The sequence below is a fragment of the Pseudomonas sp. Yb2C2 genome, from assembly GCF_052112325.1.
Taxonomy (GTDB): domain Bacteria; phylum Pseudomonadota; class Gammaproteobacteria; order Pseudomonadales; family Pseudomonadaceae; genus Aquipseudomonas; species Aquipseudomonas marginalis.
The window spans coordinates 115344-172355 of sequence record NZ_JAVAJK010000011.1; the positions used below are offsets into that span (position 1 = coordinate 115344).

Here is a 57012-nt window from a genome sequence, read left to right on the forward strand (position 1 = left end):
CAGGACGCACGAGCACGCAGGCTCAGGTCTTTGGCCGGGCCGCTCTGCACGACGTATTTGAACTGGTTGAAGATCTCGCGCTCGGTGCCATTGCCACGGTTGGAACCGTCGTCAATGTTGGTACCGCGCACGTAGGCCACGTTGTAGGTCAGGCCAGGCACGCCGAAGGTGCTGAAGTCCAGGCCGTAGCCGGCCTGCCAGGAGCGCTCGTCCTTGCCGTTGAAGTCGGACCAGTAGGAGTTGGCCAGCAGGATGGTGTTGCCGCCGTCGCCGATGCCGCCAGCGTTGCGGTAGCCGCCGTACAGGTAGCCGGTGTCGCCCGTGCTGCGCTGGTGAGCGACGGTGAAGCTGTGCGGGCCGACAGCCCATGTGGCGCCCAGGCTCCAGATCTTGTTGTCGCGAGCGTCTTCGCTGCCTTGGTTTTCCAGGGCGAAGCTCTTGTCCAGCTTGGTCTTGTAGCCATTGAAGTCAAAGGTCAGCGACTGTTTCTCTGGCAGGGCCAGCACGTAGTTGACGTTGACGTATTGCTTCTTCAGCACGTCTTGCATGTCGGAGGCGTACAGCGCGGCCGACAGGTTTTCGGTGAATTTGTAGCTGCCACCGACGTAGTCGATGCTTTTCAGACGGCCGCTGTCGGTACCTTCGGCGCTCTTGCGAGCTTCCTTGGTGAAGTGACCGGCGTCGAGTTGCAGGCCGGCGATCTCTTTGGAGACGATCGACGTACCCGTGAACGTTTCGGACAGCAGACGGGAGTTGTCGTAGGCCAGGACCGGAACGTTAGGGAACTGATCACCGTACTTGAGCACCGTGTTGGAGACGCGGAACTTGACCGCTGCGCCGCCTTTGGCCAGGTCGTGTGGTGCCGAGCCAGGGTTTGCCGAGCCATCTGGGTTAGTGGTGCCATTACCCTGCTTGAAGAAGTCGATCCCCCCCGCGCCGGCGCGACCTTGGCCACCGTCCAGACGGATAGCATATTGGCCGATCACGTCCACACCCACACCGACAGTGCCTTGGGTGAAGCCGGACTCGAACTTGCCGATGAAGCCTTGGCCCCATTCGGCTTTGTCTTGCTTGCCGTTTTTGTAGTCGCGGCTGATGTAGGCGTTACGGGCCGCGATGTTCAGGTGGCTGTCTTCAACAAAACCCTTGGATTGCTCCTGGTCGTTTGCCATTGCTGTCGATGCGCTCAAAATCCCCAGAGCGATCAGACTCATCCGTTGCTTCAACATTTTTTGTATTCCTTATTACGGGTTGAGTACGCGCGATGACACCAGGCTCCATGTCGCTTTTCTGGTGTCGACTTTTCCGAAAAAAGAAGGCCCGCGGACGACTGAACATGCCGCGGGCCTTTTCTTATTGGATGAGTCATGGCTGTTAGCCACAGGCGTTGGGCGCAATCCTAGTCGCGCGTTGAACTATGTGTCAATTTCGTGAATCGTCTGTATTTAGGCGAAATAATTCTAAGCAAAGGCCTACTGCCTTTCTGAAAACGACCAGATTCTGTCTTTAACGACCCATGAAACACATCTCGTAACATATTTCAAAGCCGATACGTTTGGTAATGGATAACGCGCGCAAATGCAAAGCATTACCATTAGCGTGCTTTTTCCTGCCAAACCCTTTGGATGCATTCCACCATGCCTGCCCTTCGCCTGACGCCCATGACCCTTGGGCTTTCTGTTCTGCTGTCTGCCGGTTTTGCCTGTGCGGCCACCACCTTGCCCGAAACCTCGATCAGCGCCGAAGCTGACGAAGACGACCCGCGCGTCAAGGAAACCAGCACCGCGACCCGCACCGCCACACCGGTACGGTATGTGCCCCAGGCCATCGACTCGGTGAAGACCGAAAGCCTGCGCGCCTACGGCACCAACGACCTGGGCCAGGCCTTGAGCGGCATCCCCAACGTCAGCAGCGGCGCCGACACGCGCTTCGACAGTCTGCGCATCCGTGGTTTCGACGCGAGCAACGACTTCTACCTCGATGGCATTCGCGACGACAGCCAGTACGTGCGCGACCTGCACAACATCGAGCGCATCGAAGTGCTCAAAGGCCCGGCAGCCGTGCTTTACGGGCGAGGCGGCCAGGGCGGGATCGTCAACCGCGTGAGCAAACTGCCAACGGCCGGGCGCAAGTCGAGCATCGAGGCCCAGGGCGGCAGCAACGATTTGCGCAGTGTGTATGCCGACCTGAGCACCGACCCCACCGACAACATCAGCCTGCGTCTGAACATGGGCAACCAGGACAACAACAGCTTCCGCGACGGCGTCAGCGGCAATCGCCAACTGTTCGCGCCGTCCATGAGCTGGCAGCTCACCCCGGATCTCAATTGGCTGGTGCAATACGAATACAGCCGCTACAACCGCACGCCGGATCGCGGCATCCCCGGCGTCAACGGCCGCCCCGCCGACGTCAGTCGCAGCACCACCTACGGCGACAGCCGCGATTACATCGACGACAAGACCCAGTCCCTGCGCTCCAAGCTGGCCTACGAACTCAACGACAACTGGCAACTGCGCCAGACCCTCGGCGTGTTCAAGCTCGACAGCGATTTCGACAACACCTACCAGACCGCCTATGTTGCCTCGACCAATCGGGTGACGCGCCAACGCTGGCAGCAAGACCTGACCACCCTCAACGTCTTCAACAACGTCGAGCTGGAAGGAGGCTTCAGCACCTTCGGCCTGGAACACCGCCTGCTCACCGGCGTGGAGCTGGGCAGCCAGCGCCGCGATCCAAAGCTGTACACCGCCACTGCTGTGAACCGCGGTGGCCAGGCCGTGCCAGCCCTGGACCTCAACCAGCCCAACCGTCGCCTGAGCCACACCGGGCGCATGAGCGTATCGAGTAACAACCACACCGAAGTCGAAAGCCGCGCCCTGTATGTGCAAGACCAACTGCGCCTGAACGACCAGTGGCAAGTGCTGGCCGGCCTGCGTTACGACCGTTTCGAAGTGGACACCAAAAACAAACTGCTCAATACCCAACAAGACGTCAAAAGCCACAGCACCAGCCCGCGCTTTGGCCTGGTGTGGACGCCCCTGGAACACCACTCGTTCTATGCCTCGTGGAGCAAGACCTTCTCACCGGCCGGTGGCGGCCTGATCGGCATCACCCCGAACGCCGCCGGCAGCGTCAACGACCTGAGCCCCGAGCTGACCAAGCAAAAAGAGATCGGCGTAAAAAGCGACTGGCTCGACGATCGCCTGAGCACCACCCTGGCGGTGTACGAACTGGAACTCTACAACCGCCGCACCAGCGACCCGCTGGACCGCACCATTACCCTGCTCAGCGGCCTGCAGCGCTCGCGCGGCGTGGAGCTGACAGCCACCGGCAAGATCGTCGGCAACTGGTCTGTACGCGGTGGTGTCGGCCTGCAGGATGCCAAGGTCGAGAAGGACAACAACGGCTTTGAAGGCAAGCGCGTCAGCGACGTGGCCAAGCGCAATGCAAGCCTGTTTGTCACCTGGAAACCGGAGATGGGCTGGTACGCGGAAACCGGTTTGACCCTGGTCGGCGACCGCTACGCCGACAGCCTCAACACCGTGGTGCTGCCGGGTTATGGCAGTTGGGATGCGTTGGTCGGGTTCCGGCAGAAAGAATGGGATGTGCGCGCGGCGCTGAACAACATCGCCGACAAGACCTACTACGAATCGGCGACCAGTGTGGCGCAGATTCAGCCGGGCGATCCGCGTAACCTGGTGGTGACGGGCACTTATAGCTTCTAAACGTAAACCCCCTTCTTATCGCAGCTGCCGAGTGCAAGCGAGGCAGCTGCGATGAAGCCAAGGCCATTTCGTTAGTTACTCATCAACTCGCACAACGCGTGCATTTCATCCTCGCTGAACAACCCCACCGGGTAGCGTTCACTCATCACACTGCGCAAATCCGGCTGCTGCCTGACTTGTCGCGAGCCGTTTTCCTTCAACCAGAGCCCCAGCGCATGGATCGCGTCACCGTCAACCCGCGAAGGGTGGAAGGTGCGCGTGTACATCGGGTTGATATTGGCATTCATTTCGGCGCTCTCTCCTGCTGCGTGAGCGGCTAACTTACTCAAGGTTTATGACAGAACTGTGCGGTCATCACCCTGGGACACTGGGGCAACACCGATACAAGAGCTATGCCAATGTCGCGTGTTTATAGGTGGGCGGACACAAAAAAGCCCACGACCGTGATGGGCCGCGGGCTTGCTGTAGGGGCCGACACCGAGGAGCGCCCGGCTGCCGGAAAGGCATTGTTACAACTGCACTCAGTTTTTATGCGGGGCAGGCTGTTGTTGGGTCAGGCAATGGATATTACCGCCACCCAGTAACAGTTCACGGCCCGGCACCATCACCACTTCGTGCTGCGGGAACAGGTTCTGCAGGATAGCCTTGGCTTCAGCGTCCAACGGGTCGTCGAAACTTGGCGCGATGATGCCGCCGTTGACGATCAGGAAGTTGACGTAGGAACCCGCCAACCGCACGGTCGGATTGCGTTCCTGTGTGCCGTCCACCGGGTCGACCCCTGCGCACTCTTCCTCAGTGGCATACAACGGCCCCGGGATCGGCATTTTATGCACTGTGAACGAGCGCCCCTGGGCGTCGGTGCTGCTTTGCAGGACGGCCATGGCGGCGTGGCAACGTCCGTAGTTCGGGTCTTGCGGGTCGTCGGTCCAGGCCAGCAATACTTCGCCCGGGCGCACGTAGCAGCAGAAGTTATCCACATGACCGTCGGTTTCGTCGTTGAACAGGCCGTCCGGCAGCCAGATGATCTTATCCACAGCCAGGTTGGCGCTGAGCACCGCTTCGATTTCGGCACGGTCGAGGTGCGGATTACGGTTGCGATTGAGCAGGCACTCTTCGGTGGTGATCAGGGTGCCTTCGCCGTCGACGTGGATCGAGCCGCCTTCCAGCACGAAACCCTCTGTGCGGTAACGCGGCGCGCGCTCGATTTCGAGGATCTTGCCGCCCACCTGCGAGTCGCGGTTCCACGGCGAATACAGGCCACCGTCAAAACCGCCCCAGGCGTTGAAATCCCAGTTCACGCCGCGCACTTCGCCACGGTCGTTGATCACGAACGTCGGGCCGGTATCGCGCACCCAGGCGTCATCGCTGGACATTTCCACCACACGGATATTCGGCACGTCCAGGCGGGCGCGGGCGTTTTCGTACTGGCCGGCGGAAACCGCAACGGTCACCGGCTCAAAACGTGCGATGGCCTTGGCCACGGCCACGTGAGCGGCCTGCGCGGGCTTGCCGCCCAGGCGCCAGTTGTCCGGGCGCTCGGGCCACACCATCCAGGTTTGGGTCTGTGGCGCCCATTCGGCGGGCATGTGGAAGCCATCGGCGCGGGGGGTGCTGTGCAGGGTGGTCATGGCGATCAGGACTCCGAATGGGGTAAAGGCCGACTTTATAACGGATAAAAATCGGCTTTAAAAGCGAACAGACAGCCTGGATGAAAAATATGACAGCCAATCACCGATAACAATCGATTATTTACAGTTGCTCATCCAGCACCTTCGACAGCATGTCGACAAAGAAGTCCACGCTACGTTTGGAGGTCACCATCGGCGGCTTGATCTTGAGGATGTTCAAATAATCGCCAGTCGGCTGCATGAAAATCCCCAACTCCCGCAAGCGATCACACAACAGGGTGGTCTCTTCGGTGGCGGGCTCCAGGGTTTGCCGGTCACGCACCAACTCCAGGCCCAGATAGAAACCGGAACCGTGAACCGCGCCCACCAGGGGATGACGGTCGATCAGCGCTTCCAGCCGGGCCTTGAAATGCCCGCCGACCACCTGGGCGTTTTCCCACAGCTTTTCTTCTTCCATCACATCCAGCACCGCCATGCCGATCCGGCAACTCACCGGGCTGCCCCCCGACGACGAGAAGAAATACCCCTCGGCCTCCAATGCCTCGGCGATCTCGCGACGGGTGATCACCGCGCCAAGTGGCTGACCGTTGCCCATGCCCTTGGCCATGGTGATGATGTCGGGCACCACGCCCTGCTCTTCGAAGCCCCAGAAAAAGTGCCCCATGCGGCCGTAGCCGACCTGCACTTCATCGGCGATGCACACGCCGCCCTGGGCCCGCACCAACCTGTACACCTGCTGCAAGTAACCCGGCGGCAAGGAGATGCCGCCGGCGTTGCCGTACACCGGTTCACAGATAAACCCGGCCAGTTGGCGCTTGCTCGCAGCGATTTTCGCCAGGTTATGTTCCACGCTTCGTACGTAGTCCGGCGCACTGTCCTGCCCGCGGAATTCACCGCGATAGGTGTTCGGCGCAGTGACCGGGTGGACCCACTCCGGGCGGCTGCTCAAGGCCTGGGGGTTGTCCGCAATCGAGGTGGACACCGCATCCGCCGCCACCGACCAGCCGTGATAGGCCTCCAGCACACTGAGCATGTCGCGCCCACCGCTGTAGGCCCAGGCCAGGCGGATGGCCAGGTCGTTGGCCTCGGTGCCGCTGTTGACCAGGAACACCCGATCCATGCCCGCCGGCGCCAGCGCCAGCAAGCGCTCGGAAAACTCGGCAATGGCGGCATAGTGAAACCGCGAGTTGGTATTGAGCAGCGACCATTGCCGCGCCGCGACCGCCGCCATGCGCGGGTGGCCGTGACCCAATACGGCAACGTTATTGAGCATGTCCAGGTAGGAGCGGCCCTGCATATCGATCAGGTGGTTGCGCCAGCCGCGCTCGATGCGTGGAGGGTCGACGTAATAGTGCTTCTGCGAGCGGGCAAAACTGGCGTCACGCCGGGCCAGCAGGGCGTGGGGGTCGAGTTCCGGTTCGGCATCGCAGGCCAGTCCCAGTAATGCCGCGGGCGAGGGGCACAAGGCTTGCCAGGCCAAGGCCCGGGACGGTGTACAAAACAGCGGCGGTTCGAGGTCGGCACGGCACAGTTGCACGGTCAGCGGCCCATGGACCTCACCGAGAACCTGCCCCTCCACCAGCAATGAACCGTGCTTCAACCGGGTGTCCACGCCCCACAACCGCACGCTCAGCTCCACCCCTTGCACGCTCACAAGGCCATCGGCGTCCTGATGCAGCGTTCCGGCAAAAGGCGCCTCCAACACCGTGCCATGGGGCAGATGCAGCTCTACGTGGAGGGGGAAAGTCTGCGGTTCGGTGGCACTGTCCGGGCAGGTGCGCGACAGCCGATATTGGCCATAACGACTTGCCGCCAGCCCATGCACGGCCGCCGCCTGATCCAGCAACTGCCGATCAATGCCGGGCAGTTCCCAATTGCCGGCTTCGAAATGCGGGCTGAGCACCCCCAGGTCGATCAGCGCGAACTCACGCCCCACCAGGCCCGGTAGCAACGGCGCGAAGTCCTGGCTGGCAATCGACGGCAGCGTCTCACCGACACTGCCGAGAATCGCAGCCTCCATCAGCTCAAACGGCACCGACGTCGCCACATGGAAAATTTCCCACTCGTGTTCGGCGTTTTTCAACAGGTAAGTGTTGTCCGGATCCAGGCGCTGCTGCTGTTCGCTGCTTAATACCAACACTGCCGCACGGGCGACGATCAGCGGCCACAACGCCTGCAACTCCTCGCGCTGCAGTGGGGTCACGGCATGGCAGGCCCGGACCGCCGGCAGGATGGCAAACGGGTCGCCCTCGGCATGGTGCAACAGGGCCGCGCAGGTCACCGACAGGTCGGCAATCCGCCAGGTGTGCACCAGGTCGCCGAAATCGATGACGCCTTGCAGTTGCCAGTGCCGTTGCGCATCGCGCTGCCACACCACGTTGTCATCGGTGATGTCCATGTGCACCGCTTGCCAGGGCAGGCGGTCGGCCAGGGGGCGAATGCGCTGTTCAACCTGCTCGGCCACCTGTTCCAGCGCGGCGCGCTGGGGCAGGTTTTCCAGGGTGGCCAACAGATGGGTGATCAGTTCCCGGGCATGGCGCGGGTCCCATTGCAGGGTACGGTCCAATCCAGGGTGGGAGAAATCCGCCAGCGCCAGGCTCATGCGCCCGCACAGGTCGCCGAAGCCTACGATCACGTCGCGCCCCAAATGCGGCAGATGGGTCAACGGCTGGCCGTCGATATAGTCCAGCAGCCGCAGGTGCAGGGGCTGGCCATCGACCGTCACGCTCAACAGTTCTTCACCGTTCAGGGCCTTGATGACCTTGGGCACCCGCACGGCCTGCAGGGTGTCGAGGGCCGCGTGCTGGGCCTGCAGCTCAATCGCCGCATAGTCGCCCCGGCAGATCTTCAGAACAAACCGGCCGCGAGTGCTGTCGACTTTGTAATTGAGGTCTTGCTGGCTGCCCAGTGACCGCAACGTGCCAGCAAGCCCGTAATGCTGCATGAGAAGTTGAGCCGCCTGATCGGCACCTACTTGCGGGCAGGGCAGACTAGCGCGATGGATCAACGTGGCGAGCAGCATGGGGGATGACCTCGAATTTTTAGAGGTGTATATCGCCACTTTTCAGGGGGATTACGCAACCCCCACACACATGCCGTCCTGCCCGGCGCCACAACACAGGCTATGCTGCACTCGCTAAACGTCCGTCTAAGGAAAGGGCCCCCGACATGCGCATTTTCATTACCGGTGGCGCCGGTTTTATCGGTTCTGCCTTGATACGTCACTTGATTCGGCACACCGAGCACGAAGTGCTCAACCTCGATAAGCTCACCTACGCCGGCAACCTGGAATCGCTGACCAGCATCGCGTCCAATAGCCGTTATGAATTCGTTCAGGCCGATATTATCGATCAGGCCACCGTCAGCGCCGTGCTCGCACGCTTTGAACCCCACGCGATCATGCACCTGGCCGCCGAGTCCCACGTCGACCGTTCGATTGACGGCCCGTCGGATTTTATCCAGACCAATATCGTCGGCACTTACAGCTTGCTGGAGGCCGCCCGTGGCTATTGGCAAACCCTCGCCGAGCCAGAAAAACGTGCATTTCGCTTCCACCATATTTCCACCGACGAAGTCTACGGCGACCTCCACGGCGTAGACGACTTGTTCAGCGAAACCACGCCCTACGCGCCCAGCTCGCCCTACTCGGCCAGCAAAGCCGCGTCCGACCACCTGGTCCGCGCCTGGCACCGCACGTACGGCCTGCCCGTGCTGCTGACCAACTGCTCCAACAACTACGGACCCTTCCACTTCCCCGAGAAGTTGATCCCGCTGGTTATCCTCAATGCCCTCGCGGGCAAGCCATTGCCGGTCTATGGTGATGGTTTGCAAGTGCGCGACTGGTTGTTTGTCGAAGACCATGCCCGGGCACTGCTCAGCGTCGTGACACACGGCGTGGTCGGCGAGACCTACAACATCGGCGGCCACAACGAACAGAAGAATATCGACGTAGTACGCAGCATCTGCACCCTGTTGGAGGAATTGGCGCCGCAACATCCCCACGACGAGGAGCAATACACCGACCTGATCACGTTCGTTAAAGACCGTCCAGGCCACGACCAACGCTACGCAATCGATGCCGGCAAGATCGAACGCGAACTGGGCTGGGTACCCGAAGAAACCTTTGAAACCGGGCTGCGCAAAACCGTGCAGTGGTACCTCGATAACCTGGAATGGTGCCGCAGGGTCCAGGACGGCAGTTATCAGGGTGAACGCTTGGGCAATACCGACACGAGGGATCTGATCGCATGATGAAAGGAATCGTATTGGCCGGCGGCTCCGGCACCCGCCTGCACCCCATCACCCTGGGAGTGTCAAAGCAGCTGTTACCGGTATATGACAAGCCGATGATCTACTACCCGATCTCGGTGCTGATGCTGGCGGGCATCAAAGAAATCCTGGTGATTTCCACCCCGGCGGACTTACCGCAATACCGCAACCTGCTGGGCGATGGCAGCCAGTTTGGCGTCAGCTTCAGCTACGCCGAACAACCGCAGCCGGACGGCTTGGCACAGGCCTTTCTGATTGGCGAACAGTTCATCGGCAGCGACCCCGTGTGCCTGATCCTGGGCGACAATATTTTCCACGGCCAGCGTTTCAGCGAGCAGCTGCATGCAGCGGTCAAGCGCGGCAAAGGCGCCACGGTGTTTGGCTATTGGGTCAAGGATCCGCAGCGCTTCGGCGTGATCGACTTCGACAGCGAAGGCCGCGCCCTGTCCATCGAAGAAAAACCGACTACGCCCAAATCAAGCTATGCCGTCACCGGCCTGTATTTCTACGACAACGACGTGATCAGCATCGCCAAAGCCGTCAAGCCCTCGGCCCGCGGCGAGCTGGAAATCACCGACGTCAATAACGCCTATTTGAAGCGCGGTGACTTGCAGGTAGAGCGCTTCGGTCGAGGGTTCGCCTGGCTCGACACCGGCACCCACGACAGCCTGCTGGAAGCCTCACAGTACGTGCAGACCATCGAACACCGTCAGGGCCTCAAAGTGGCGTGCCTCGAAGAAATCGCCTATGGGAACGGCTGGATCGACCGCGACCATCTGCTCGAACGCGCCAAATACTTCGGCAAGACCGGCTACGGTCAATACCTGTACACGTTGGCGGGAGACAACCGGTGAACGTCGTTGACACCTCACTCCCTGGCGTAATGATCATCGAGCCCAAGGTGTTCGGTGACGAGCGCGGTTTTTTCTACGAAAGCTTCAATGCTCGCGCCTTTGCAGCGGCCACCGGGCTCAAGCGCGAGTTTGTCCAGGACAACCACTCGCGCTCGCAAAAAGGCGTGCTGCGGGGCCTGCATTACCAACTGGAACACACCCAGGGCAAACTGGTGCGGGTTACCGCCGGTGAAGTGTTGGACGTGGCTGTGGACATCCGCCGCAGTTCGCCGAATTTCGGGCAATGGGTGGGCGTGCGTCTGTCGGCACAGAACCATCGCCAGTTGTGGGTGCCGGAAGGCTTCGCCCATGGCTTTGTGGTGTTGAGCGACTCCGCCGAGTTCTTGTACAAGACCACCGACTACTACCAGCCCAGTGCGGAACGCAGCATCCTGTGGAACGACCCGACGTTGGCTATCGACTGGGAACTGAGCGAACCGCCGCAACTGTCCGCCAAGGACCAGGCTGGAAAACTGCTGAAAGACGCCGATCTATTCCCATGAAAATCCTGATCACCGGCCGACATGGCCAAGTCTCCCAGGCACTGCAACAGCAGCTCCAGGGCCTGGGCGAACTGATTGTACTCGGCCGCGAGCACCTCGATCTGGCCGACGCCAAGCACATCCGCCAGCAGGTGCGCGTCCATCGCCCCGACCTGATCATCAACGCCGCCGCCCACACGGCAGTGGATCAGGCCGAAAGCGAACCGGACCTCGCCTTCGCCATCAACGCCATCGCCCCCGGGATTCTCGCCGAGGAAGCCAAGGCCTTGGGCAGCCCGTTGATCCACTATTCCACCGACTACGTGTTCGACGGCAGCAAGCCTGCACCCTACACCGAAGCTGACACACCCAATCCCCTAGGCGTCTACGGCCAGAGCAAACTGGCGGGTGAACAGGCGATTGCCGCAGTGGGAGGCCAGTACCTGATCCTGCGCACCAGCTGGGTCTACTCCAACCACGGCAAGAACTTCCTGCTGACCATGCAGCGCCTGCTGCAAGAAAAACCCCACCTGCGCATCGTCGCCGACCAGATCGGCGCGCCGACGTGGGCCGGGACCATTGCCGCCAGTACGCGCGCCCTGATCGAGCGTTGGCAGGCGGGCGAGGCCGGGAACTGGGGCATCTATCACCTGACCGCCGAGGGCGAAACGTCGTGGTTCGGTTTTGCCCAAGCGATTGGCGAGCATCTGCGCGCCAGCGGCCGTGCCTGTGCCGAACTGGAGGCGATCCCGTCCAGCGCCTACCCGACCCCCGCCCGGCGCCCGCTGAACTCACGTCTGGATTGCAGCCACCTGCGCCAGCAATGGCACGTCAGCCAGCCCTTGTGGCAAGACGCATTGCGCGAGTGTCTTGCCGGGCAGCACTAGGCATAATGCGCCTGTACCCACAGGCGCACGACTCCCATGACTCCACCCCTTCCGCGAAGACCCCGCTGGCGCAGCCTCGCCCTGTTGGCCCTGTGCCTGGCACCGTTGCTGTGGCCGCTGGAGCACTTGGCCGAGCGTTACTATCGCAGCGAACTGGCCGGGCAAAACCGCCAGACCCTCGACCTGTACGTCGCCAACCTGCTGGGCACCCTGCATCGCTATGAAGTGCTGCCGCAGATCCTCGGCGACTTGCCGGCCTTGCGCACGGCACTGGACGCACCGCAGGTCAGTACCAACCTGGTCAACGCCAACCTGCTGCTCAAGGACGTCGCCGCCCAGGCCGGGGTGGAAGTGATGTATTTGATGGACACCACCGGCAAGACCCTCGCCGCGTCCAATTGGGACAAGCAGGACAGTTTCGTCGGGCGCAACTTCTCGTTCCGGCCCTATTTCAGCGAAGCCATGGCCGGGCGCCTGGGGCGGTTTTTCGGGCTGGGCACCACCTCGGCCAAGCGCGGCTATTTCTTCGCCGCCGCAGTGCGCGATGGCGACACGATCATAGGCGTACTGGTGGTCAAGGTCGACCTGGACCACACCGAAAGCCTGTGGGGCAATACCCCGGAACAACTATTGGTCACCGACCACAACGGCGTGGTGATCCTCACGTCACGCCCGCAATGGCGCTTCCGGGCCACCCGGCCGCTGACCGCCGAAGAACGCCAGGCCATCATCGCCATCCAGCCCTACCCCACGCGCGATCCGCAACCGTTGAGCCTGAGCAACAGCGCATGGCTGCGCCAATCCACCGCCATTGCCGAGACCGGCTGGAATGTGGAGATCCTTGCACCGCAATCCTTGATCAGCCGCCCGGTGCGCACGGTGGTCGCCGTGGGCGGCGCCACGTTGCTGGTGTTGATGCTGCTGCTGGGCCTGTTGATGCAGCGCCGTCGCCACTACCTGGAACGCATCGCCTTCGAAGCCAAGGCCCGCCGCGAGCTGGAGATGCGCGTGGTCGAACGGACCAGCGATCTGGAAGGCCTCAACCGTCGCCTCAAACAGGAGGTGCTGGAGCGCGAACACGCCCAGCAGGAACTGGTGCGCGCCCAGGATGACTTGGTGCAGGCCGGCAAGCTGTCAGCGCTGGGCACCATGTCGGCAAGTATCAGCCACGAACTCAATCAACCCCTGGCGGCGATCCGCAGCTATGCGGAAAACGCCGAGATCCTGCTCGACCACGAGCGCACCAGCGATGCCCGGGGCAATCTCAAGCTGATCAGCGAACTGACCGGGCGCATGGCCTCGATCATCGCGCACCTGCGCGCCTTCGCCCGGCGCGATCGCCATGCCCCGGAGAGCGTGGCCCTGCAACCGGCGCTGGACGATGCGCTGGCCTTGCTGGCCAAGCGGCGGCGCTCGATGGAAGTCGAGCTGATCCGCGATTTGCCGGAAGCGACCCTGTGGGTGCAGGCCGGCGAAACCCGCCTGCGCCAGGTGCTGGGCAACCTGCTGGCCAACGCCCTCGACGCCCTTACCGAAAAAGGCCCGCCGCGCAAACTGTGGCTGAGTGCCGAAACCACCGCCCAGGGCGTCAACCTGTACATTCGCGACAATGGCCCAGGCTTTTGCATGGAAGCCCTGGGCCGCGCCAGCGAACCGTTCTACACCACCAAGACCCGCACCCAGGGCTTGGGCCTGGGCCTGGCGATCTGTGAAACCCTGATGCGTGCCTTTGGCGGCGAACTGCTGTTTGCCAACCACAAGGAAGGCGGCGCGCTGTTAACCTTGAAATTGCGCGCCGGCTCGCCGGGCGTCAGTCTGCAACCGTCCGAGGACCGCAGTGTATGAGTATCGATAACCAGATTCAGGTGGTGTTGATCGACGATGATCCACACTTGCGTCAGGCCCTGTGCCAGACCCTGGACCTGGCCGGGCTGAACGTCCTGCCCCTGGGCGAAGCCACCGGCCTCACCGCGCGCCTGTCGCGGGATTGGCCGGGCGTGGTGGTCAGCGACATCCGCATGCCCGGCATGGACGGCCTGGAGCTGCTGGCCGAGCTGCACGGCCAGGATCCGGACCTGCCGGTGCTGCTGATCACCGGCCACGGCGACGTGCCGCTGGCGGTGCAGGCCATGCGCGCGGGGGCCTATGACTTCCTCGAAAAACCCTTCGCCAGCGACGCCCTGCTCGACAGCGTGCGCCGCGCCCTGGCCCTGCGCCGGCTGGTGCTCGACAACCGCAGCCTGCGCCTGGCCCTCAGTGACCGCCAACAACTGAGCACCCGCCTGGTGGGGCACTCGCCACAGATGCTGCGCCTGCGCGAGCAGATCGGCGCCCTGGCAGCAACCCGCGCGGATGTGCTGATCCTCGGCGAAACCGGCGCCGGCAAGGAAGTGGTGGCCCGCGCGCTGCACGACCTGTCGAGCCGGCGCAGCGGGCCGTTTGTGGCGATCAATGCCGGGGCGTTGGCCGAGTCGGTGGTGGAGAGCGAACTGTTCGGCCATGAGCCCGGCGCCTTTACCGGCGCGCAGAAACGCCGCATCGGCAAATTCGAATTCGCCAACGGCGGCACGTTGTTCCTCGATGAAATCGAAAGCATGAGCCTGGACGTGCAGGTCAAGCTGCTGCGCCTGTTACAGGAGCGTGTGGTGGAGCGCCTCGGCGGCAACCAGCTGATCCCGCTGGATATCCGCATCATCGCCGCCACCAAGGAAGACCTGCGCCAGGCCGCCGACCAGGGCCGCTTCCGCGCCGACTTGTACTACCGCCTCAACGTCGCGCCGTTGCGTATTCCGCCACTGCGCGAGCGCGGTGAAGATGCGTTGATGCTGTTCCAGCACTTCGCCGACGAAGCCAGCAGTCGCCACGGCCTGCCTTTGCACGAGCTGCAACCGGGCCAGCGTGCCCTGCTGTTGCGTCATAGCTGGCCGGGCAATGTGCGCGAATTGCAGAACGCCGCCGAGCGCTTTGCGTTGGGCCTGGAGCTGGCGCTGGACAGCACCCCGGACAATCCCGCCAGCAGCGTGCTGACTTCCACGCCGGGCGGCTTGAGCGAACAGGTCGAGCAGTTCGAAAAAAGCCTGATCGCCGCCGAACTGACCCGCCCCCACAGCTCCATGCGCAGCCTCGCAGAAGCCCTCGGCGTACCGCGCAAGACCCTGCACGACAAACTGCGCAAGCACGGCCTGAACTTCGCCAACCAAAGTGCTGACGACGAATGACCCTGCCCACCCATCAAGAGGCCCCCATGAGCCGTGACAGCCGTTACCTGGAATCCATCCTCCACCACGACATCCCCCTGACCCGCGAAATGGGCCTCAAGGTACTCGACTGGCAAGACGGGCAACTGCAGCTGCACCTGCCTTTGCAAGCCAATATCAACCACAAGAGCACCATGTTCGGCGGCAGCCTCTACTGCGGCGCGGTGCTGGCGGGTTGGGGCTGGATGCACCTGCAACTGCGCGAGGAAGGGATTGAAGACGGGCATATCGTGATTCAGGAAGGGCAGATCAGCTATCCGCTGCCGGTGACGCACGACGCGACCGCCATTTGCGCGGCGCCGGAGGAGAAGGTGTGGAAGCGCTTTTTGGCGACCTACAAGCGCTATGGCCGGGCGCGGCTGGCGTTGGACACCTGGATCGCGAATGAGGGCAGTGAAGAGCGGGCCGTTACGTTCACCGGCCAATACGTCCTGCACCGCTAGAAGCCAATACACAAAACAAATGTGGGAGGGGCACCGCCCCTCCCACATTTAGATCGGCTGAGGTATTAAGAGCGGGCCAAGGTCAGCAACCGCTCACGCCACGCCGCCTTCGCCGGCAACGCCAGGAAAAACGGATTCAGCAACGACGCCCGCGCCGGATAGCTGAACGGCTCGCCACTCAACTCCAGCACCTCGCCGCCCGCCCCTTCCAATACACCCTGCGCCGCCGCCGTATCCCACTGCGAAGTCGGCGCCAGCCGCGGGTAGCAATCGGCACTGCCCTCGGCCAACAGGCAGAACTTCAACGAACTGCCGATATTCGCCAGTTTCAACTCCCCCAACCCTTCGCTCAAACCGTCCAGCAGACGCTCTTGCTCGGGGCTGGTATGCCGGCGGCTGGCGACCACGGTAAACGCCTCACCCACTGCTGGGGCCTCGCGCACCTGGATCTGCCTGGGCGCTTCGTTCACATCGGAGCGCCACGCCCCCAGGCCGGCACCACCGAAGTAGCAACGGCCACTGGTGGGCATGGACACCACGCCGAACACCACGCGACCCTGTTCGACCAGGGCAATATTGACGGTGAATTCTTCGCTGCCGGCGATAAATTCCTTGGTGCCATCCAGCGGGTCCACCAACCACCAGCGCTGCCAGCCGGCCCGTACGCTCTGGTCGATGTCGGCGTCTTCTTCGGACAGCACCGGGATGCTCGGGTCGAGTGCGGTGAGGCCTGCGAGAATCAGATGGTGGGCGGCCAGGTCGGCCGCCGTGACCGGCGAATCATCGGCCTTGGAGGTCACCGCCACATCGGCGCGCCAGTACGGCAGGATCACTTCACCCGCCTGGCGGGCCAGCTCGATCACAGGGGCGATAAACGGGTGGCCTAAAAACAGTTCGCTCATGGGGTAAACGCTCCACGCTGAATCAACAAATCTCGTACCAGGTACAACGCCGCCAGGGCGCGGCCTTCGCTGAACTGCTCGTTTTGCGCAAGCTGCGACAGCTCGCGCAGATTGACCCGGTCCACACGCATCGGCTCGGGCTCATCGCCTTCCAGGCGTTCTTCATAGAGTTCGGTGGCGAGCACCACCTGGATTTTCTGGCTCATGTAGCCAGGAGACAACGACAGCTCGGTAATGTGTTCCAACTGCCGTGCGCCGTAGCCGGCTTCTTCCTTGAGTTCACGGTCTGCTGCCGCCAGCACGTCTTCGCCGGGTTCGATCAGGCCCTTGGGCAAGGACAGCTCATACTCATCGGTACCGCCGCAGTACTCTTCAACCAGCAACGCATGATCTTCGTCGATCATCGCCACGATCATCACTGCGCCGTAGCCGGCACCGCGGCCCACCAGGCGCTCGTAGGTCCGTTCAACGCCATTGGAAAAGCGCAATTGCACTTCCTCCACGCGGAACAAACGGCTACTGGCGACTATTTCGCGGGCGAGGACGGTGGGTTTCTGGCGCATAAGCGGCTCCTTGGCGTGATCGGGTTACTATACCGTGGCTTTTCCGATTGTCTGTGTCGGATATCTTTACTTACATGAGACCGCACCATGCCCTCTTTGCCCTGGCACGCCATCGACACCGTCCTGCTGGACATGGACGGCACCCTGCTCGACCTGCATTACGACAACCACTTCTGGATGGAGCACCTGCCCCAGCGTTACGCCGAGCTGCACGGGGTGAGCCGGGCCATGGCCGAGATGGAGTTGCAGCCTCTGTTCGAGCGTAACGCCGGACAGTTGCAATGGTATTGCCTGGATTTCTGGAGTGCGGAGCTGAACATCCCGGTGCGCGAACTCAAGCTGGAAACCGCCCACCTGATCGCCCTGCGCCCGGATGCCGATACCTTCCTGGCGGCGATCAAACGGGCAGGCAAGCGCGTGATCCTGATCACCAATGCCCACCGTGACTCGCTGTCACTGAAGTTGGAGCGCATTGAACTGGCGCCGTACTTCGAGCGATTGATCAGCTCCCACGACTACGGCTTCGCCAAGGAAAACCCGCAGTTCTGGGATGCCTTGCAGGCTGACATCCAGTTCGATCCGGCTCGCAGCCTGTTTATCGACGACACCCTGCCGATCCTGCGCAGTGCCCAGGCGTTTGGCGTGGGGCATTTACTGGCGGTGAAAGAGCCGGACAGCCAAAAAGGGCCGAAGGACACCGGGGAATTTGCGGCGGTCGAGGATTACCGGGATCTCATTGCCGGGCTCTGAACCATGTGGGAGGGGGCTTGCTCCCGATAGCGGTGGATCAGTCAACTTGATGTCGACAGACACTCAGCTATCGGGAGCAAGCCCCCTCCCACCTTTTCGCCCGTGTATTACTCAGGAATACGCAGCGTCTGCCCTGGGTAAATCTTGTCTGGATGGGATAACAGCGGCTTGTTGGCCTCGAAGATCTTGTTGTACAGGTTGGCGTTGCCGTACACCGTCAGGGAAATCGCGCTGAGGGTGTCACCCTTTTTCACCACGACGAAACGGGCGGCGGTCACTGCCGGGCCGGTTACGGTGATCTGGTCATCCACACTGGCCACGCCTTGGATGTTACCCAGCGCCAGCAGAATCTTCTCTTTCTCTTCCTGGGTGGCGACTTCACCGGTCACGGTCACCTTGTCGCCCTCTACCGTGGTCTGCACATTCGGATTCCCCAGACCCACCTTCGCTACGTGTTCCTTCAACTGCTCACTCGCATTGGCGTTACCCGGCGTCAACAGGTCGACAATCTTTTCGCCGGCTTCTTTGATAAAGCTGAAAATGCTCATAGTGCGCTCTCCTTGGTAGTTGATTTCCAGATGCCCAAGACTAGACCAGTCCGGCAGACTTGGGTTCCAGCCCGACCAAAGACGCAAACGCGCTAGAATCCCCCCGCCATTGGAATAAGCCCTGGAGCGAAGATGGACATCAAGCAGCTGAAATTCCTCATCGCCCTCGACGAGACCCGTCACTTCGGCCAGGCCGCGGCGCGTTGCCACATCACCCAGCCAACCCTGTCGATGCGCCTGCGCAACCTTGAAGAAGAGCTGGACTTGCCGCTGGTCAATCGCGGCCAGCGTTTCGAAGGGTTCACCGCCCCCGGCGAGCGCGTGCTGGCCTGGGCCCGCACGGTGCTGGCGGCCTATGACGGCTTGCAGGCCGAAGCCGCCGCCTGCCGTGGCAACCTGGTGGGTACGTTGCGCCTGGGTGTGGTGCCGTTGTCGAGCTTTGATCCGCTGGCGTTGATGCAACAACTGCACAAGGAGCATCCGAGCCTGCGCTTTGAGCTTTCGGCCCTCAGCTCCGAGCAGATCCTCGAACAGTTGGCGAGCAATCGCCTGGACCTGGGCGTGTCCTATCTCGACCGCCTGGACAACGAGCGCTTCGATTCCCTGGCCCTCGGCGATACCCGCATGGGCCTGCTCTACGACCAGCGCTATTTCAGTTTTGGCGACAAGCCGCTGAGCTGGGAGGCATTGATCGAACTGCCCCTGGGCATGCTCACCAGTGGCATGCACTTCCGTCAGTCCATCGACCACAACTTCCACAGCCGGGGCCTGCACCCGCAGCCGCTGTTACAAACCGACGCCGTCCATCAGTTGTTACAAGCTGTGCATGGCGGACTGTGCTGCGCCGTCATGCCGCTGGACGGCGGTCTGGACGCCCTCACCGAACATTTGCGCCTGCAACCTATCGAAGACGCCCACACCCTGGCGCGCCTGGGCCTGATCATGCGGCGCAGCGCACCGCGTTCGGCATTGGCAGAGGCGTGTTTCGCGCTGTTTCAGAAATCGCAAACAGAGTCTTGATCGACGTCATCTATCGGTAGATCAGTACTGGCAATTAGACGCGACGCTTTGTCGCGCCTAGTCTAAACACTGATCAATCCGCCGGTGGTACTGCCCCATGAACGCCAAGCGCCCAGTCTGCGCGGCGCCTGCTCCGGAAACGTCCGCGCCCGTCGCCAGCCAGAGCTACCAGTTTTGCAACCTTGAGCACACTGAAGTCACCAGCACCGCCTTGGCGGAAGAAGTGGCGTTGGCGATTGCCTATAACGACATCAGCCAGGCCGTCATGCTGGTCACGCCCACGGACCTGGAAGACTTTATTGTCGGGTTCAGCATCGGCAGCGGCATTATCGCCGACGTCAGCGATATTTATGATCTGAAACTCAGCGGTTCGGGTTCGGCCCAATACGCTCAGGTGCAGATCTCCAGCCGTGCGTTCTGGAACCTCAAGCAGCAGCGCCGCCAGCTGGCAGGTACCAGCGGCTGCGGCCTGTGCGGAGTGGAAGCCGTTGAACAGGCCCTGCCGGACCTTCAAGTGCTGCCCGGCGCGCCCTTGCCGCCTGCCGAATGGCTCGACGGCCTGCGCCAGCGCATCAGCGCGTTCCAGCCTTTGGGCCAGTGCAGCGGCGCTGTGCATGCGGCTGTGTTCATGAATAACCAGGGCGAATTGCTGATGGGCCGTGAAGACATCGGCCGGCACAACGCCCTCGACAAGTTGATCGGTGCGCTGATCCGCCAACGGATCCCCACCGACGGCGGGCTGGCGATTGTCACCAGCCGTTGCAGCCTCGAATTGATCCAGAAAGTCCTGCGCGCGGGCATACAGACCCTGGTCAGCCTGTCGTCGCCCACCGGCCTGGCCCTGCAATGGGCTCGCCGGCATAACCTCAATCTCATCCACCTGCCGCAGAAAAGTGCGCCGCGGGTCTACAGCCCTGCGATGGAGAACCAGCCGTGAGCAATCATCATCAAGCCGACCAAACCCCAACCCCGCGCTACAAGCCTTACAAGGGCCCGGCTGGCGGCTGGGGCGCGCTGATCAGCGTGGCACAGGCGTGGTTGACCAGTGACAACGCGCTGAAAAACCTGCGCATGATGCTCAAGACCAACCAGAACGGCGGCTTCGACTGCCCGGGCTGCGCCTGGGGCGACTCGCCGGAAAGCGGCATGGTCAAGTTCTGCGAGAACGGCGCCAAGGCGGTCAACTGGGAAGCCACCAAGCGCCGCGTTGACGCAGCGTTTTTCGCCAAGCACAGCGTCACCGCGCTGCTGGAGCAAAGCGACTATTGGCTCGAGTACCAAGGCCGCCTGACCGAGCCCATGCGCTACGACGCCGAAACCGATCGCTACCAGCCCATCAGTTGGGAAGCGGCCTTCGACCTGGTCGGCAAGCACCTCAACGCCCTGCCCAGCCCGGACATGGCCGAGTTCTACACCTCGGGCCGTGCCAGTAACGAAGCGGCGTACCTGTACCAGCTGTTTGTGCGCGCCTACGGCACCAACAACTTCCCGGACTGCTCGAACATGTGCCACGAGGCCAGCGGCGTGGCCCTGGCGCAGAGCGTGGGGGTCGGCAAAGGCACCGTGACCTTTGATGACTTCGAACATGCCGATGCGATATTCGTCTGGGGCCAGAACCCCGGCACCAACCACCCGCGCATGCTCGAACCGCTGCGTGAAGCGGTCAAACGCGGTGCCCAGGTGGTGTGCATCAACCCCCTCAAGGAGCGCGGCCTGGAGCGCTTCCAGCATCCGCAGCATCCGCTGGAAATGCTCACCAACGGCGACAAGCCGACCAACACCGCGTACTTCCGCCCGGCCCTGGGTGGCGACATGGCGATCCTGCGCGGCATGGCCAAGTTCCTGCTGCTGTGGGAGCGCCAGGCTCAGGCCGAAGGCAAGGAAGCGGTGTTCGACCACGACTTCCTCAATGAACACACGGCCAACGTGCTGGATTACCTGGGCCAGATCGACGACACCTCCTGGGATGAAATCGTCGAACAGTCCGGCCTGACCCTGGTCGAGATCGAGCAAGCGGCACGCATGTACGCCAAGGGCAAGAACGTGATCATGTGCTGGGCGATGGGTATCACCCAGCACCGCCACTCGGTGCCGACCATCCAGGAAATCGCCAACCTGATGCTGCTGCGCGGCAACATCGGCCGCCCCGGCGCCGGCCTGTGCCCGGTGCGTGGCCACAGCAACGTGCAGGGCGACCGCACCATGGGCATCAACGAACGCCCACCGGTGGCGTTCCTCGACGCCTTGGAGCGACGCTTCCAGTTCCAGGTGCCGCGCACCAACGGGCACAACGTGGTGGAAGCGATCCACGCCATGCTTGAAGGTCGCTCCAAGGTGTTTATCGGCCTGGGTGGCAACTTCGCCCAAGCCACGCCGGACAGCCCGCGCACCTTCGAAGCACTGCGCAATTGCGACCTGACCGTGCAGATCAGCACCAAGCTCAACCGCAGCCACCTGATGCACGGCAAGGACGCGCTGATCCTGCCGTGCCTGGGCCGCACCGACATCGACATCCAGGCCGAAGGTCCGCAAGCGGTGACGGTGGAAGACTCGTTCAGCATGGTCCACGACTCCAACGGCCAACTGCAGCCGCTGTCGAAGTTGATGAAATCGGAACCGGCCATCCTCGCCGGCATCGCCGCCGCAACCCTGGGCAGCAAACCGGTGGACTGGAACTGGTTGGTGGCCGATTACAGCCGCATTCGCGACCTGATCGCCGATACCATCCCAGGCTTCAAGGACTTCAACGAACGCCTGAAACACCCCGGTGGTTTCTACCTAGGCAACTCCGCCGGTGCCCGACGCTGGAACACGCCTTCGGGCCGTGCCAACTTCCGCCCGAACATCCTGCCCAAGGACCTGATCCACGAGCGCACCCATGCCACGGGCCACGTGCCGGACCTGATCATGCAATCGATGCGCTCCCACGATCAGTACAACACCACCATTTATGGCCTGGACGACCGCTATCGCGGGGTCAAAGGCCAGCGTGACGTGCTGTTCGTCAACGAAGCCGACATCATCCGCCTGGGCTTCAAGCCGGGGCAGAAAGCCGACATCGTGTCGTTGTGGGAAGACGGCCGCGAGCGTCGGGTGAAGGGCTTCACTTTGCTGGCGTTTGATATTCCGGCGGGGCAGGCTGCGGCTTACTACCCGGAAGTGAACCCGTTGGTGCCGCTGGAAAGCACCGGGGATGGCAGCCATACACCGACGTCGAAGTTCGTGGCGATACGTTTGGAAGCTGCCAGTGACAATGGGCTGATCACGGCGCGTTCGGCCTGACTGATCATTTCGGACACAAAAAAGGCCGCTTTTGCATAAAAGCGGCCGTTCCGAAGTAGCTAAAGACTCGCAAAAACCACTTAAGTTCCAGAGCTAAAACAGTAACTTAGAGAATTGTGTACAACTCGTGCTACTGGTCGGATTTCTATTGTAACCATGTCAATACAGCCTCAGGATCGCGCCGTCATCCTCTTGAGGTCTCTCTATGAAGTTCTCCTCGATTCTCTTGTTGTCCCTTGGCCTGGTCAGTGGCGCAGCCATGGCCGGTGGCACCACCGAAGCCGGTGTGGGCGGCGCATTGGGCGGGGTTCTAGGCTCGGTTGTCGGCCAGCAGTTGGGCGGCAACACCGGTTCGACCATCGGCGCGGCCCTGGGCGGCGCAGGCGGTAGTGCGGTCGGCGCAGACAAGCGCAGCCGCGGCGAAGCAGCCATTGGCGGCGCACTGGGCGCAGCCGGCGGCAACGTGGTGGGCCGCAGTGTCGGCGGCAGCACCGGGGCACTGATCGGTTCAGCGGCCGGCGGTGGCGCGGGCGGTGCGCTGGGCAACTACATGGGCAACAAGAGCGATGACGATGATCGTCGTAGTCGTGATAGCCGCCGTTATGACCGCGACGACCATCGCGGCCGCGGCCATGCCTACGGGCATCGCAAGAACAAGCATCACTACCGTCACCGCTAAGCGCTAAAGAACACTGAAAAACCGATGTGGGAGGGGGCTGGCCCCCTCCCACATCGGGTTCCGTGGTGCCTGCAACGCCGAAGTCAGACCACCAACCGCTGCAACGCCTCGCGCAACATCCCCGGAACCGTCACCGGCTGGTTCGTCCCCCGATCCACGAACACATGCACAAAGCGCCCCGCCGCACAGGCCTCCTCTTCGCCTGCCTTGAACACCGCCAATTCGTACTGCACTGAGCTGTTGCCCAGCTTGCCCACCCGCAGGCCGATGTCCAGGCGGTCGGGAAAGGCAATCGAGGCGAAGTAATCGCACGCCGAACTCACCACAAACCCCACCACCTCACCGTCATGAATATCCAACCCACCCTGTTCGATCAGGTAGGTATTCACCGCCGTGTCGAAGAAGCTGTAGTAGGTGACATTGTTCACATGGCCGTACACATCGTTGTCGTGCCAGCGTGTGATGATCGGCTGGAAGTGACGGTAATCGGCGCGTTGCGGCATTGAGTCAGGCATGGGCACGTCTCATGAAAGTAGGGTTACAGGTCACTCAAGTGGGCTTGGGCCCACTCACGCACGTCGGCGTAGGGGTAGTCTTCCAGCGCTGCGAAACCGGGAATGCCCCGCGCCTTCAACTTGGTAAACAACGGCACGCTGATACCCCCCAGGAACCGTGTCAGCCGCTCAGCGCCCGGCAGTTGGCCGGTGTGCTCATGATGCCTGTGGATAAAATCACCGCACAGCCCCATGAAGTTTTTATCCACAAGCGGCGGCAGGCTCGGCGGCGCCGGCAAATGCGCGACGTGGCCGTGGCACACGGAGCAGTGCCCGCAGCGCTGCGGTGCATTTTCATCACCAAAGTAACGCGCCAGGCGCTGCCCCAGGCAATGTTCGGTGGCGAACAGATCGAGCATGGCATGAATCCGCGCCACTTCCGTCACCTCGTGCTGCTTGAAGCCTGTGTATAACTCGGCGCTCAACACCTGTGGATCAAACTCGGTATCCAGCAGGCTGTAGACCTCCGTCATCTGCTTGCTTTCCAACTCGATCAGGCCTTGTTCCTGGAAGTAATCCAGGGCCTTCACCACCCGACTGCGTTCGGCATTGTGTTGTTGGTAAAGCGCGTCGAAATCCACGGTCGCCCAGGTTTTCGCGCGCTTGCACACCTGGATGATCGCCGCGACAAACTGCTGGCGCTCGCCGGAAAAACGCGCCAGCAGGGCCTCGGGCTCGACCAGGTACTTGAAGCGGTACTCGGCATAAAACGCGTAGCGCGGCGCGATCACGCCCCTGAGCTCCAATTGCACCAGCAGTGTCTTCAGTGGCAGTTCGCGGATGTTGCTGTGGTCCGACAGCGACCTCAGCAGGAACTCCCACTGCCCTTCACTGCGCGCTGCCTGCAACTCTTCCAGCACCCGCCGAATACCGTCCTGCTCGGGCGTATCGCCGTACACGAAGTTTTCCAGCACATTGAGGCTGTCGCGGTTGGCCAGCACCAGGCAGTCCGAGGGCTGCCCATCACGCCCCGCACGGCCGATTTCCTGGCTGTAGTTCTCGATGGATTTGGGCAGGTCAAAATGCACGACATTGCGGATATCGCTCTTGTCGATACCCATGCCAAACGCGATGGTAGCGACGATGCAATTGGAGCGCCCAGCCATGAAGCGCTGCTGGATGCCCTCACGCCTGTCGTGGGGCAAGCCGGCGTGATACGCCTCGGCCTGGATACCGTTGCGGTTCAGGTGCTCGGCAATCTGCTCGGCGGTTTTCTGCAAGGTGACGTAGACGATGCTGGGCTGGCTGGCCCGCTCGCTCATCCACTGCACCAGGCGACGATGCTTGTCCGCACCGGCGACCGGCTCCACCAACAGGTTGAGGTTGGGCCGGTAGAAGCCCGTGGTGACCACGTCGTCCGGCGCAATGGCGAACTTGGCCTGCATGTCGGCAATCACCTTGGGCGTGGCCGTAGCCGTCAGCAGCAGCGCTTGTGGGATCTTGAACTGGCGCTGGTAGTCCGGCAGCTTCAAATAATCCGGGCGGAAGTTGTGGCCCCACTCGGAAATACAGTGCGCCTCATCCACCACCAGCAGCGAGATCTGCACACTTTGCAGGAAGTGGCGAAAACGCTCGTTCTTCAAGCGCTCCACGGAAATCATCAGGATTTTCAGCTCGCCGGAACGCGCGCGGGCCATCACGTCATTGGCGTCCTCGCGGCTTTGCGCCGAATCGATACTGCCCGCCGAAATACCGTGGCGTTGCAGGAAGCCCAACTGGTCCTGCATCAACGCCAACAACGGCGACACCACCAGCGTCAGGTGCGGCAGCAACACCGCCGACAGCTGATAACACAGGGACTTGCCCGACCCCGTAGGAAAAATGGCCGCAGCCGAACGACCTGCCAGTACGGCGCTGACCGTTTCTTCCTGGCCCAAACGAAACTGTGGATAACCAAAGACCTGCTGGAGGGTGTCGTGCATAGGCTGTCACTCCATTGACCGCTGAAGGTGGCTTAAAAACGTAGCCCAGCAAGCTCAGCGAATCGAGAAAGGTCGCATGGAAAAAAGAGACAGGATGATACACAGGGTGCAGCAATGGCCTTGGGCCAAATTTGACAAGTTCGACTGTGGCTGTAGGAACACCACAAACCAAATGTGGGAGGGGGATTGCCCCCCTCCCACATTTCAGACCTGCGCTACAGCTGAATCAGCGATTCTGCACCCGCTCAATCGCCGTGTCATACACCGGGTTGGCCTTCTGCTCCTTGGCCAACTGGTAGTGACGCAATGCATCCGGGAACTGCCCCGCCGCTTCGTAGATCCGCGCAATGTTGTAGTAGGCACCTGCACGCACGGTGGCAGCATTGGCGCCGGTGGCAAGGGCGATAGCCTTGCGATTGGCCCAGATCGACTCGGCAGTGTTGCCGGCTTTCTGATACGCCAGGCCGAGGTTGCCGTAGGCCTTGCCGAAGCCATTGTCCAGCTCGATAGCCTGGCGGAACAGGTCGATGGCCTGGTCCAGCTTGCCGGCCTGGTAGGCCGCTTCACCCTGCAGGTTCAGACGCTTCGCATCGGTTTGTACGGAAGAGCTGACGGTGACGGCGGTGACCGCCACGCTGTCATCCAGCAGCGGTTTGACTTCGTTCAGCACATTCGCCGCATTCACGGTCACGCCACTGAAAGTGTTGATGTCCTGGAAGTCGCCGCTGCCGGTCATGCGGAACACCGTCCACAGGTTGCCGCTGCGGTTCTTGGGCACGTAGTAGGTACGCACCAGCGATTGGCCCATGTACACGAACACCTTGGCTTCGCTGTCGGACAACTGGCGCGAGCCTGGATTGCCGCCATTGCTGTAGTCGTGCACGGCATAGACGTAGCTTTCGCCGTAGTGCTTTTTCTGCAGGGTGATGGTTTCCGGACCGTAGCTGTCGGTGTCATCCACATCCAACTCGGCGTCAGTACCCTTCTGGTTCTCGAAGTAGATGTTATTGCCGGGGAAAATCATGTGGGAGTCGAGGTCACTCGGCGTCTTGCCCCAGGTCAGCACCACACGCAGGCCATCGAGGTTTTCCATCACCGGGCTGATGGCGTAGGTCATGCCCGCGCATGGGCACTTCACCACCAGGTTGGAGTAGCCAGGTTTCTTGATGATCAGCAGGTTGCTCGCATCATCAGCGGCCTCACTGGTCAGCGTCACTTGGCCCTGGGCGTTGGTGCGGCCCACCACATTCTGTGCGCCGTTGCGTTGCAGCAGCACTTCGGCATCAGCGATTTTCTGGTCCTTGACCACCGCACTGAGCACTTCGATCGGCAACTGCCCGGCCTGGACCGAAAAAGCCACCGCACACAACGACATCGCCGAAGCAACACGAAGCAAACCCATGCTTAACTCCCTTTAAGTAGCGGGCGGAAATCGCCCTACAAGATTTTGCGGTGAAACATACGCTGAATTCCGAGTGTCGGCGGATTTTTTGTACAGAATGTGACGTGGTTTTTATCCCGCCTTCCCGTTGAAGCATTGCGCTACAATCAAACCTTGCTACCCAGGAGTGCGCTGCGATGAGCGAACTGACGTTTGAGCAAAAACAGGATCATTACCACAAGATCCGCCGTTCCAATTACCTGGCCAGCCTGCGCCTGGAAGGGTTCGACACCCAACCGGCCGACGTCGACAAACCCCTGCCGACCCGCGAAGCCGTCCTTGCCAAGTACCGCAACACCCCACGCTGATGCTCGACAAATACGGGGTGGGCCAGGATCCGTACTGCTATCCCGGTAGCAGCGTCCTGCGCAACCGCCTCGATTTGCTCGACGAAGCCCGCCTGCACCAGGCCGAGCGGGAATTATCCGAAATCGCCGTAGGCAGCCTCCCCCTCTTCCCCCCGCCCTACGACCTCGACCGCCTGCAACACATCCACCGCACGCTGTTCGGTGACATCTACGACTGGGCAGGTGAGTTGCGCAGCGTGAACATCCAGAAAGGCGACACCCTGTTCTGCACCCCGGAGCGCATCCCCCCGGAAGCCGCGAAGATCATCCGGCAGATGGAAGAGGCAAACTGGTTTGTCGGTGCCAGCCAAACCGAGTTGGTGAGCAAGATTGCCGAAGCCTATGGCGACCTCAACGTCATCCACCCCTTCCGCGAGGGCAACGGCCGGGCGCAGCGGATTTTGTTCGAACAGATCATCGTCAATGCGGGGTTTTCAGTGAACTGGTGGCTGGTCAAACACGCGGCATGGATACCGGCGAATATTGATGCGGTGGCGTGTGATTATCGGGGGTTGGAGGCGATTTTTGAGCGGTGTGTCAGCAGGCCTGCCAGCGCCTGATCGAACCACGAACGATTAAACCATCTGTTTATTGCCCGAGCGCACACTCACTTCTAAGGTTCGCACCGTCGCTGCCAAATCAGCGGCCGGGTTTGGTCACCCGGAAAACAGCACACATAAGTGCCATTACTCGCTCTGCGAACGTCTATCGTCTCGTATAGCAGTGCTATGGCGGCTGTGTGGGGGACGTCTTCGGACGTGTCGGAGTGCTGTTTCCGGCTGGCCAACCCGCGCACAGTCCGCCACCCACCGTTTGGCCACGGTGATGTCGGTTACCTAACAGCAAACCGAGCACCTTCAAATGCAAATACCTGAAACGATGAACCGCTATCGTCATCTACGCACCAATTTCACTGATACCCATCCGCTTCTCATCGACACCCAAGCCAAAGCCGAAGACATCCAGTCCGCCGCCCACCAACGCATCCGCGCAGCCACCGACTTACTGGAAACCTTCTCCTGCCTGACCTTCGAACACTCCGACCTCAAAGACATCTCCCACATCACCAACGCCTTGTACCTGCTCGTCCAAGACGGCTGTGATTTGCTGGAAGCGGCGCAACACGTACAACTACAAACCGAACAAGCACAAATCTAAGCAACACCCTTTTTAGAAGCGAGCCTGTTCGCGAAAATCATCAACGATGACGCGGTAAGCCAGAAGAAACGCGGCGTCCTTGAGTTTTTCGCGAGCAAGCTCGCTCCTACCATTGACCCGCGTTGCCTGTTAAAGCACTGCCAAGCCACAAATGCCGGAAACCGTTGTAGGAAACCTCCAAACAACGCGACATCCCCTTCCCAAACTGCTCCGAACACACGCTTGACCCTCTACAGAAGTTACCCGTAGCTGAATGAAAATAGCGCGGTCTCAACTTTCTCGGCAGAAACCTGTGAACATCGAAAGGGCTCAACACATCGGCCACTATGGCGTCATCTTCACAGTGATTCGCTTCACTGTTGTGCCTGACAATCGGCATGCTTTGGCCAATCTATGCCTGCTTGAAACAAAAACGGCAGCGCGACAAGTGCGCGATCAGATACGTAGGCTGTACGAAAAAATGCTGGCCAGAGACTTGCCATGCGAAAGGGCGGTCGCGATTTCCCATCCTTTGAGACGGAATCAGGCCGATCGGTTAAACGACCAAAACGTACTCATCAAACAAATAATCTCCGGAGCGGTTAAAGCACCAGGGATTGCCATTTCAACCGTAACCGCGGGATTCGTTGGAGATACGATTTCCGGCAAGCTTCGTAGATATCACGCTGGAGACATCATCATCGGTCTGGATGCCAGTGTGAGAGGAGGCATAGGGCCTCAGCGGTCAACACTCTCAATGCATGTCTACTCGGACGAGTCTTAGTGGCATGGCCCTTTACCTTCAATCCGCTTCCTTTCTCATTATCTATTTGGTGCTGCACTACCAAATCACAGACCCAATGCTCAGAAAGCACTTCGCAGTCACATTTCTTACAACAGGCCTTATTTTGACGTTCCTACTACCCTATGTAGCGGTGATCCTCAGAATGCCCCTCCTACCTGTCTTTGTATTCTTGATAGGCTTGGCGCTCTTCATCACTCGAAACAAATACCGCCTCCAACGCAACCAGCCCCTTCACCCACTCCTGCGTGCACCCACCATGAACCTCGCCCCTAACTTCCCCGAAGACCCCGTGATGCAGCAACTCCTTCAACTGCTGCACGAAGAAGTCGGCCTGCCGAAACACAAGACCATCCGCCTGCAAACCTCACTCAATTTCGACCTGGGCTGTGACGGCAGCGAAGCCAAGCAGCTCATGGAAGCGCTGGAGCAGGAGTTCGCCCTCGACCTGGGCGACTACGACACTTATCGTTACTTCAACCCACCGGTCTTTGACGTGTTCCTCAAGCGTCGGGGCAAGGGGCATGGCGACAAGGTCCCGTTGACCATCGGCATGCTCTACCTGGCCATCAAGACCCACAGCTGGGACACGCAGACGCTGGAAAACCTGAGCTGAGCGAATACCGGCTCCAGGTACACCGCAAGTCAAAGGTGGAGGGGCAATGGTTCGGCCTATCGTCGACGAACCTTTCGCGCACAAAAAAGCCGCTCACAAGGAGCGGCTTTTTAACAGCGACCGAATCTTACAACTTCGGACCCGCAGCCTTGATCGCATCGCTCACTTCAAACTTCTTGAAGTTCTCGATGAACAGACCAGCCAGCGCCTTCGCTGCTTCATCGTAAGCGGCCTTGTCAGCCCAGGTGTTACGTGGGTTCAACAGGCCGGTCTCAACGCCCGGCACGGCCAATGGCACGTCGAGGTTGATGGTGTCGAGGTGTTCGGTTTCAGCACCGATCAACGCGCCGCTCTGGATCGCTGCGATCACGCCGCGCGTGGTCGGGATATTGAAGCGCTTGCCAACGCCGTAGCCACCGCCGGTCCAGCCGGTGTTGACCAGGTAGACCTTGGAGCCGAAGCCGCGGATGCGCTTGATCAGCAGCTCTGCATATTCGCCGGCCGGGCGCGGGAAGAACGGTGCGCCGAAGCAGGTGGAGAAGGTCGACTTGATGCCGCTGCCCGAACCCATTTCGGTCGAGCCCACCAGTGCGGTGTAGCCGGACAGGAAGTGGTAGGCCGCTTGTTCTTCGCTGAGGATGGACACGGGCGGCAGTACGCCGGTCAGGTCGCAGGTCAGGAAGATCACCGCGTTTGGCTCGCCGCCCAGGTTCTTCTCGGAACGCTTGGCAACGTGCTCCAGCGGGTAGGCGGCGCGGCTGTTCTGGGTCAGGCTCACGTCAGCATAGTCGGCGTGCTTGGCCTCGTCGATGACGACGTTTTCCAACACGGCGCCGTGCTTGATGGCTTTCCAGATAACCGGTTCGTTCTTCTCGGACAGGTCGATGCATTTGGCATAGCAACCGCCTTCGATGTTGAACACCACGCCTTCGCCCCAGCCGTGCTCGTCGTCACCGATCAGGTAGCGGCTTTCGTCGGCGGACAGGGTGGTCTTGCCGGTACCCGACAGACCGAAGAACAGGGTCACGTCGCCGGCTTCGCCAATGTTGGCGGCGCAGTGCATCGGCAGTACGTCGGAAGCCGGCAGCAGGTAGTTCTGCACCGAGAACATGGCTTTCTTCATTTCACCGGCGTAGCGCATGCCGGCGATCAGCACTTTTTTCTGGGCGAAGTTAAGGATCACGCAACCGTCGGAGTTGGTGCCATCACGCTCAGGCACGCACTCGAAGTTGGCCACGTTGAGCACTTGCCACTCGTCACGACCGGCCGGGTTGTACTGGGCCGGGTTGATGAACAGGCAACGACCGAACAGGTTCTGCCAGGCAGTCTGGGTGGTCATTTTCACGGCCAGGTAGTGGTCTTCGGAGGCCCCTACGTGAACGTGGGAAACGAAATGCTCTTGCGCATTGTTGAACGCCTCGACGCGTGCCCACAGGGCATCGAACTTGTCGGCCGGGAACTTGCGGTTGATCGGGCCCCAGGCGATGGAATCCTGGGTGGAAGGCTCTTCAACGATGAAACGGTCGACTGGCGAACGGCCGGTACGGTGACCGGTTTCCACGACCAGCGCGCCGGTATCGGCAAGCACGCCTTCACCGCGCTGCAGGGCTTCTTTGACCAGATCGTCAACACTCAGATCGGTGTATACGGCGTTATTGGCTTGCGTCATGAGGTTCCCCGTCGGCCTGTGGCCGAGTGCTCCAAACGTTTTGTAGTAGAAAGTTGCGCACTACTACCGCGAAAAAAGTGGGCCGGATTATGCCAGAAAAGCCCAAAAAGAGTAGGGCCCTCCCGTCAGAACGCCTCTAATCCGGCATTTGACAGGTGATTTACCTGTGCTTAAACGTTTTAGTGGCGGGTGTCGGAAGGCGTGTCGATGCCTGCGCCAGCGAACAATTGCGCTACATCGGCAGCGTCGAACAGGTAGCGCTCGTTGCAGAACTGGCAGTCGATCTCGATATTGCCACCGTGTTCCACCACCAGGTTCTGCGCATCTTCCAGGCCCAAGCTGACCAGGGCGTTGCCCGAACGCTCACGGGAGCAGCTGCAGTGGAAGTGCAAGGTCTGCGCGTCGAACAGGCGCACCGGGTCTTCGTGGTACAGGCGGTGCAGGATGGTTTCGTTGTCCAGGCCCAGCAGTTCTTCGGCTTTCAGGGTATCGGCCAAGGCAATGCAGTGCCGCCAGCTTTCAGCGCGATCTTCGTCGTCCTTGATACGGTCGGCCGGCAGTTGTTGCAGCAACATGCCACGGGCGCGCTTGCCGTCGGCGTTGAGCCAGAACTTGGTGCCCACTTGCTGGGACATCACGAAATAGTTGGTGAAGCATTCCGACAGCGTTTTGCCGTCGAGGTCGACGATGCCCTGGTAACGTTGGCCTGAGGTCGGGTCGACGGTGAGCGCCAGGACACCGCTGGGCATCAGCTCGGCCAGGCTGGCGTCCGGGGCAATCTGGTCGGCTTCATAACGGGCCAGGCCACGGATTTCGCGCTCGCTGGAGCACTCGATCATCAACAGCGGAATCGGCCCTTCGGAACGGGCTTGCAGGATCAGCAAACCGTCGAACTTCATGGTGCCTACCAGCAACGCAGCAGCGGCCATCAGCTCACCGAGCAGTTGTGCGACCGGTTCCGGATAGGGGTGCTTGGCGAGGACTTCGGCGTAGCTGCGCTCCAACGAAACCATTTCGCCGCGGGCGTCGCTCTCATCGAAGATGAAGCGTTGGGTGAAGTCGGTATCCGGTAGATCAGTCATAGGTCTGGGTATCTGAATTGATGACAAATTGGTTACAAGGTTTATAAAATTAAACGCTTTAGCACCATCTTGGTGCGGCTTTCTCCTGGAAACAGAGAGCTTATTTAGAGCGAAGAGGGACAGTTTATGAACAATCCGGGTTTGTTCCAAGCCAAGTGGAACCTCCGGCGATGGGCTCTGTGCAATCTACTCGCTATCGGGCTGCTGTGTTTTTGGCTGTGGCCCACGGGGCAGATGCTGTGTGTGATTTTCGACGAGTGGCTGTTTCACCTTCTCAACGACCCGCTGGCGAGCAACGCGACATGGCTGCACGTGTGGGCCGTGGCCAGTTTGCGGCCGTTTGATGCGGTGGTCGGGGTGATCCTGCTGATGCTGATGATTCGCGGCGACTGGGTGTTCAAAGCCGCGCAGGTACGCCAGGCCCTGTTAGGTTTTGTCGGTATTTTGTTGCTCTTGCTGTTTATCCGCATGCTGTTTTCCAAACTCGCAGCGCAGATGGGCTGGCAACACAGCAGCCCGTCGATGGTCATCGCCGGGGCGATCCAGATGAGCGACTATTTCCCGGGGCTGGAGAAGACCTGGGAGCTGAAGGACCGCTCAAGCCAAAGCTTTCCAGGGGATCACGCCTCGGTGTTGCTGATCTGGGCAATGTTCATGAGCGTGTTCGCCAAACGTATCGGCCAGGTGCTGGTGATCTGGGGCCTGGCGCTGTTGTTCATGATGCCGCGGCTGGTGGCGGGCGCGCATTGGGGGCAGGACGATTATATCGGCGGGGTGCTGCTGGCACTGTTGGCGTTGGGCTGGGGTTATTACACGCCGTTTGCGGCGAAGGTGTCGGCCGCGTTGTTACACGTGACGACGCCGATCTTCAGGTTACTTGGCAAGCTGCCAGTGATCAGTGGATTGAGCGTCGTGCGCACCTCCCCTTAACGCTGCAAGCCCCCTCCCACATTTGAATGGGCCGCTGCGCAATCAGTCATCATTGCCACTGCCGCGAAACTTGAACAGGTCGCGGCGCTGCTTCTTGCTCGGCTTGCCATCGGTGGTCATCCCCGTGGCGCCCGCCTTGCGCAGGGCTGCCGCATTTTCGCGCCTGGCAATGCTGGCTTCGGTTTCGGTGTACAGCGCCTGTGCTTCGGGGGCGCCACGGCGCACGATGGAAAGTGCCTGAACCACGACGGTCTTTTCGTCAAAACCTATCCGAATCTGCAGCTCATCACCGACACGTGGCTCTTTGCCCGGCTTACAGCGCTCGCCTCGATGATGCACCTTGCCGCTCTCAATCGCGGCCTTGGCCAAGGCACGTGTCTTAAAGAAACGCGCCGCCCAAAGCCACTTGTCCAGACGGACCTTTTCTTCCTCTTCCTGCTTTTGAGCCACTTGAATTCCTCGCTCTGACAAATGTCGCAACTGTAACGTTGAAACCCTTCGACGCATAAACCTCAAGGCTCACCTAAGATACGCCAGGTAGCACCCTGTTTTCGCGAGGATACGCCGTGACCGACTTTCCTACTTCACTCACCTCGCCTGAACAGCGTTGCGCAGGCTGCCAGCAAAGCGAACCCTTGGGTTTCGAGTTTGCTTTCGCCTACCAGCCTATCGTTGACCTTCGGGACCATTCGATTTTTGCCCACGAAGCCTTGGTGCGCGGTACACAGGGCGAAGGGGCATTGTCGGTGCTGGACCAGGTCAACGACAGCAACCGCTACCGCTTCGACCAGCGCTGCCGCACCCAGGCGATTGCCGGTGCTGCAGCTTTGGGGATGCAAACCCACCTTTCCATCAACTTCATGCCCAACGCCGTGTACCGTCCGGAGTTGTGCATCCGCAGCACCCTGGAGGCGGCGCGCGCGCACAATTTTCCGCTGGATCAACTGATTTTCGAGACACTGGAAAGCGAGCATGTAGATAACTATCGCCATTTGACGAATATTCTGCGTGAATACCGCGAATTCGGCTTCAAGACCGCTATCGATGATTTCGGCGCGGGCTATTCGGGGCTGAATCTGTTGGCTGATTTCCAACCTGACTTGATCAAACTCGACATGGCGCTGATCCGCGATGTCGACCAGGATCGTGTCCGTCAGGTGATCGTCCAGGGGATTGTCACAATCTGTGAGCAGTTGAACGTTACTGTCATCGCCGAAGGCATCGAAAGTGCCGGCGAACGCGACTTTCTGTCTGACTGTGGAATATTTCTGATGCAAGGCTACTGGTTCGCCAAGCCTGCATTCAAAGCCCTGGCCGAGGTTTCTCCTCAGGCGTGGGCGAATTGACCGGTTACCCATATTGAAGACATTTGACCATTTGACCGTTGTAGGTCTGCGTGAATGGGTGGCACTTCCCGACTTGGGAGTGGCAGGCCTGCGTGCCAAGATCGACACCGGTGCCAGCACCTCCAGCCTGCATGCCACCGACATCGAGCCGTTTGAGCGCGACGGCGAGAAGTGGGTGCGCTTTACCGCGCACCTGGGCAGCGTCGTGCAACTGCGTCACCGCCGCTGCGAAGCGCCCCTGGTGACGATGAAAACCATCAAGAGCTCCAATGGCCATGCGCAGGTGCGCTACGTGATCAGCACCACCCTGGCACTGGGTGATCGGGTATGGCGGGTGGAGTTCACCCTGGCCTGCCGCAAAGCCATGCGTTATCGCCTGTTGCTGGGTTCCAAGGCGCTGATTGACGGCCACCTGGTGGTCAATCCCGGCGTCAAGTACGTTCAAGACAAGCCGGTGTTCCCGGTCTCTACTATTTCTGCCCCAGGTGCTGCATGAAGATTGCTGTGCTGTCGCGAAACCCGCGTCTGTATTCCACCCGCCGCCTGGTCGAGGCCGGCACCGAACGTGGCCACGAAATGGTGGTGATCGACACGTTGCGTGCCTATATGAACATCGCCAGCCACAAGCCGCAGATCCATTACCGCGGTAAACCGCTGGAGGGGTTTGATGCGGTGATCCCTCGGATTGGCGCCTCGGTGACGTTCTATGGCTGCGCCGTGTTGCGCCAATTCGAAATGATGGGGGTTTTCCCCCTCAATGAATCCGTGGCCATTGCACGCTCGCGGGACAAATTACGCTCGTTGCAACTGCTCTCGCGGCGGGGCATCGGCCTGCCGGTCACCGGCTTTGCCCACTCCCCCGACGACATTCCCGACCTGATCGAAATGGTCAACGGCGCGCCGCTGGTGATCAAGGTGCTGGAAGGCACCCAGGGCATCGGTGTGGTGCTGTGTGAAACCGCGACCGCAGCGGAATCCGTGATCGAGGCATTCATGGGCCTCAAGCAGAACATCATGGTCCAGGAGTACATCAAGGAAGCCGGCGGTGCGGATATTCGCTGCTTCGTGGTGGGCGACAAGGTGATCGCAGCCATGAAGCGCCAGGCCAAGCCCGGAGAGTTCCGCTCCAACCTGCACCGTGGCGGCAGCGCCAGCCTGATCAAGATCACCCCGGAAGAACGCATGACCGCGCTGCGGGCGGCCAAGGTCATGGGGTTGGCAGTGGCGGGTGTGGATATCCTGCGCTCCAACCATGGGCCACTGGTAATGGAGGTGAACTCGTCGCCGGGCCTGGAAGGGATAGAGACCACCACTGGGAAGGATGTGGCGGGGATCATCATTCAACATCTGGAGAAGAATGGTGGACCGAATATGACCAGGACCAAGGGCAAGGGTTAGAGACGGGAGCTGTCAGCTTCAAGCTATAAGCTGCAAGAAAGGGCAAAAGCTGTGTGCCTTTCTCTTGCGGCTTCAAGCTTGAAACTTGCAGCTGTTTCTATACCGCATCTCTGGGCAGCATCAGCCCAAGCGGCAAGCGTACCCGCGCCTCAAGGCCACCGCCTTCGCGGTTACGCAACTCGACATTGCCGCCGTGCATCGACGCAATCCGCCGCACGATCGCCAGCCCCAAGCCGGTCCCTTTGCCACCCCGGGCACGGTCGCCACGGGTGAAGGGGTTGAAGATACCCTCCAGCTCGTCCGGATCGATGCCCGCCCCCCGGTCCATCACACTCAGCACTACGTACGGCGCAGCACTGTCGCCAGACACATACGCAGCCACTTCAACATCCGAACCGGCGTGGTGCAAAGCGTTGCCGATCAGGTTGTTCAGCAGGCGCTTCATCGACACCCGACGCAACGCAAACGGCTGGATCGGCTCAAGGCGCATGCGCACTTGCTCGCCATTCTGGTTGTAGGGCGCCACAACCTCACGCACCAGGTCCGTGAGATCGACTTCCTCCACCACCTCGTCACGACCATCACGGATAAACGCCAGGAACTGGTCGAGAATCGCGTCCATGTCTTCGATGTCGCGAACCATGTCGTCGGTGAGGTCGCTATGGTTGCCCATCAGCTCCAGGGACAGGCGCAATCGCGTCAAGGGCGTGCGCAAGTCATGGGACACCCCCGCCAGCATCAGCTCGCGCTCCCGCCCGGCCTGTTCGACATCCTCCGCCATCTGGTTGAAGGCGCCATACACCTCGGTCATTTCACTGGGCGTATCGCTGACCGGCAGGCGCACGCTGCGCCCCTGGCCCAATTGGCGGGCGGCAAACACCAGGCGCTTAAGCGGTTGGTTGAGCTGGCGAACGAAAATCCACGCCGACGCGGTGGAAAGCAAGCCGATGGCCAGGAACCAACCCAACACGTTCCAGATCTTCTGCCCCCGCAAAGGGTGCGGATACAGCGGAACCTTGATCCAGGCATCACCAAGGCTCGGCGCCCTTACCCACAGCGCAGGTGAAACATGCATGCGCAAGCGCACCTCGGTGTCCTCGCCCAGTTCGGCCTGCATCTGGCGCTGGTAGATCTCGCTGTAGGGCCAATGCTGCTCACCCTCGGGTACACCAGCCCCGTCAACGCGGGTCAACGTCGAGGCCTTGGCTACCTTTTCGCGGTTCTCAGGGTCTACAGCCCAGTAACCACGCAGCGTCAGGGCGACACCGTGGCTGTACTGCCGGTCCACCAGCACGTCTTCGTTCATCAGCAGATAAACCAGTGTCAGCGCCTTGGAAAACAGCACGACGATCAGCACCAGCCAAAGGGTGCGGGAGAAGAAACTTTGCGGGAACCACAGAGGGGTTTTCATAGAAGACAGCTGGACACCTTGCAGGAACGAGCGGCGCTCGCAGAATTGCAGACGCCGGGCATCCCGTCGACCCTCATGGAGTCAAGCGCCAGGATGCCCGCCCTGCAAATCATCGGTCACTTGGTTGCGGTGCCATCCGGCACAAACACATAGCCCACACCCCAGACAGTCTGGATATACCGAGGTTTGGACGGGTCCGGCTCGATCATCCGGCGCAGACGGGAAATCTGCACGTCGATGGAACGTTCCAGGGCGTCCCATTCGCGACCGCGTGCCAAGTTCATCAGTTTGTCGCGGGTCAGCGGCTGACGCGCGTTCATCACCAGCGCCTTGAGCACGGCGAATTCACCGGTGGTGAGCATATGCACTTCGTCGCCACGCTTGAGCTCGCGGGTCGCCAGCGACAGCTCGTAGTCGCCAAAGGTGACGCTTTCGTCTTCGCTGCCCGGCGCGCCCGGTACCGGCGGCGCCTGACGACGCAGCACGGCTTTGACCCGCGCCATCAACTCGTCAGGGTTGAAAGGCTTGGCAAGGTAGTCATCGGCGCCCAGCTCGAGACCCTTGATGCGGCTCAGCTCATCGCCCTTGGCGGTCAGCATGATGATTGGAATCTGGTTGTTCGCGCCGCGCAGGCGCTTGCAGGCGGTGAGGCCGTCTTCGCCGGGCAGCATCAGGTCGAGTACGACCAGGTTGAATACTTCACGCCCCAGGAGACGGTCCATCTGCTCGGTGTTCGGCACCGCGCGGGCACGGTAGCCCTTGGAGTTGAAGAAACGCTCCAGCAGGCTGCTCAGCCCCGGATCGTCATCAACGATGAGAATTTTTTCGCCTTCAGCAGTTTGTGCAGTGCTGCTCATTGGATGCTCCTCTTATCTCGGCGCGCATTATGGCGTAGCTGCCGTTATACGCACCGTGTGCATTGTTAGCAGATTTTTCCTCTACTGCCAGCGAACCCTCGCCTTCCAACCACTGGCGCAGTACCCCCCAAGGGCAGAACGCTGGTTATAATGCGGCGCCTTCGTGCAGGGCAACGTCAGATCGTTGCCGTTTACTGCCGGGCTTTTTTTCCCCGCTTGTGGTGATTTTTTCGATTTCGAGGGTCAATAGGCTGCCTCTTGACCCAGGTAGCGGCGCCGGTCGGGCCGCTCAACCAGCCGCGCCAGGCCTTGTTTCCCGGGCCTGCGGGCTGCTTTTCAGAATTTCAGGTGGTTTTATGGACAGCATCAACAGCCGCATCGCCGAAGAACTCGGCGTACGCCCACAACAGGTCGAAGCGGCCGTCGCTCTACTGGATGAAGGCTCCACGGTGCCCTTCATCGCCCGTTACCGGAAAGAAGTGACCGGCAGCCTCGACGACATCCAGCTGCGGCACCTTGAAGAACGCCTGCGCTACCTGCGAGAACTCGACGAACGGCGTATCAGCATCCTCGCCAGCATCGAGGAGCAGGGCAAGCTGACGCCTCAGCTTGAACGCGACATCAAGCTCGCCGACACCAAGACCCGCCTCGAAGACCTTTACCTGCCGTACAAACAGAAGCGCCGCACCAAGGGCCAGATCGCCCTGGAAGCCGGCCTGGGCGAACTGGCCGACGGCCTGTTCAACGACCCCTCGCTGACCCCGGACACCGAAGCCGCGCGCTTCGTCAACGCAGAGAAAGGCGTTGCCGACGTCAAGGCCGCCCTCGAAGGCGCCAAGTACATCCTGATGGAACGCTTCGCCGAAGACGCCAACCTGCTGGAAAAACTGCGCAACTACCTGAAACAGGAAGCCACCCTCAGCGCCCGCGTCATCGCCGGCAAAGAGGAAGAAGGCGCCAAGTTCCGCGACTACTTCGAACACGACGAACCGCTGAAAAGCATGCCGTCCCACCGTGCGCTGGCGATTTTCCGTGGCCGCAACGAAGGCATTCTCAGCTCCGCGCTGAAAGTCGGCGACGAACTGCCGGGCACCATGCACCCGTGCGAGGGCATGATCGGCCAACAATTCGGCATCCAGAATCAGAATCGTCCTGCGGACAAGTGGCTCGGTGAAGTCGTGCGCTGGACCTGGAAGGTCAAGCTCTACACCCACCTGGAAACCGACCTGCTCGGCGAGTTGCGCGACGGCGCAGAAACCGAGGCGATCAACGTCTTCGCCCACAACCTGCACGACCTGCTGCTGGCCGCACCGGCCGGCCCGCGCGCCACCCTGGGCCTCGACCCGGGCCTGCGCACCGGCTGCAAGGTCGCCGTGGTCGATGCCACCGGCAAGCTGCTGGACCACGCCACCGTGTACCCACACGTGCCGCACAACAAGTGGGACCAGACCCTCGCCATCCTGGCCGCCCTGTGCGCCAAGCATGCGGTGGACCTGATCGCCATCGGCAACGGCACTGCCAGCCGTGAAACCGACAAGCTGGCCGCCGAACTGATCAAAAAATACCCAGCCATGAAGATGACCAAGGTGATGGTCTCCGAAGCCGGTGCTTCGGTGTACTCGGCGTCGGAACTGGCCTCCAAGGAATTCCCGGACCTCGACGTGTCGATCCGTGGCGCGGTGTCCATCGCCCGTCGCCTGCAGGATCCGCTGGCAGAGCTGGTGAAAATCGATCCTAAATCCATCGGTGTCGGCCAGTACCAGCACGACGTGTCACAGCTGAAACTGGCACGCGGCCTGGATGCGGTGGTGGAAGACTGCGTAAACGCCGTGGGCGTGGACGTGAACACCGCCTCCGTGGCGCTGCTGGCGCGTATCTCCGGCCTCAATGCCACCCTGGCGCAGAACATCGTCACTCACCGCGACGAAAACGGTGCGTTCAAAACCCGTGCCGCGCTGAAAAAAGTCGCCCGCCTGGGTGAAAAAACTTTCGAGCAAGCCGCCGGTTTCCTGCGCGTAATGAACGGCGACAACCCGCTGGATTCGTCCGCCGTTCACCCGGAAGCCTATCCGTTGGTGCAACGTATCGCCGCCGAGACCGACCGCGACATCCGCTCGTTGATCGGCGACGCCGCGTTCCTCAAGCGCCTGGACCCAAAGAAGTACACCGACGAAACCTTCGGCGTGCCGACCATCACCGACATCCTGCAAGAGCTGGAAAAACCTGGCCGCGACCCGCGTCCCGAGTTCAAGACCGCCGAGTTCCAGGACGGCGTCGAAGACCTCAAGGACCTGCAACTGGGCATGATCCTCGAAGGCGTGGTCACCAACGTGACCAACTTCGGCGCGTTTGTGGACATCGGCGTGCATCAGGACGGTTTGGTGCACATCTCTGCGCTTTCGGAGAAGTTCATCAAGGATCCGCGCGAAGCCGTGAAGGCCGGTGATGTGGTCAAGGTCAAGGTCATGGAAGTCGACATCCCGCGCAAACGCGTTGGCCTGTCGATGCGCATGAGCGATACCCCAGGGGAAAAAATCGACGGCGCCCGTGGTGCACGTCCGGGCTCGGCACCGCGCCAGTCGCAGAACCGCTCCGAAAACAGTCAACCGCGCAAGGAAACCGCCACCGCAGCGCCAAGCAACAACGCCATGGCCTCGCTGTTCGCCAACGCCAAGCAGTTGAAGAAACGCTGATGGAAATCCCCGCCGGTTTGACCCAGAGCGCGTTCAGCGAACTGATCGGCTGCCGCCTGCAACGCCTCGAAGAAGGCGTTGCCGAAGTGGCCCTGACCCTGGAGCCGCACCTGCGCAACCGCGCGGGCAAGCTCCATGGCGGGGCGATTTTCAGCCTGGTGGACATCACCATGGGACTGGCCTGCTCCAGCGCCCATGGGTTTGACCAGCAGAGCGCGACCATCGAATGCAAGATCAACTACATCCGCGCCGTGGAAGACGGTGACGTGCTGTGTACCAGCCGCGTGATTCACGCCGGTCGGCGCACGCTGGTGGTCGAAGCCGATGTGTATCAGGACGAAAGACTTGTCGCAAAAGCACAGGGCACGTTCGCTGTCCTATAGCTCCCCGCCCCCGATTTGAGTTAATTTCGGCGCTGCGATAACAGCGTCGGAATTTTCTTGCTGCGCTATAGCCCAATTCATGGAGTGAAGTAGGCTTTTTTAACGCGGGTCAAATCGACTCAAAACCAGGCGATCACGCCAGTTTTAACTTCACCCTTGTAGACCGTCCTGCCCACCCCCATATTGGGGCGACTGACGCGTGAAGGAATCCAACTTGAGCGAACTTCTCAACCGCCGCCTGGCCCTGCTCGGCAAGCGCGAACACCTCTCCCTGCTAGAGCAGTGCTTGCACGGCATCGAGCGTGAATGCCTACGTGTCACCGGTGAGGGTCGCCTGGCACAAACGCCGCACCCCGAAGCCCTGGGCGCCGCGTTGACCCATGAACAGATCACCACCGACTACTCGGAATCGCTGCTGGAGTTCATTACCCCGGCCCTGCCCAACCCGGCCGACACCCTGAGCAGCCTGGACAAGATCCATCGTTTTGCCTACACCAAGCTCGGCAGTGAATACCTGTGGAGCCCCTCGATGCCGTGCCCGTTGCCGGCCGAGGAAGACATTCCGATTGCCTACTACGGCACCTCCAATATCGGACAGCTCAAGTACGTGTACCGCAAGGGCCTGGCCCTGCGTTACGGCAAGACCATGCAGTGCATCGCCGGCATCCACTACAACTTTTCTCTGCCGGAACAGCTATGGCCGCTGCTCAAGGAGACTGAAGGCTTCGTCGGCACCGACCGCGACTATCAGTCCACGGCCTATATCGCGCTGATCCGCAACTTCCGCCGCTACAGCTGGCTGCTGATGTACCTGTTCGGCGCCTCGCCGGCCCTGGACGCGGGTTTCCTGCGCGGTCGCTCGCACCAATTGGAAGTGCTCGACGCCGACACCCTGTACCTGCCGTACGCCACCAGCCTGCGCATGAGCGACCTGGGTTACCAGAGCAACGCCCAGGCCGGCCTGACGCCGTGCTACAACGACCTGGCCAGCTACACCGACAGCCTGCGCGAAGCGGTGGCAACGCCCTACGCGCCCTATGTCGAAGTCGGCACCCACAAGGACGGTGAGTGGGTACAGCTCAACACCAACATCCTGCAGATCGAAAACGAGTACTACTCCAACATCCGCCCCAAGCGCGTGACCTACACCGGCGAGCGGCCGATCCAGGCGCTGATGGCCCGTGGCATCCAGTACATCGAAGTGCGCTGCCTGGACATCAACCCGTTCCTGCCGATGGGCATCGACCTGCCGGAGTCGCGTTTCCTCGATGCATTCCTGCTGTACTGCGCGCTGAACGACAGCCCGCTGTTCGCCGACAACGAGTGCGGCAACGCCACGTCCAACTTCCTCAGCGTGGTCAAGGAAGGCCGGCGCCCGGGCCTGCAATTGCAGCGCAAGGGCCAGGCCGTGGACATGAAGGAATGGGCCACCGAGCTTCTGGAGAAGATTGCCCCGCTGGCTGCGCTGCTGGATGAAAGCCACGGCATCACCGAACACAGCCAGGCACTGGACGCCCAACTGGCCAAGGTCAAGGACCCGTCCCTGACCCCTTCGGCGCAGGTACTGGCGGCGATGGCCGAGCGCAAAGAGAGTTTCGCGCAGTTCTCCCTGCATCAGAGCGAGGTGCACGCCGAGTACTTCCGCCGCGAGCCGTTGCCCGCAGAAGAGCAGGCGCGCTTTGAAGAGCTGGCGCGCACGTCGCTGGCGCAGCAAGCGGAACTGGAGCAGAACGAAGTGGGCGATTTTGATGTGTTTGTCGGCTCGTACCAGGCGAGTATTCTGGCGATCAGTAACTAAGACCGAACTCGGTCCATGGTGGGAGGGGCAAGCCCCCTCCCACATTTGCCCTCATCAAGCTCAAGATTCGCTTCAACCTTTCGCCCATAAGCTAATTCGAAAATGTTATTTATTTTCGGATTCTTAGATCATTTAGTCTCCTCACACGCCGACCCTCGGCCGCCTGATTGAGGAGCTTCCCCTTGAAACTGTTAACCCCTCTGCGCCTCATGGCCGCGTTGTCCCTCGCCGGTGCCAGCCTGTTTGCCCAGGCGGCGGATGTAACCATCGCTTACCAGACCACCGTAGACCCGGCCAAAGTTGCCCAGGCCGACGGTGCGTACGAAAAAGCCACTAACGCCAAGATCGACTGGCGCAAATTCGACAATGGTGCCGACATCATCGCCGCCATCGCCTCCGGCGACGTGCAGATCGGCTACCTCGGTTCCAGCCCACTGACCGCTGCGATCACCCGCAAGGTGCCGGTGGAAACTTTCCTGGTTGCCACCCAGATCGGCGGTGCCGAAGCCCTGGTGGCGCGCAACGGTTCCGGGATCAACGGCCCCCAGGACCTGATCGGCAAGAAAATCGCCGTGCCCTTCGTGTCCACCGGCCACTACAGCCTGCTGGCCGCGCTGAAGCACTGGAACATCGACCCGTCGAAAGTGACCATCCTCAACCTCGCACCGCCGGCGATCATCGCGGCCTGGAAGCGCGGTGACATCGACGCTACCTACGTATGGGACCCGGCCCTGGGCGTGGCCAAGGAAAACGGCAAGGTGCTGATCACCTCCGGCGAGCTGGCCAAGTTCGGCGCGCCGACCTTCGATGCCTGGATCGTGCGCAAGGACTTCGCGCAGAAGCACCCGGAAATCGTCACCGCCTTCGCCAAGGTCACCCTGGATGCCTACGCCGCCTACCGCAAAGACCCACAAGCCTGGCTCGCCGACACAGGCAACGTCGACAAACTGGTGAAACTCTCCGGCGCCAAGGCCAGCGACATCCCGCTGCTGCTGCAAGGCAACGTCTACCCGCTGGCCGCTGACCAGGTGACCCTGCTGGGCGCACCAACCACCAAGGCCGTGACCGATACCGCTGCCTTCCTCAAGGAGCAAGGCAAGGTCGACGCCGTGCTGCCGGACTACGCCCCTTACGTCAGCGCCAAGTTCATCACTAACTGATTCAAGGAGTTCATCGCGATGGCCTTGCTACAACTGGAGCGCATCAGCGCACAGTACCCAGGCGCCACAGAACCGGTACTGTCTGACATTTCACTCGACCTGGGGCCCCAGCAATTGCTGGTGGCCCTCGGCCCGTCCGGCAGTGGCAAGACTTCGCTGTTGAACCTGATTGCCGGCTTTGTCGAGCCTTCTGCCGGGCGCATCACCCTTGATGGCGTGCCGGTCAAAGGCCCCAGCGCCGAACGCGGCGTGGTGTTCCAGGACGACGCGCTGTTGCCCTGGCAGGACGTGCTGGCCAACGTCGGTTTCGGCCTGGAACTGGCCGGCGTGCCCAAGGCGCAGCGCGAAGTGCGCGCCCGGGAAATGCTCGCGCTGGTGGATCTCGCCGGCTTCGACAATCGCCGCATCTGGCAACTCTCCGGCGGCCAGAAGCAACGCGTCGGCCTGGCCCGCGCCCTGGCCGCCGACCCGCGCGTGCTGCTGATGGACGAACCCTTCGGCGCCCTCGATGCCTTCACCCGTGAGCAGATGCAGGAACTGTTGCTGCAAGTCTGGCGGCGCACGGCCAAGCCGGTGTTCCTGATTACCCATGACATCGAAGAAGCGGTGTTCCTCGCCACCGACCTGATCCTGCTGGCGCCCAACCCGGGCCAGATCGTCGAACGCCTGCACCTGGACTTCGGCCAGCGCTACGCGGCCGGTGAGTCGGCGCGGGCGATCAAGTCCGACCCGCGCTTTATCGAAACCCGCGAACACGTGCTGGGCAAAGTGTTCTCGCAACGGCAGGTGTCCGCATGAGCAGCTACGAACTCCCCGCCACCGCTGCCAAGCCGGTGGCGCACGCGGTCATTCCTGTGCGTCGCAGCCTGAGTACACGCTGGATCAGCCTGTTGACCCTGGTCGCCTTGCTGGCCCTCTGGTGGGCCGTCACCGCCACCGGCCTGATCGAACCGTTGTTCCTGCCACCGCCCTCGGCCGTGCTGCAAAAAGGCTGGCTGCTGGCGACTACGGGCTATATGGATTCCACCTTGTGGCAGCACCTGGGCGCGAGCCTCAGCCGGATCGGCCTGGGCCTGGGCTTCGCGGTGCTGACCGCCGTGCCGGTAGGCATTGCCATCGGCGCCAACCGCATCGCCCGCGGCATTCTCGACCCGCTGATCGAGTTTTACCGGCCGATTCCGCCCCTGGCTTACCTGCCATTGATCGTGATCTGGTGCGGTATCGGCGAGCTGTCCAAGGTGCTGCTGATTTACCTGGCGATCTTTGCGCCCATCGCCATCGCCACCGCGACCGGCGTACGCACCGTCGACCCGGCCAAGCTGCGGGCGGCGCAGTCGCTGGGCGCCACCCGTGCGCAGCTGATTCGCCATGTGATCCTGCCGAGCGCCCTGCCCGACATCCTCACCGGGGTGCGTATCGGCCTGGGTGTGGGCTGGTCGACCCTGGTCGCCGCCGAACTGATCGCCGCCACCAGCGGCCTGGGTTTCATGGTGCAATCGGCGGCGCAGTTCCTGGTGACCGATGTGGTGGTGCTGGGGATCCTGGTGATCGCCCTGATCGCCTTCGCCATGGAAATGGGCCTGCGCGCCCTGCAGCGTAAGTTAGTGCCTTGGCATGGCCAGGCACATTGAGTGAGAACAGCATGAGCAGCCTGACCGTTACCCCCTTGAGCACCGCCCTGGGCGCCCAGATCAGTGGCGTGGATATTACCCGGCCGCTGAGCACCGAACATCGCGATGCCATCGAACAGGCGTTGCTCAGCCATTCGGTGCTGTTCTTCCGTGGCCAGCCGATCACCCCGCCGCAACAGGCGCGGTTCGCGGCGAACTTCGGCGACCTGCACATCCACCCGATCTACCCCAACGTGCCGGAACAGCCCGAAGTGCTGATCCTCGACACCGCCGTCACCGACGTGCGCGATAACGCCGTATGGCACACCGATGTGACCTTCCTGCCCACCCCGGCCCTCGGTGCGGTGCTGAGTGCCAAGCTGCTGCCGGCGTACGGCGGCGATACGCTGTGGGCCAGTGGCATCGCGGCTTACGAGGCGTTGTCCGAGCCGTTGAAGCGGTTGCTCGATGGGCTGACGGCTACCCACGACTTCACCAAATCCTTCCCGCTGGAACGCTTTGGCAACAGCGCCGAAGACCTGGCGCGCTGGGAAGAAACCCGCAGGAAAAACCCACCTCTGTCACACCCGGTCGTGCGCACGCATCCGGTGAGCGGGCGTAAGTCGCTGTTTGTCAGTGATGGGTTTACCACCAGGATCAATGAACTGGAACCGGCGGAAAGCGAGGCGATTCTCAAGCTGCTGTTCGCCCACGCGACACGCCCGGAATTCACCCTCCGCTGGCGCTGGCAGGAGAACGACGTGGCCTTCTGGGATAACCGCGTGACCCAACATTACGCGGTGGATGACTACCGGCCGCAACGGCGGGTGATGCATCGGGCGACGATTCTTGGGGATGTGCCGTTCTAAACCACACTGCAAATCAAATGTGGGAGGGGGCTTGCCCCCGATAGCTCTGGGTCAGTCAACTAATCAAGTGACTGACACACCGCCATCGGGGTGTAGCCCCCTCCCACATTGACCCGGTGCTGTCAGGTTATTCCGCGCTGGATGGCTTTTCCCACAGGTTAATCCCACCTTCCTGCGCAAACCGATCGATCTCCGCCAGTTCCTCCGCACTGAAGCTCAAGTTCTTCAACGCGCCGACGTTCTCGATGATCTGCTCCGGCCGGCTCGCGCCAATCAACGCGCTGGTCACCCGTGGGTCGCGCAACGTCCAGGCCAGCGCCAATTGCGCCAGGCTCTGGCCACGGCGCTGGGCGATTTCGTTCAACGCACGCACGTGGGCGATGTTGGCTTCGGACAGGTGCTTGGCCTGCAACGAACCACCCCCCGGGCGGTTGACCCGTGCGTCGGCCGGCACGCCATTGAGGTACTTGTCGGTGAGCAAACCCTGGGCCAGTGGCGTGAAGGCAATCACTCCGGCGCCGAGTTCTTCGGTGGTGTCCAGCAGGTCTTTTTCCACCCAGCGGTTGAGCAGGTTGTAGGCCGGTTGGTGGATCAGCAGCGGCACCTTCCACTCTTTGAGCAGCGCGGCGATTTCGCGGGTTTTCACCCCGGAGTAAGACGAGATACCGATGTACAACGCCTTGCCCTGTTGCACGGCGGTGGCGAGGGCGCTGGCGGTTTCTTCCAGGGGCGTATCGGCATCAAAACGGTGGGAGTAGAAAATGTCCACGTAGTCGACGCCCAGGCGTTGCAGGCTCTGGTCCAGGCTTGCCAGCACGTATTTGCGTGAGCCGCCGCCCTGGCCGTAAGGGCCCGGCCACATGTCCCAGCCAGCCTTGCTGGAGATGATCAATTCGTCGCGGTAGTGCTTGAAGTCTTCGCGCAGCAAACGACCGAAGTTGATCTCGGCGCTGCCGTAGGGTGGGCCGTAATTGTTGGCCAGATCGAAGTGGTTGATGCCCAGGTCGAACGCGGTGCGCAGCAGGGCGCGCTGGGTGTCGATCGGGGTGCTGTCGCCAAAGTTGTGCCACAGCCCCAGGGACAGTGCCGGCAGCACCAGTCCACTGCGGCCTACGCGGCGATACGGGATAGATTCATAGCGGTTTTCGGCAGCAATGTAAGTCATCGAATCCTCTCTTGGACGTAGGCAAATAAGGCCTGGGAATAACGATATTCCCAGGCCTTTTAACCAGCTGAATCGCTTAAGTCTGCCCTTCCGTTTTACAGCAATTTCCTACCAGAGTGGAACGACATAGCTGACATAGAAGCGGTTTTCATCCTGCACGGTGGCACCGGTAATGTCCGGACTGGCGTGGGCGTTTTTCCACGTGACGCCAAGGCCTTTGAGGGTACCGGTCGGCACTTGATACGCCACCGCCACGTTTCGCTCCCATTCGCTGGTGGTGCCCTGGGCGGTGCGGATGTCATCGCCGTGGGCGTAGGCGGCGGAGAACGTCAGGCCGTTGAGGCCGAGTTTGCCCAAATCATATCTGTACTGCGCCAGCCAGGTACGTTCGCCGGCATGCTGGAATTTGTTCAACTGCATGTTGGTCAGCGCCGGGGTGTCGGCACCCGAGCCTGGGCCTTGGCGCGCGTCACCGCTGTTAAGGCCGGAGTCGAGGTACGGGAAGTCGCTGTCGCCGCTGTTTTTCTGGATGCCCAGGCCGACGGTATGGCCGTCCAGGCTGTAGCTTTCCAGCAGGCTGACGGTGGACTGGTTGATGCGGCCCTTGTTCACGCCGTCGCCATACAGGCCCGCTGCGGCAAAGTCCTTGTCGCCGTCGGCGTTGCCGCCCACACCCAGGCTGCGGAACACGCGCACGTCGGTATCGATCGCACCGACCGACAAGGCGTCATGGCGCTTGGCACCGAGGAAAAACTGCTGGTAGTAGTCCTCAAGGTTGGAGTACCACAGGCTGACAGTGGTGTTCTGTATCCCGGTGTAATCCGCACCGCCGAACAGGAAGCGGTCGCTTTCTTTGGTCCCGCCAGCGGTGATCATGCCCTGGTCGCCGGTTTCGTTGCGGATCTTGGTCTTGAAGATATCGCCGCCGGTGAAGGTGAAGTCGCTGAGATCCTTGGACACCAGTTGCACACCGGTATTGGTCTGCTGGTAAAGGCGCCCGTCGGTGTTGGCGAGTATCGGGTTGTTGCCGTAGAGCGTGCCGACGCGCAATTCATCCTTGGCGAAACGCATCTTGAACGTCGGGCTCAACACGCCGAACTGGTCGGCGGACTTGCCATTGTCCAGTGGGAACATGCTGCCGGGGTAGCGGCCCTGGTGATCCTTGTCGTTGAGGTCGCCGCCGGAGTCCAGTTTCAGGCCGTAGAACGCCTGTAGATCGAGGCCGAAGCCCACAGGCCCCTCGGTGTAGCCGGACTTGAAGTTGAACTCGAAACCCTGGCCCCAATCCCGAATGCTATGGGCCTTGGCATTGCTGCCCACCACGTCCCGTCCCTGCTGGTTGAGATAGCGGTTGAGCAGGGTCACGTCGGCGTGGCTGTCATCGATAAAATCGGCGTGGGCGGACAGCATAAAGCTCGCCATGGCGGCTCCCACCACAGGGCTTAAAAACGTCTTCATGGGTACCGGTCTCCGTCACTGTTCTGAAATGAAAGCGTCAAACGCTTCACACAATTACGCAGTGGCCAGATGACAGTTACGCGTCAAAACAGCGTCTTGACGGATGAAATTAAGTTTAAGAAAGCCCCGTAGAACGGGGCTTTGCGGGGAGTTTAACGTCAGCGCACCAAGTGCAGGAACTGCAGGTGGCGCTCGTACTGGTCAAGGATGTCGTTGATGATCTGCTCCTTGGTGTAGCCCACCAGGTCGTAGTCCTGACTGCCCTCGCTCAGGTGCACTTCCGCGCGGTAGTAGCGGCGATTGTTGAGCTGCTTGGAACCCATGCCGCCGCGTGCAAATGAGGGCGTGAAATAGCCGCGCATCTGCACCTGGTACACGAACGGATGCTCTTCGCCGTGACCGATTTCCAGGCTGACGCTGTCGTTGGACGGGTCCGGCTGGGTGACGACGTTGAGGCCTTTTTCGACAAACACCGCCGTCACTTCTTCGATCGCCGGACGCACCGTGGTCTCAAGGAACCGGTACACCTCGTCCCTCGACGGGAAATGCACGGCCTGGCTCAAACGCTGGCGCCAACCGCCGGTGCCCTTGCGGGAGCCGGACACCGGCGCCAGCGAATGCAACTGCGCAATCTGCTTTTGCGACTCTAGGTAGAAGGCCTTGTGCAGCCCCCACATCATCAGCAACAGGATCAGCGAGAACGGCAGCGAGGTCAGCACCACCGCCGATTTCAGCGAATCGATGCTGCCGGCAAACAGCAAGGCACTGGTGACCAGCGCGGTCATCGCACCCCAGAACACCCGCAGCCATTTCGGCCCATCTTCATCGGCGTTGCCGCCTTTGGAAGAGAGGGTGGACAGCACTACGGTGCCCGAGTCAGCGGAAGTTACGAAGAATACGAAGCTGATGAACACCGTGACCGCGATCACCGTCTTGCTCCACGGGTAGGTTTCCAGCAGCAGGTAGAGGCTCATCGACGGATCATCGATGGCCGACTGGCCGAGTGCAGTCATGCCGTGGTTGAGCACCTGGTCGATGGCGCTGTTGCCGAAAATCGACATCCACGCCAGGGTGAAACCCAGCGGGATCAGCAGCACACCGAACACGAATTCGCGGATGGTCCGGCCACGGGAAATGCGCGCGATAAACAGGCCTACGAATGGCGACCATGCAATCCACCAGGCCCAGTAGAACACCGTCCAGCCGCCCAGCCAGTCGCTCGGTTTGTCGTAGGCGTACACATCGAAACTCTTGGTCGGCAATGCGCCCAGGTAGTCACCAATGTTCTGGATCAGGGTATTGAGCAAGTGCTGGGTCGGCCCGGCGAACAACACGAACAGCAGCAGCGCGCAGGCCAGCAGCATGTTGATATCGGACATCACCCGCACGCCCTTGTCGACGCCGGCCACGGCGACCAGGATCGCCGCGCCCATCATCAGGGTGATCAAGCCGACCTGGATCCACTGGGTGTGGGCAACGCCGAACAGGTAGTCGAGGCCGGAATTGAGGTGCAGCACGCCAAAGCCCATGTCGGCACCCAGGCCGAACACCGTGGCAATGATGCCGAAGCCATCCACCGCATAGCCGATAGGGCCATTGATGCGCTTGCCGATCAGCGGATACAGCGCCGAGCGCAACGCCAGCGGCAGGTTATGCCGGTAGGCGAAATACGCCAGCGCCATGCCGACAAACGCAAACACGCCCCAGCCGTGCAGGCCCCAGTGCAGGAACAGCACCTGCATGGCCTGGCGCGCGGCGTCGGCATTCATGGCCTCGCCCTGGGGCGGTTGCACCAGATGCGTCAGCGGCTCGGACACGCAGAAGAAGAACAACGTGATGCTGATTCCGGCGGCGAACAGCATGCCGGCCCAGGACAGGTAACTGAATTCGGGCTCGTCGTGGTCGGCACCGAGTTTTATCTTGCCGTAGCCCGATAGCGCGGTGACCACCACGAAGACCAGATACAGGGTCATCGCCAGCATGTAGTACCAGCCGACCGTGTTGGCCGCCCAGTTTTGCGCCGCCAGCAACCAGGCCCCGGCCTGTTGCGGGATAGCGATGACAGTGATGCCGAACAGCAAGATGAAGGTGGCGGCAAAGTAGAAGACCGGCGCATTCATGCGCACCAGGCCGCTGGATGGGGTGGACGATGCACTCATGAACGATGCACCCCGAGGGTGAGGGATGTGGCTGTATAAAACGGACTCAGCAAAGGTAAGCCTCCTGTTGTGAGCGGGCAGCGAACCACCGGGTTTAACTTGAACGAACGTTCAAGTTAAACATAGGTAGGCGGTCTGGGACTAATCGCAGGGCTGAGTGGTAGATAATTCCTACACTAGCTCAAGGATTGGTATGACGGGTGGAAGAGGTAAATCGTTCAGTGATTGCGGGGTAAATCTGGAATGAGGCTAACAATGTGGGAGGGGGCTTGCTCCCGATGGCGGTGTGTCAGTCAATGGATGTACCAACTGACACTCCGCTATCGGGAGCAAGCCCCCTCCCACAGGGGATCTGCGTAGGGCTCTACTTCTGCGCACCGTCGTCATGCTGCAGATTCGCCTGCGTAATATTCGCCCCCGCCGGCACACTGCGGGTCAGCCACACATTGCCGCCAATGGTCGACCCCTTGCCGATGGTGATGCGTCCGAGAATCGTCGCCCCGGCATAGATCACCACGTCGTCCTCGACAATCGGGTGGCGCGCATGGCCCTTCTGCAGTTGCCCATCTTCATCCGCCGGGAAGCGCTTGGCCCCCAAGGTGACGGCCTGATAGATGCGCACCCGCTCGCCGATGATCGCGGTTTCACCGATCACCACGCCCGTGCCGTGGTCGATGAAGAAGCTCGGGCCGATCTGCGCGCCGGGGTGGATATCGATGCCGGTGGCCGAGTGGGCGATTTCCGCGCTGATCCGTGCCAGCAGCGGCAAGCCGGCGCGGTACAGGTGGTGGGCCAGGCGATGGTGAATCACCGCGAGGATCCCCGGGTAGCACAACAGCACTTCATCCACGCTGCGCGCGGCCGGGTCGCCGTGGTAGGCGGCGAGTACGTCGGTGTCCAACAGGCTGCGCAGGGACGGCAAGGCCAGGGCGAAATCCTGGATCAGCCGGATGGCATGGGCGTCGATCTGGCTGTCATCCTCGCCGCCCTGGCGCGCGGCATAACGCAACTCCAGGCGCGCCTGGGCCAGTAAGGCATTCAGGGCGACGTCGAGGGTATGGCCGACGTAGAAATCTTCACTTTCTTCACGCAAGTCCGCCGGCCCCAGGCGCATCGGAAACAGCGCACCGCAGAGGGACTCGAGAATCTGGGCAACGGCTTCACGGGACGGCAATTCGCGACCGCCATGCTCGCCGCTCAAGCGGCCATTGCGTGTTCGCCACTGGTCACGGGCGCTGCGCAGTTGGCTGACGATGGTCTGTAACTGCCAATGGCTGGAACGCTCACTCACGGTATTCACTCCTGACGTAATGGCCATCACTTTACGGTATCCACCCTGGCCGCCCTTAAGAACCAATGGTGTGATGCTAAGAACCATCAGGCATAAGCGATTGACGGTTGCCCGATGAAAAGTGCCTGCCTATAGTCGCTCCATCCCTTAGCCACCGTGCGTAGCCATGATCAAGCAACAGCTCGACCGTTTTAACCGCCTGGAACTGCTCGGCGGCGCCACCGCCCTGGAAAAACTCGAACGGCTGTCGACCTGGTTGGGACGCGACATCTACGTCAAGCGCGACGACACCACGCCGCTGGCCATGGGTGGCAACAAGCTGCGCAAACTCGAATACCTGGCAGCCGATGCCATCGCCCAGGGCGCCGACACCCTGGTGACCGCCGGCGCGATCCAGTCCAACCACGTACGCCAGACCGCCGCCCTCGCCGCCAGGCTCGGCCTGGGCTGCGTCGCCCTGCTGGAAAACCCCACCGGCACCGAAGACCCCAACTACCTGGGCAACGGCAACCGCCTGCTGCTGGAGTTGTTCGACGCCAAGGTAGAGTTGGTGGAAAACCTCGACAACGTCGACGACCAACTCAACGCCCTTGCCGATCGCCTGCGCAGCAACGGCAAGAAGCCGTACCTGGTGCCTATCGGCGGTTCCAATGCCCTCGGCGCCCTCGGTTACGTGCGCGCCGGCCTGGAGCTGGCCGCACAGATCGAAGACAGCGGTATCGAATTCGCCGCCGTGGTGCTGGCCTCCGGCAGTGCCGGCACCCACAGCGGCCTGGCCTTGGCATTAAGCGAAGTACTGCCGCAGTTGCCCGTGATCGGCATCACCGTATCGCGCACCGAAGAAGTGCAGTTCCCGAAAGTCCAGGGCCTGGCCGAACGCACGGCCGAGTTGCTCGGTGTGGACATCCCCGACGCGTTCAAGGTGATCCTGTGGGACGAGTATTTCGGCCCCCGTTATGGCGAACCCAACGCCGGCACCCTTTCGGCGGTCAAGCTATTGGCAAGCCAGGAAGGCCTGCTGCTGGACCCGGTCTACACTGGCAAGGCCATGGCCGGCTTGCTGGACGGTATCGGGCGTCAACGTTTTGAAGACGGGCCGATTATTTTCCTGCATACCGGCGGGGCACCGGCGTTGTTTGCCTATGACTCGGTTTTCAACTGAATAAATGCGGGCCAAATGTGGGAGGGGGCAAGCCCTAATGCCAGTCAGTTAAGGCTTTTTGTAGGAGCGAGCTTGCTCGCGAAAAACTCACAGGCGCCGCGTTCATTCAGGAAGCACGCGTTATCGTTGACGTTTTTCGCGAGCAAGCTCGCTCCTACAGGAGGCGATGTACGCTTAACTGACTGGCATTAGGGCTTGCCCCCTCCCACATTAGACTCAACACATATTCAAAAATAGAATATCCATTGAGTTTAATATTATTTTCAAGTCTTAAAACCCGACTTTATCATCGCGCCGCAGGCGAAGACGCGCTACGCGCTTTAAGGCAGGATACGACTACCGCGTCACCTGCTTCGCTCAACATAAAAAACACAGGGGCTCTTCATGACTATTTCTGTATTGCGTCGCACGTTGCTGGTTGGCACTTTGGGTCTGGCTCTCGGCGCCGGTTGGCTGGGCCAGGCGGTTGCCGGCGAGCAACTGGGCAACATCAAAAAGGCCGGCGAGATCAAAATCGGCCTGGAAGGCACCTACCCGCCGTTCAGCTTCCAGGATGAGAAAGGCAAACTGGCGGGCTTCGAAGTCGAGCTGTCCGAAGCGCTGGCCAAAGAACTGGGTGTGAAGGTCAAGCTGCAGGCCACCAAATGGGACGGCATTCTGGCGGCATTGGAATCCAAGCGTCTGGATGCAGTGATCAACCAGGTGACCATCTCCGACGAGCGCAAGAAAAAATACGACTTCTCCGAGCCCTACACCGTTTCCGGGATTCAAGCGCTGGTCCTGAAAAAGAACGAAGACAAGCTCAACATCAAATCAGCCGCCGACCTGGCCGGTAAAAAGGTGGGTGTCGGCCTGGGCACCAACTACGAGGAGTGGGTAAAAGCCAATGTGCCTACCGCTGATATCCGTACCTACGAAGATGATCCTACCAAGTTCCAGGACCTGCGCATCGGCCGCATCGACGCCATCCTGATCGACCGCCTGGCGGCCCTGGAATATGCCAAGAAAGCCCCGGACACCGTCGCTGCCGGTGCTGCCTTCTCCCGTCAGGAAGCCGGTATTGCCCTACGCAAAGGCGAACCTGAACTGCTTGAGGCGGTGAACAAGGCCCTCGACAAATTGCGCGCTGACGGCACCTTGAAGAAGCTGTCGGATAAGTACTTCAACGCTGACGTTACTCAATAATGGAAGCAAAGCTCCAACTCGTCCTGGATTCCACGCCCTTCTTGCTGCAGGGCGTGTACTTCACCGTCATCCTGAGCCTGGGCGGAATGTTTTTCGGCTTTCTGCTGGGCTTCGGCCTGGCACTGATGCGCCTCTCGCGCATCAGGCTGGTGAGCTGGATCGCCCGCGTCTACGTGTCGTTCTTTCGCGGCACGCCGTTGCTGGTACAGCTGTTCGTGATGTATTACGGCCTGCCGCAAGTGGGCATCGAGCTGGACCCGATTCCCGCCGCCCTGATCGGCCTCTCGCTGAACATGGCCGCATATATCTGTGAAACCCTGCGTGCCGCCATCAGCTCCATCGAGCGCGGCCAGTGGGAAGCCGCTGCCAGTATCGGCATGACCCGTGTGCAGACCCTGCGCCGGGCGATCCTGCCGCAGGCGATGCGTACGGCACTGCCACCACTGGGCAACAGCTTTACCTCACTGGTGAAGGACACCTCGCTGGCCGCAACCATTCAAGTGCCGGAGCTGTTGCGCCAGGCACAACTGGTGTCTGCGCGGACCTTCGAAATGTTTGCCATGTACCTGTCGGCCGCCCTGATCTATTGGGTACTCATCAGTATCCTGGCGCATTTCCAAAACCGCCTGGAAGACCGGGTCAACCGGCATGACCTGGAGTCTTGAAGCATGATCGTGGTTGAAAAACTGACCAAACAGTTCAACGGCCAGGTTGTGCTCAACGGCATCGACCTGGAGGTCAAGGAAGGCGAAGTCGTCGCCATCATCGGCCCCAGCGGTTCCGGCAAGACCACCTTCCTGCGCTGCCTGAATTTCCTCGAAGAACCCACCAGCGGCCGGATCAAGGTGGGCGACATCCAGATCGACGGCAGCAAACCGCTCAACCAGCAACAAGGCCTGGTGCGGCGCCTGCGCCAGCACGTGGGTTTTGTGTTCCAGAACTTCAACCTGTTCCCCCACCGCACAGCGCTGGAAAACGTCATCGAAGGGCCGACCGTGGTCAAGAAGATGCCCCGTGAAGCCGCTGTTGCCCTTGGGCGCAAGCTGCTAGCCAGGGTTGGCCTGGCGGGCAAGGAAGACGCCTACCCACGGCGCCTGTCCGGCGGCCAGCAACAGCGCGTGGCGATTGCCCGCGCGCTGGCCATGGAGCCGGAGGTGATCCTGTTCGACGAACCCACCTCGGCGCTGGACCCGGAGCTGGTGGGCGAAGTGCTGGCGACCATCCGCAGCCTCGCCGAAG

General features: G+C 61.1%; 51 protein-coding genes (2 of these 51 running past the window's edge). 32 read left to right on the forward strand and 19 right to left on the reverse strand.

The window, feature by feature from the left end; all coding sequences use genetic code 11:
- Positions 1–1229, reverse strand: the 5' portion of a protein-coding gene (locus Q8X51_RS17020) for an OprD family porin (RefSeq protein WP_027605121.1). Its footprint begins 88 nt before the window's first position; 1229 of the gene's 1317 nt are visible here — the first part of the coding sequence; it begins with the start codon at positions 1227–1229; its stop codon lies off the left edge, out of view.
- Between the two features lie 408 nt (positions 1230–1637).
- Here Q8X51_RS17020 and Q8X51_RS17025 point away from each other — a divergent pair, with 408 nt between their 5' ends.
- Positions 1638–3725: a TonB-dependent receptor gene (locus tag Q8X51_RS17025; RefSeq protein WP_323146860.1), complete on the forward strand. Its 2088-nt coding sequence runs from the start codon at positions 1638–1640 to the stop codon at positions 3723–3725.
- A 71-nt stretch (positions 3726–3796) separates the two neighbouring features.
- On the opposite strand, the gene Q8X51_RS17030 is transcribed toward Q8X51_RS17025, so the two are convergent.
- The 3 genes from Q8X51_RS17030 to Q8X51_RS17040 all read right to left on the reverse strand — a co-directional run bounded on the left by Q8X51_RS17030 (position 3797) and on the right by Q8X51_RS17040 (position 8375).
- Entirely contained in the window at positions 3797–4012 is a 216-nt protein-coding gene (locus Q8X51_RS17030) for a hypothetical protein (RefSeq protein ID WP_141156493.1), read from the reverse strand.
- Between the two features lie 234 nt (positions 4013–4246).
- Positions 4247–5353, reverse strand: a complete 1107-nt coding sequence (aguA, locus tag Q8X51_RS17035; protein WP_065925790.1) for an agmatine deiminase — start codon at positions 5351–5353, stop codon at positions 4247–4249.
- Between the two features lie 121 nt (positions 5354–5474).
- Positions 5475–8375 carry an aminotransferase gene (locus Q8X51_RS17040; protein ID WP_407693519.1) on the reverse strand — a complete coding sequence of 967 codons (2901 nt, stop codon included), beginning with the start codon at positions 8373–8375 and terminating at the stop codon, positions 5475–5477.
- 146 nt (positions 8376–8521) lie between these two features.
- On the opposite strand from Q8X51_RS17040, the gene rfbB reads away from it, so the two are divergent.
- From rfbB to Q8X51_RS17075, 7 genes are read left to right on the forward strand one after another with little or no spacing between them, the layout of a single operon-like run.
- Positions 8522–9604 carry a dTDP-glucose 4,6-dehydratase gene (gene rfbB, locus Q8X51_RS17045; RefSeq protein WP_407693518.1) on the forward strand — a complete coding sequence of 361 codons (1083 nt, stop codon included), beginning with the start codon at positions 8522–8524 and terminating at the stop codon, positions 9602–9604.
- Positions 9601–10476, forward strand: a complete 876-nt coding sequence (rfbA, locus tag Q8X51_RS17050) for a glucose-1-phosphate thymidylyltransferase RfbA (protein ID WP_323146855.1) — start codon at positions 9601–9603, stop codon at positions 10474–10476. Before rfbB ends, rfbA begins: the two co-directional genes overlap by 4 nt.
- Positions 10473–11018 (forward strand): dTDP-4-dehydrorhamnose 3,5-epimerase, encoded by a 546-nt coding sequence (rfbC, locus tag Q8X51_RS17055; protein WP_323146854.1) that lies wholly within the window; start codon positions 10473–10475, stop codon positions 11016–11018. The genes rfbA and rfbC overlap by 4 nt, the downstream gene beginning before the upstream one ends.
- Positions 11015–11884, forward strand: a complete 870-nt coding sequence (rfbD, locus tag Q8X51_RS17060) for a dTDP-4-dehydrorhamnose reductase (RefSeq protein WP_407693517.1) — start codon at positions 11015–11017, stop codon at positions 11882–11884. Before rfbC ends, rfbD begins: the two co-directional genes overlap by 4 nt.
- A 36-nt stretch (positions 11885–11920) precedes the next feature.
- The gene (locus Q8X51_RS17065) at positions 11921–13729 is read left to right on the forward strand and encodes a sensor histidine kinase (RefSeq protein ID WP_065925796.1); all 1809 of its coding nucleotides are present in this window, start codon (positions 11921–11923) and stop codon (positions 13727–13729) included.
- Complete coding sequence (locus Q8X51_RS17070; RefSeq protein WP_065925797.1) at positions 13726–15102, forward strand: sigma-54-dependent transcriptional regulator; 1377 nt, start codon at positions 13726–13728, stop codon at positions 15100–15102. Before Q8X51_RS17065 ends, Q8X51_RS17070 begins: the two co-directional genes overlap by 4 nt.
- 26 nt (positions 15103–15128) lie before the next feature.
- Positions 15129–15584, forward strand: coding sequence for a YiiD C-terminal domain-containing protein (locus Q8X51_RS17075; protein WP_065925798.1), 456 nt, complete (start codon positions 15129–15131; stop codon positions 15582–15584).
- A 65-nt stretch (positions 15585–15649) separates the two neighbouring features.
- On the opposite strand, the gene cysQ is transcribed toward Q8X51_RS17075, so the two are convergent.
- Both cysQ and nudE read right to left on the reverse strand, forming a co-directional pair.
- Entirely contained in the window at positions 15650–16486 is an 837-nt protein-coding gene (gene cysQ / locus Q8X51_RS17080; RefSeq protein WP_027605133.1) for a 3'(2'),5'-bisphosphate nucleotidase CysQ, read from the reverse strand.
- Positions 16483–17049, reverse strand: coding sequence for an ADP compounds hydrolase NudE (nudE, locus tag Q8X51_RS17085; protein ID WP_027605134.1), 567 nt, complete (start codon positions 17047–17049; stop codon positions 16483–16485). Before nudE ends, cysQ begins: the two co-directional genes overlap by 4 nt.
- Positions 17050–17136: 87 nt before the next feature.
- Between nudE and yrfG the strand changes: the two genes are divergently transcribed.
- The gene (yrfG, locus tag Q8X51_RS17090) at positions 17137–17799 is read left to right on the forward strand and encodes a GMP/IMP nucleotidase (RefSeq protein ID WP_065946703.1); all 663 of its coding nucleotides are present in this window, start codon (positions 17137–17139) and stop codon (positions 17797–17799) included.
- A gap of 107 nt (positions 17800–17906) precedes the next feature.
- Here the strand turns inward: yrfG and lysM are convergent, their stop codons facing one another.
- Positions 17907–18347, reverse strand: a complete 441-nt coding sequence (gene lysM / locus Q8X51_RS17095) for a peptidoglycan-binding protein LysM (protein ID WP_065946704.1) — start codon at positions 18345–18347, stop codon at positions 17907–17909.
- A 132-nt stretch (positions 18348–18479) separates the two neighbouring features.
- On the opposite strand from lysM, the gene Q8X51_RS17100 reads away from it, so the two are divergent.
- From Q8X51_RS17100 to Q8X51_RS17115, 4 genes are all read left to right on the forward strand, one after another.
- Positions 18480–19367, forward strand: coding sequence for a LysR family transcriptional regulator (locus tag Q8X51_RS17100; RefSeq protein WP_065946705.1), 888 nt, complete (start codon positions 18480–18482; stop codon positions 19365–19367).
- Positions 19368–19464: 97 nt separating this feature from the next.
- On the forward strand, positions 19465–20304 hold the full coding sequence (fdhD, locus tag Q8X51_RS17105; RefSeq protein WP_065946706.1) for a formate dehydrogenase accessory sulfurtransferase FdhD: 840 nt from the start codon (positions 19465–19467) through the stop codon (positions 20302–20304).
- The gene (locus tag Q8X51_RS17110) at positions 20301–22649 is read left to right on the forward strand and encodes an FdhF/YdeP family oxidoreductase (RefSeq protein ID WP_065925805.1); all 2349 of its coding nucleotides are present in this window, start codon (positions 20301–20303) and stop codon (positions 22647–22649) included. The genes fdhD and Q8X51_RS17110 overlap by 4 nt, the downstream gene beginning before the upstream one ends.
- Positions 22650–22854: 205 nt before the next feature.
- Positions 22855–23328 carry a glycine zipper domain-containing protein gene (locus Q8X51_RS17115; RefSeq protein WP_027605140.1) on the forward strand — a complete coding sequence of 158 codons (474 nt, stop codon included), beginning with the start codon at positions 22855–22857 and terminating at the stop codon, positions 23326–23328.
- Between the two features lie 83 nt (positions 23329–23411).
- Here Q8X51_RS17115 and Q8X51_RS17120 read toward each other — a convergent pair whose 3' ends face one another.
- The 3 genes from Q8X51_RS17120 to Q8X51_RS17130 all read right to left on the reverse strand — a co-directional run bounded on the left by Q8X51_RS17120 (position 23412) and on the right by Q8X51_RS17130 (position 27206).
- On the reverse strand, positions 23412–23843 hold the full coding sequence (locus Q8X51_RS17120; RefSeq protein ID WP_407693516.1) for an acyl-CoA thioesterase: 432 nt from the start codon (positions 23841–23843) through the stop codon (positions 23412–23414).
- 23 nt (positions 23844–23866) lie between these two features.
- A complete protein-coding gene (locus Q8X51_RS17125; protein ID WP_407693515.1) occupies positions 23867–25804 on the reverse strand; it encodes a RecQ family ATP-dependent DNA helicase in 1938 nt (645 codons plus the stop codon).
- Between the two features lie 226 nt (positions 25805–26030).
- Positions 26031–27206 carry a tetratricopeptide repeat protein gene (locus Q8X51_RS17130; protein WP_065925808.1) on the reverse strand — a complete coding sequence of 392 codons (1176 nt, stop codon included), beginning with the start codon at positions 27204–27206 and terminating at the stop codon, positions 26031–26033.
- A gap of 176 nt (positions 27207–27382) precedes the next feature.
- Here Q8X51_RS17130 and Q8X51_RS17135 point away from each other — a divergent pair, with 176 nt between their 5' ends.
- The 4 genes from Q8X51_RS17135 (at position 27383) to Q8X51_RS17150 (ending at position 30147) form a co-directional block, all read left to right on the forward strand.
- Entirely contained in the window at positions 27383–27553 is a 171-nt protein-coding gene (locus tag Q8X51_RS17135; RefSeq protein WP_003236014.1) for a YhfG family protein, read from the forward strand.
- Positions 27553–28152, forward strand: a complete 600-nt coding sequence (locus Q8X51_RS17140; protein WP_065948514.1) for a putative adenosine monophosphate-protein transferase Fic — start codon at positions 27553–27555, stop codon at positions 28150–28152. Before Q8X51_RS17135 ends, Q8X51_RS17140 begins: the two co-directional genes overlap by 1 nt.
- A gap of 301 nt (positions 28153–28453) precedes the next feature.
- Positions 28454–28750 carry a hypothetical protein gene (locus Q8X51_RS17145; protein WP_330215703.1) on the forward strand — a complete coding sequence of 99 codons (297 nt, stop codon included), beginning with the start codon at positions 28454–28456 and terminating at the stop codon, positions 28748–28750.
- Positions 28751–29790: 1040 nt separating this feature from the next.
- The gene (locus Q8X51_RS17150; protein ID WP_407693514.1) at positions 29791–30147 is read left to right on the forward strand and encodes a DUF1493 family protein; all 357 of its coding nucleotides are present in this window, start codon (positions 29791–29793) and stop codon (positions 30145–30147) included.
- A 127-nt stretch (positions 30148–30274) separates the two neighbouring features.
- Here Q8X51_RS17150 and Q8X51_RS17155 read toward each other — a convergent pair whose 3' ends face one another.
- Complete coding sequence (locus Q8X51_RS17155) at positions 30275–31816, reverse strand: phosphoenolpyruvate carboxykinase (RefSeq protein WP_065925812.1); 1542 nt, start codon at positions 31814–31816, stop codon at positions 30275–30277.
- Positions 31817–31995: 179 nt separating this feature from the next.
- The gene (gene hslO, locus Q8X51_RS17160; RefSeq protein WP_407693513.1) at positions 31996–32898 is read right to left on the reverse strand and encodes an Hsp33 family molecular chaperone HslO; all 903 of its coding nucleotides are present in this window, start codon (positions 32896–32898) and stop codon (positions 31996–31998) included.
- A 126-nt stretch (positions 32899–33024) separates the two neighbouring features.
- Between hslO and Q8X51_RS17165 the strand changes: the two genes are divergently transcribed.
- Positions 33025–33828, forward strand: a complete 804-nt coding sequence (locus Q8X51_RS17165) for a phosphatase PAP2 family protein (RefSeq protein WP_065925813.1) — start codon at positions 33025–33027, stop codon at positions 33826–33828.
- A gap of 42 nt (positions 33829–33870) precedes the next feature.
- Here Q8X51_RS17165 and Q8X51_RS17170 read toward each other — a convergent pair whose 3' ends face one another.
- The gene (locus Q8X51_RS17170; protein ID WP_027605149.1) at positions 33871–34278 is read right to left on the reverse strand and encodes an RNA-binding S4 domain-containing protein; all 408 of its coding nucleotides are present in this window, start codon (positions 34276–34278) and stop codon (positions 33871–33873) included.
- A 116-nt stretch (positions 34279–34394) separates the two neighbouring features.
- Here Q8X51_RS17170 and rimA point away from each other — a divergent pair, with 116 nt between their 5' ends.
- Genes rimA through rimK form a run of 3 tightly spaced genes read left to right on the forward strand, consistent with a single transcriptional unit; the run spans position 34395 to position 36572 of the window.
- Positions 34395–35174, forward strand: coding sequence for a S6 modification regulatory phosphodiesterase RimA (rimA, locus tag Q8X51_RS17175; protein ID WP_074848395.1), 780 nt, complete (start codon positions 34395–34397; stop codon positions 35172–35174).
- 13 nt (positions 35175–35187) lie between these two features.
- Positions 35188–35670, forward strand: a complete 483-nt coding sequence (gene rimB / locus Q8X51_RS17180; RefSeq protein WP_017526050.1) for a retropepsin-like aspartic endopeptidase RimB — start codon at positions 35188–35190, stop codon at positions 35668–35670.
- Positions 35667–36572 carry a 30S ribosomal protein S6--L-glutamate ligase gene (gene rimK, locus Q8X51_RS17185; protein WP_003171022.1) on the forward strand — a complete coding sequence of 302 codons (906 nt, stop codon included), beginning with the start codon at positions 35667–35669 and terminating at the stop codon, positions 36570–36572. Before rimB ends, rimK begins: the two co-directional genes overlap by 4 nt.
- A 97-nt stretch (positions 36573–36669) precedes the next feature.
- On the opposite strand, the gene Q8X51_RS17190 is transcribed toward rimK, so the two are convergent.
- Both Q8X51_RS17190 and ompR read right to left on the reverse strand, forming a co-directional pair.
- Entirely contained in the window at positions 36670–37983 is a 1314-nt protein-coding gene (locus tag Q8X51_RS17190; protein ID WP_065925816.1) for an ATP-binding protein, read from the reverse strand.
- Positions 37984–38099: 116 nt separating this feature from the next.
- Positions 38100–38840: an osmolarity response regulator transcription factor OmpR gene (gene ompR / locus Q8X51_RS17195; RefSeq protein ID WP_015373500.1), complete on the reverse strand. Its 741-nt coding sequence runs from the start codon at positions 38838–38840 to the stop codon at positions 38100–38102.
- Positions 38841–39196: 356 nt separating this feature from the next.
- On the opposite strand from ompR, the gene Q8X51_RS17200 reads away from it, so the two are divergent.
- The 7 genes from Q8X51_RS17200 to tauD all read left to right on the forward strand — a co-directional run bounded on the left by Q8X51_RS17200 (position 39197) and on the right by tauD (position 47353).
- Positions 39197–41533 carry a Tex family protein gene (locus tag Q8X51_RS17200; RefSeq protein WP_065925817.1) on the forward strand — a complete coding sequence of 779 codons (2337 nt, stop codon included), beginning with the start codon at positions 39197–39199 and terminating at the stop codon, positions 41531–41533.
- Positions 41533–41916 (forward strand): PaaI family thioesterase, encoded by a 384-nt coding sequence (locus tag Q8X51_RS17205; protein ID WP_065925818.1) that lies wholly within the window; start codon positions 41533–41535, stop codon positions 41914–41916. The genes Q8X51_RS17200 and Q8X51_RS17205 overlap by 1 nt, the downstream gene beginning before the upstream one ends.
- 214 nt (positions 41917–42130) lie before the next feature.
- The gene (gene gshA, locus Q8X51_RS17210) at positions 42131–43714 is read left to right on the forward strand and encodes a glutamate--cysteine ligase (protein WP_027605153.1); all 1584 of its coding nucleotides are present in this window, start codon (positions 42131–42133) and stop codon (positions 43712–43714) included.
- A 182-nt stretch (positions 43715–43896) separates the two neighbouring features.
- Positions 43897–44874, forward strand: a complete 978-nt coding sequence (tauA, locus tag Q8X51_RS17215; RefSeq protein WP_065925819.1) for a taurine ABC transporter substrate-binding protein — start codon at positions 43897–43899, stop codon at positions 44872–44874.
- A gap of 18 nt (positions 44875–44892) precedes the next feature.
- Positions 44893–45672 (forward strand): taurine ABC transporter ATP-binding subunit, encoded by a 780-nt coding sequence (gene tauB / locus Q8X51_RS17220; protein WP_065948520.1) that lies wholly within the window; start codon positions 44893–44895, stop codon positions 45670–45672.
- A complete protein-coding gene (gene tauC / locus Q8X51_RS17225) occupies positions 45669–46505 on the forward strand; it encodes a taurine ABC transporter permease TauC (protein WP_027605156.1) in 837 nt (278 codons plus the stop codon). The genes tauB and tauC overlap by 4 nt, the downstream gene beginning before the upstream one ends.
- 11 nt (positions 46506–46516) lie before the next feature.
- Positions 46517–47353 carry a taurine dioxygenase gene (gene tauD, locus Q8X51_RS17230; RefSeq protein WP_065948521.1) on the forward strand — a complete coding sequence of 279 codons (837 nt, stop codon included), beginning with the start codon at positions 46517–46519 and terminating at the stop codon, positions 47351–47353.
- A gap of 127 nt (positions 47354–47480) precedes the next feature.
- Here the strand turns inward: tauD and mgrA are convergent, their stop codons facing one another.
- From mgrA to epsC, 4 genes are all read right to left on the reverse strand, one after another.
- Positions 47481–48518, reverse strand: coding sequence for an L-glyceraldehyde 3-phosphate reductase (gene mgrA, locus Q8X51_RS17235; RefSeq protein ID WP_053140257.1), 1038 nt, complete (start codon positions 48516–48518; stop codon positions 47481–47483).
- 108 nt (positions 48519–48626) lie between these two features.
- A complete protein-coding gene (locus Q8X51_RS17240; protein ID WP_330215696.1) occupies positions 48627–49976 on the reverse strand; it encodes an OprD family outer membrane porin in 1350 nt (449 codons plus the stop codon).
- Between the two features lie 158 nt (positions 49977–50134).
- Positions 50135–52096, reverse strand: a complete 1962-nt coding sequence (gene betT / locus Q8X51_RS17245; protein ID WP_162844283.1) for a choline transporter BetT — start codon at positions 52094–52096, stop codon at positions 50135–50137.
- A 403-nt stretch (positions 52097–52499) separates the two neighbouring features.
- Positions 52500–53426: a serine O-acetyltransferase EpsC gene (gene epsC / locus Q8X51_RS17250; RefSeq protein WP_027607830.1), complete on the reverse strand. Its 927-nt coding sequence runs from the start codon at positions 53424–53426 to the stop codon at positions 52500–52502.
- Positions 53427–53592: 166 nt separating this feature from the next.
- Between epsC and Q8X51_RS17255 the strand changes: the two genes are divergently transcribed.
- The 4 genes from Q8X51_RS17255 to tcyN all read left to right on the forward strand — a co-directional run.
- Positions 53593–54588 (forward strand): D-cysteine desulfhydrase, encoded by a 996-nt coding sequence (locus Q8X51_RS17255; RefSeq protein ID WP_407693512.1) that lies wholly within the window; start codon positions 53593–53595, stop codon positions 54586–54588.
- Between the two features lie 384 nt (positions 54589–54972).
- Entirely contained in the window at positions 54973–55773 is an 801-nt protein-coding gene (gene tcyJ, locus Q8X51_RS17260; RefSeq protein WP_065925824.1) for a cystine ABC transporter substrate-binding protein, read from the forward strand.
- Positions 55773–56438, forward strand: coding sequence for a cystine ABC transporter permease (gene tcyL, locus Q8X51_RS17265; RefSeq protein WP_065925825.1), 666 nt, complete (start codon positions 55773–55775; stop codon positions 56436–56438). Before tcyJ ends, tcyL begins: the two co-directional genes overlap by 1 nt.
- Positions 56439–56441: 3 nt before the next feature.
- Positions 56442–57012, forward strand: partial view of an L-cystine ABC transporter ATP-binding protein TcyN gene (gene tcyN, locus Q8X51_RS17270; RefSeq protein WP_027607834.1) — the 5' portion only. The gene runs 176 nt beyond the window's last position; the window shows 571 of its 747 coding nt (coding positions 1–571); it begins with the start codon at positions 56442–56444; its stop codon lies beyond the right edge, outside the window.

What these genes read in the sequence shown, in the direction of transcription:
- Q8X51_RS17025 (WP_323146860.1), top strand. Translation starts at nt 1,638, where the DNA reads ATGCCTGCCCTTCGCCTGACGCCCATGACCCTTGGGCTTTCTGTTCTG.
- Q8X51_RS17030 (WP_141156493.1), bottom strand. Translation starts at nt 4,012, where the DNA reads ATGAATGCCAATATCAACCCGATGTACACGCGCACCTTCCACCCTTCG.
- aguA (WP_065925790.1), bottom strand. Translation starts at nt 5,353, where the DNA reads ATGACCACCCTGCACAGCACCCCCCGCGCCGATGGCTTCCACATGCCC.
- Q8X51_RS17040 (WP_407693519.1), bottom strand. Translation starts at nt 8,375, where the DNA reads ATGCTGCTCGCCACGTTGATCCATCGCGCTAGTCTGCCCTGCCCGCAA.
- rfbB (WP_407693518.1), top strand. Translation starts at nt 8,522, where the DNA reads ATGCGCATTTTCATTACCGGTGGCGCCGGTTTTATCGGTTCTGCCTTG.
- rfbA (WP_323146855.1), top strand. Translation starts at nt 9,601, where the DNA reads ATGATGAAAGGAATCGTATTGGCCGGCGGCTCCGGCACCCGCCTGCAC.
- rfbD (WP_407693517.1), top strand. Translation starts at nt 11,015, where the DNA reads ATGAAAATCCTGATCACCGGCCGACATGGCCAAGTCTCCCAGGCACTG.
- Q8X51_RS17065 (WP_065925796.1), top strand. Translation starts at nt 11,921, where the DNA reads ATGACTCCACCCCTTCCGCGAAGACCCCGCTGGCGCAGCCTCGCCCTG.
- Q8X51_RS17070 (WP_065925797.1), top strand. Translation starts at nt 13,726, where the DNA reads ATGAGTATCGATAACCAGATTCAGGTGGTGTTGATCGACGATGATCCA.
- Q8X51_RS17075 (WP_065925798.1), top strand. Translation starts at nt 15,129, where the DNA reads ATGAGCCGTGACAGCCGTTACCTGGAATCCATCCTCCACCACGACATC.
- cysQ (WP_027605133.1), bottom strand. Translation starts at nt 16,486, where the DNA reads ATGAGCGAACTGTTTTTAGGCCACCCGTTTATCGCCCCTGTGATCGAG.
- nudE (WP_027605134.1), bottom strand. Translation starts at nt 17,049, where the DNA reads ATGCGCCAGAAACCCACCGTCCTCGCCCGCGAAATAGTCGCCAGTAGC.
- yrfG (WP_065946703.1), top strand. Translation starts at nt 17,137, where the DNA reads ATGCCCTCTTTGCCCTGGCACGCCATCGACACCGTCCTGCTGGACATG.
- lysM (WP_065946704.1), bottom strand. Translation starts at nt 18,347, where the DNA reads ATGAGCATTTTCAGCTTTATCAAAGAAGCCGGCGAAAAGATTGTCGAC.
- Q8X51_RS17100 (WP_065946705.1), top strand. Translation starts at nt 18,480, where the DNA reads ATGGACATCAAGCAGCTGAAATTCCTCATCGCCCTCGACGAGACCCGT.
- fdhD (WP_065946706.1), top strand. Translation starts at nt 19,465, where the DNA reads ATGAACGCCAAGCGCCCAGTCTGCGCGGCGCCTGCTCCGGAAACGTCC.
- Q8X51_RS17115 (WP_027605140.1), top strand. Translation starts at nt 22,855, where the DNA reads ATGAAGTTCTCCTCGATTCTCTTGTTGTCCCTTGGCCTGGTCAGTGGC.
- Q8X51_RS17120 (WP_407693516.1), bottom strand. Translation starts at nt 23,843, where the DNA reads ATGCCTGACTCAATGCCGCAACGCGCCGATTACCGTCACTTCCAGCCG.
- Q8X51_RS17125 (WP_407693515.1), bottom strand. Translation starts at nt 25,804, where the DNA reads ATGCACGACACCCTCCAGCAGGTCTTTGGTTATCCACAGTTTCGTTTG.
- Q8X51_RS17130 (WP_065925808.1), bottom strand. Translation starts at nt 27,206, where the DNA reads ATGGGTTTGCTTCGTGTTGCTTCGGCGATGTCGTTGTGTGCGGTGGCT.
- Q8X51_RS17135 (WP_003236014.1), top strand. Translation starts at nt 27,383, where the DNA reads ATGAGCGAACTGACGTTTGAGCAAAAACAGGATCATTACCACAAGATC.
- Q8X51_RS17140 (WP_065948514.1), top strand. Translation starts at nt 27,553, where the DNA reads ATGCTCGACAAATACGGGGTGGGCCAGGATCCGTACTGCTATCCCGGT.
- Q8X51_RS17145 (WP_330215703.1), top strand. Translation starts at nt 28,454, where the DNA reads ATGCAAATACCTGAAACGATGAACCGCTATCGTCATCTACGCACCAAT.
- Q8X51_RS17150 (WP_407693514.1), top strand. Translation starts at nt 29,791, where the DNA reads ATGAACCTCGCCCCTAACTTCCCCGAAGACCCCGTGATGCAGCAACTC.
- Q8X51_RS17155 (WP_065925812.1), bottom strand. Translation starts at nt 31,816, where the DNA reads ATGACGCAAGCCAATAACGCCGTATACACCGATCTGAGTGTTGACGAT.
- hslO (WP_407693513.1), bottom strand. Translation starts at nt 32,898, where the DNA reads ATGACTGATCTACCGGATACCGACTTCACCCAACGCTTCATCTTCGAT.
- Q8X51_RS17165 (WP_065925813.1), top strand. Translation starts at nt 33,025, where the DNA reads ATGAACAATCCGGGTTTGTTCCAAGCCAAGTGGAACCTCCGGCGATGG.
- rimK (WP_003171022.1), top strand. Translation starts at nt 35,667, where the DNA reads ATGAAGATTGCTGTGCTGTCGCGAAACCCGCGTCTGTATTCCACCCGC.
- Q8X51_RS17190 (WP_065925816.1), bottom strand. Translation starts at nt 37,983, where the DNA reads ATGAAAACCCCTCTGTGGTTCCCGCAAAGTTTCTTCTCCCGCACCCTT.
- ompR (WP_015373500.1), bottom strand. Translation starts at nt 38,840, where the DNA reads ATGAGCAGCACTGCACAAACTGCTGAAGGCGAAAAAATTCTCATCGTT.
- Q8X51_RS17200 (WP_065925817.1), top strand. Translation starts at nt 39,197, where the DNA reads ATGGACAGCATCAACAGCCGCATCGCCGAAGAACTCGGCGTACGCCCA.
- Q8X51_RS17205 (WP_065925818.1), top strand. Translation starts at nt 41,533, where the DNA reads ATGGAAATCCCCGCCGGTTTGACCCAGAGCGCGTTCAGCGAACTGATC.
- tauB (WP_065948520.1), top strand. Translation starts at nt 44,893, where the DNA reads ATGGCCTTGCTACAACTGGAGCGCATCAGCGCACAGTACCCAGGCGCC.
- tauC (WP_027605156.1), top strand. Translation starts at nt 45,669, where the DNA reads ATGAGCAGCTACGAACTCCCCGCCACCGCTGCCAAGCCGGTGGCGCAC.
- tauD (WP_065948521.1), top strand. Translation starts at nt 46,517, where the DNA reads ATGAGCAGCCTGACCGTTACCCCCTTGAGCACCGCCCTGGGCGCCCAG.
- mgrA (WP_053140257.1), bottom strand. Translation starts at nt 48,518, where the DNA reads ATGACTTACATTGCTGCCGAAAACCGCTATGAATCTATCCCGTATCGC.
- Q8X51_RS17240 (WP_330215696.1), bottom strand. Translation starts at nt 49,976, where the DNA reads ATGAAGACGTTTTTAAGCCCTGTGGTGGGAGCCGCCATGGCGAGCTTT.
- betT (WP_162844283.1), bottom strand. Translation starts at nt 52,096, where the DNA reads ATGAATGCGCCGGTCTTCTACTTTGCCGCCACCTTCATCTTGCTGTTC.
- Q8X51_RS17255 (WP_407693512.1), top strand. Translation starts at nt 53,593, where the DNA reads ATGATCAAGCAACAGCTCGACCGTTTTAACCGCCTGGAACTGCTCGGC.
- tcyJ (WP_065925824.1), top strand. Translation starts at nt 54,973, where the DNA reads ATGACTATTTCTGTATTGCGTCGCACGTTGCTGGTTGGCACTTTGGGT.
- tcyL (WP_065925825.1), top strand. Translation starts at nt 55,773, where the DNA reads ATGGAAGCAAAGCTCCAACTCGTCCTGGATTCCACGCCCTTCTTGCTG.